The sequence below is a fragment of the Dokdonia sp. R86516 genome, assembly GCF_044596715.1.
GTDB lineage: Bacteria > Bacteroidota > Bacteroidia > Flavobacteriales > Flavobacteriaceae > Dokdonia.
The window spans coordinates 953700-1010677 of the sequence record NZ_CP138998.1 but is presented as its reverse complement, the minus strand read 5'-3'; the positions used below and the strand labels follow the sequence as shown (position 1 = coordinate 1010677).

63 protein-coding genes (2 of these 63 cut by a window edge) are annotated in these 56978 nt (G+C 37.9%); 29 read left to right on the top strand and 34 right to left on the bottom strand.

The genetic code is table 11. From position 1 onward, the window contains the following. From dprA to lysM, 3 genes are all read left to right on the top strand, one after another. Nucleotides 1-654: the 3' portion of a DNA-processing protein DprA gene (gene dprA, locus SJY23_RS04675; RefSeq protein ID WP_396597637.1), read on the top strand. 450 nt of this gene lie to the left of the window's left edge; the window shows 654 of its 1104 coding nt (coding positions 451-1104); its start codon lies beyond the left edge, outside the window; its stop codon occupies nt 652-654. A gap of 198 nt (nt 655-852) precedes the next feature. Next, nucleotides 853-1815, top strand: coding sequence for a nicotinic acid mononucleotide adenyltransferase (locus tag SJY23_RS04670; protein ID WP_396597636.1), 963 nt, complete (start codon nt 853-855; stop codon nt 1813-1815). 277 nt (nt 1816-2092) lie between these two features. After that, the gene (gene lysM / locus SJY23_RS04665; protein WP_035335178.1) at nt 2093-2593 is read left to right on the top strand and encodes a peptidoglycan-binding protein LysM; all 501 of its coding nucleotides are present in this window, start codon (nt 2093-2095) and stop codon (nt 2591-2593) included. Between the two features lie 98 nt (nt 2594-2691). Here the strand turns inward: lysM and SJY23_RS04660 are convergent, their stop codons facing one another. The 12 genes from SJY23_RS04660 to SJY23_RS04605 all read right to left on the bottom strand — a co-directional run bounded on the left by SJY23_RS04660 (nt 2692) and on the right by SJY23_RS04605 (nt 11977). Further along, on the bottom strand, nt 2692-3021 hold the full coding sequence (locus tag SJY23_RS04660) for a hypothetical protein (RefSeq protein ID WP_396597635.1): 330 nt from the start codon (nt 3019-3021) through the stop codon (nt 2692-2694). Between the two features lie 5 nt (nt 3022-3026). Then, nucleotides 3027-3605: a nicotinate (nicotinamide) nucleotide adenylyltransferase gene (nadD, locus tag SJY23_RS04655; protein WP_396597634.1), complete on the bottom strand. Its 579-nt coding sequence runs from the start codon at nt 3603-3605 to the stop codon at nt 3027-3029. Between the two features lie 18 nt (nt 3606-3623). Beyond that, nucleotides 3624-3968 carry a HopJ type III effector protein gene (locus tag SJY23_RS04650; protein WP_396597633.1) on the bottom strand — a complete coding sequence of 115 codons (345 nt, stop codon included), beginning with the start codon at nt 3966-3968 and terminating at the stop codon, nt 3624-3626. 7 nt (nt 3969-3975) lie between these two features. After that, entirely contained in the window at nt 3976-4575 is a 600-nt protein-coding gene (gene gmk, locus SJY23_RS04645) for a guanylate kinase (RefSeq protein ID WP_396597632.1), read from the bottom strand. Further along, nucleotides 4575-5438, bottom strand: a complete 864-nt coding sequence (locus SJY23_RS04640; RefSeq protein ID WP_396597631.1) for a YicC/YloC family endoribonuclease — start codon at nt 5436-5438, stop codon at nt 4575-4577. The genes gmk and SJY23_RS04640 overlap by 1 nt, the downstream gene beginning before the upstream one ends. 84 nt (nt 5439-5522) lie before the next feature. Then, the gene (locus SJY23_RS04635) at nt 5523-5855 is read right to left on the bottom strand and encodes a hypothetical protein (RefSeq protein ID WP_035326367.1); all 333 of its coding nucleotides are present in this window, start codon (nt 5853-5855) and stop codon (nt 5523-5525) included. Further along, on the bottom strand, nt 5855-6616 hold the full coding sequence (locus SJY23_RS04630; RefSeq protein WP_396597630.1) for a DUF1080 domain-containing protein: 762 nt from the start codon (nt 6614-6616) through the stop codon (nt 5855-5857). Before SJY23_RS04630 ends, SJY23_RS04635 begins: the two co-directional genes overlap by 1 nt. A gap of 3 nt (nt 6617-6619) precedes the next feature. Beyond that, nucleotides 6620-7378: a DUF1080 domain-containing protein gene (locus SJY23_RS04625; protein ID WP_396597629.1), complete on the bottom strand. Its 759-nt coding sequence runs from the start codon at nt 7376-7378 to the stop codon at nt 6620-6622. A 9-nt stretch (nt 7379-7387) separates the two neighbouring features. Further along, complete coding sequence (locus tag SJY23_RS04620) at nt 7388-8440, bottom strand: sugar phosphate isomerase/epimerase family protein (RefSeq protein ID WP_396597628.1); 1053 nt, start codon at nt 8438-8440, stop codon at nt 7388-7390. 81 nt (nt 8441-8521) lie between these two features. After that, nucleotides 8522-9658, bottom strand: coding sequence for a Gfo/Idh/MocA family protein (locus SJY23_RS04615; protein WP_396597627.1), 1137 nt, complete (start codon nt 9656-9658; stop codon nt 8522-8524). Between the two features lie 100 nt (nt 9659-9758). Beyond that, complete coding sequence (locus SJY23_RS04610) at nt 9759-10982, bottom strand: nucleoside permease (protein ID WP_396597626.1); 1224 nt, start codon at nt 10980-10982, stop codon at nt 9759-9761. Between the two features lie 5 nt (nt 10983-10987). Beyond that, nucleotides 10988-11977 (bottom strand): sugar phosphate isomerase/epimerase family protein, encoded by a 990-nt coding sequence (locus SJY23_RS04605; protein WP_396597625.1) that lies wholly within the window; start codon nt 11975-11977, stop codon nt 10988-10990. A 190-nt stretch (nt 11978-12167) separates the two neighbouring features. On the opposite strand from SJY23_RS04605, the gene SJY23_RS04600 reads away from it, so the two are divergent. From SJY23_RS04600 to SJY23_RS04560, 9 genes are all read left to right on the top strand, one after another. Then, on the top strand, nt 12168-13847 hold the full coding sequence (locus SJY23_RS04600; protein ID WP_396598097.1) for a GMC oxidoreductase: 1680 nt from the start codon (nt 12168-12170) through the stop codon (nt 13845-13847). Nucleotide 13848: 1 nt separating this feature from the next. Continuing rightward, nucleotides 13849-14493 carry a gluconate 2-dehydrogenase subunit 3 family protein gene (locus tag SJY23_RS04595; RefSeq protein ID WP_396597624.1) on the top strand — a complete coding sequence of 215 codons (645 nt, stop codon included), beginning with the start codon at nt 13849-13851 and terminating at the stop codon, nt 14491-14493. 4 nt (nt 14494-14497) lie between these two features. Then, nucleotides 14498-15445 (top strand): hydroxypyruvate isomerase family protein, encoded by a 948-nt coding sequence (locus tag SJY23_RS04590; RefSeq protein WP_396597623.1) that lies wholly within the window; start codon nt 14498-14500, stop codon nt 15443-15445. A 56-nt stretch (nt 15446-15501) separates the two neighbouring features. Further along, nucleotides 15502-17676 (top strand): TonB-dependent receptor plug domain-containing protein, encoded by a 2175-nt coding sequence (locus SJY23_RS04585; protein ID WP_396597622.1) that lies wholly within the window; start codon nt 15502-15504, stop codon nt 17674-17676. A gap of 192 nt (nt 17677-17868) precedes the next feature. Beyond that, on the top strand, nt 17869-18747 hold the full coding sequence (locus SJY23_RS04580; protein WP_038598289.1) for an ABC transporter permease: 879 nt from the start codon (nt 17869-17871) through the stop codon (nt 18745-18747). A 19-nt stretch (nt 18748-18766) separates the two neighbouring features. Further along, nucleotides 18767-19030 (top strand): DUF3098 domain-containing protein, encoded by a 264-nt coding sequence (locus SJY23_RS04575; RefSeq protein ID WP_035326394.1) that lies wholly within the window; start codon nt 18767-18769, stop codon nt 19028-19030. 37 nt (nt 19031-19067) lie between these two features. Next, entirely contained in the window at nt 19068-19862 is a 795-nt protein-coding gene (gene uppP / locus SJY23_RS04570; RefSeq protein ID WP_035326397.1) for an undecaprenyl-diphosphatase UppP, read from the top strand. Nucleotides 19863-19866: 4 nt separating this feature from the next. Continuing rightward, on the top strand, nt 19867-20592 hold the full coding sequence (gene truB, locus SJY23_RS04565) for a tRNA pseudouridine(55) synthase TruB (RefSeq protein ID WP_035326400.1): 726 nt from the start codon (nt 19867-19869) through the stop codon (nt 20590-20592). Nucleotides 20593-20648: 56 nt separating this feature from the next. Beyond that, entirely contained in the window at nt 20649-21362 is a 714-nt protein-coding gene (locus tag SJY23_RS04560; RefSeq protein ID WP_396597621.1) for a hypothetical protein, read from the top strand. Nucleotides 21363-21371: 9 nt separating this feature from the next. On the opposite strand, the gene SJY23_RS04555 is transcribed toward SJY23_RS04560, so the two are convergent. Continuing rightward, nucleotides 21372-21986 carry a thioredoxin family protein gene (locus tag SJY23_RS04555; protein ID WP_396597620.1) on the bottom strand — a complete coding sequence of 205 codons (615 nt, stop codon included), beginning with the start codon at nt 21984-21986 and terminating at the stop codon, nt 21372-21374. A gap of 68 nt (nt 21987-22054) precedes the next feature. On the opposite strand from SJY23_RS04555, the gene SJY23_RS04550 reads away from it, so the two are divergent. Continuing rightward, nucleotides 22055-22624, top strand: coding sequence for a DNA-3-methyladenine glycosylase I (locus SJY23_RS04550; RefSeq protein WP_396597619.1), 570 nt, complete (start codon nt 22055-22057; stop codon nt 22622-22624). An 8-nt stretch (nt 22625-22632) separates the two neighbouring features. On the opposite strand, the gene aat is transcribed toward SJY23_RS04550, so the two are convergent. The 4 genes from aat to SJY23_RS04530 all read right to left on the bottom strand — a co-directional run bounded on the left by aat (nt 22633) and on the right by SJY23_RS04530 (nt 25066). Beyond that, nucleotides 22633-23289 carry a leucyl/phenylalanyl-tRNA--protein transferase gene (aat, locus tag SJY23_RS04545; protein ID WP_396597618.1) on the bottom strand — a complete coding sequence of 219 codons (657 nt, stop codon included), beginning with the start codon at nt 23287-23289 and terminating at the stop codon, nt 22633-22635. A 31-nt stretch (nt 23290-23320) separates the two neighbouring features. Next, complete coding sequence (locus SJY23_RS04540) at nt 23321-23686, bottom strand: hypothetical protein (RefSeq protein ID WP_396597617.1); 366 nt, start codon at nt 23684-23686, stop codon at nt 23321-23323. An 84-nt stretch (nt 23687-23770) separates the two neighbouring features. Further along, a complete protein-coding gene (locus tag SJY23_RS04535; RefSeq protein ID WP_035335212.1) occupies nt 23771-24154 on the bottom strand; it encodes a DUF3127 domain-containing protein in 384 nt (127 codons plus the stop codon). Nucleotides 24155-24190: 36 nt separating this feature from the next. Further along, nucleotides 24191-25066, bottom strand: a complete 876-nt coding sequence (locus SJY23_RS04530; protein WP_396597616.1) for a flavin reductase family protein — start codon at nt 25064-25066, stop codon at nt 24191-24193. Between the two features lie 520 nt (nt 25067-25586). Between SJY23_RS04530 and SJY23_RS04525 the strand changes: the two genes are divergently transcribed. The 4 genes from SJY23_RS04525 (at nt 25587) to SJY23_RS04510 (ending at nt 28836) form a co-directional block, all read left to right on the top strand. Continuing rightward, a complete protein-coding gene (locus SJY23_RS04525; RefSeq protein WP_396597615.1) occupies nt 25587-26726 on the top strand; it encodes an SPFH domain-containing protein in 1140 nt (379 codons plus the stop codon). 61 nt (nt 26727-26787) lie between these two features. Continuing rightward, nucleotides 26788-27888, top strand: a complete 1101-nt coding sequence (locus SJY23_RS04520; protein WP_396597614.1) for a DNA helicase PriA — start codon at nt 26788-26790, stop codon at nt 27886-27888. Nucleotides 27889-27933: 45 nt separating this feature from the next. Then, nucleotides 27934-28284, top strand: a complete 351-nt coding sequence (locus SJY23_RS04515; RefSeq protein WP_396597613.1) for a tRNA-binding protein — start codon at nt 27934-27936, stop codon at nt 28282-28284. 135 nt (nt 28285-28419) lie between these two features. Then, nucleotides 28420-28836 (top strand): OsmC family protein, encoded by a 417-nt coding sequence (locus tag SJY23_RS04510; RefSeq protein ID WP_396597612.1) that lies wholly within the window; start codon nt 28420-28422, stop codon nt 28834-28836. Nucleotides 28837-28914: 78 nt separating this feature from the next. Here SJY23_RS04510 and SJY23_RS04505 read toward each other — a convergent pair whose 3' ends face one another. The 5 genes from SJY23_RS04505 to SJY23_RS04485 all read right to left on the bottom strand — a co-directional run bounded on the left by SJY23_RS04505 (nt 28915) and on the right by SJY23_RS04485 (nt 33767). After that, a complete protein-coding gene (locus SJY23_RS04505) occupies nt 28915-29613 on the bottom strand; it encodes a hypothetical protein (protein ID WP_396597611.1) in 699 nt (232 codons plus the stop codon). A 21-nt stretch (nt 29614-29634) separates the two neighbouring features. Further along, nucleotides 29635-30585, bottom strand: coding sequence for an OmpA family protein (locus SJY23_RS04500; protein ID WP_396597610.1), 951 nt, complete (start codon nt 30583-30585; stop codon nt 29635-29637). Nucleotides 30586-30875: 290 nt separating this feature from the next. Next, nucleotides 30876-32429: an aldehyde dehydrogenase family protein gene (locus SJY23_RS04495; RefSeq protein WP_035335226.1), complete on the bottom strand. Its 1554-nt coding sequence runs from the start codon at nt 32427-32429 to the stop codon at nt 30876-30878. Nucleotides 32430-32613: 184 nt separating this feature from the next. Beyond that, nucleotides 32614-33150, bottom strand: coding sequence for a 3-hydroxyanthranilate 3,4-dioxygenase (locus SJY23_RS04490; protein WP_396597609.1), 537 nt, complete (start codon nt 33148-33150; stop codon nt 32614-32616). A 122-nt stretch (nt 33151-33272) separates the two neighbouring features. Continuing rightward, the gene (locus SJY23_RS04485; RefSeq protein WP_396597608.1) at nt 33273-33767 is read right to left on the bottom strand and encodes a CAP domain-containing protein; all 495 of its coding nucleotides are present in this window, start codon (nt 33765-33767) and stop codon (nt 33273-33275) included. Between the two features lie 216 nt (nt 33768-33983). On the opposite strand from SJY23_RS04485, the gene SJY23_RS04480 reads away from it, so the two are divergent. The 3 genes from SJY23_RS04480 to SJY23_RS04470 are packed head-to-tail and all read left to right on the top strand — an operon-like array spanning nt 33984 to nt 36022. Then, on the top strand, nt 33984-35054 hold the full coding sequence (locus SJY23_RS04480) for an isoaspartyl peptidase/L-asparaginase family protein (protein ID WP_396597607.1): 1071 nt from the start codon (nt 33984-33986) through the stop codon (nt 35052-35054). A gap of 59 nt (nt 35055-35113) precedes the next feature. Then, on the top strand, nt 35114-35461 hold the full coding sequence (locus SJY23_RS04475; RefSeq protein WP_035335230.1) for a hypothetical protein: 348 nt from the start codon (nt 35114-35116) through the stop codon (nt 35459-35461). 33 nt (nt 35462-35494) lie between these two features. Then, nucleotides 35495-36022, top strand: a complete 528-nt coding sequence (locus SJY23_RS04470) for a GNAT family N-acetyltransferase (protein WP_396597606.1) — start codon at nt 35495-35497, stop codon at nt 36020-36022. A gap of 4 nt (nt 36023-36026) precedes the next feature. On the opposite strand, the gene SJY23_RS04465 is transcribed toward SJY23_RS04470, so the two are convergent. Further along, nucleotides 36027-36491 carry a CBS domain-containing protein gene (locus tag SJY23_RS04465; RefSeq protein ID WP_035335234.1) on the bottom strand — a complete coding sequence of 155 codons (465 nt, stop codon included), beginning with the start codon at nt 36489-36491 and terminating at the stop codon, nt 36027-36029. Between the two features lie 201 nt (nt 36492-36692). Here SJY23_RS04465 and SJY23_RS04460 point away from each other — a divergent pair, with 201 nt between their 5' ends. Both SJY23_RS04460 and SJY23_RS04455 read left to right on the top strand, forming a co-directional pair. Further along, nucleotides 36693-38990: a M28 family peptidase gene (locus tag SJY23_RS04460; protein ID WP_396597605.1), complete on the top strand. Its 2298-nt coding sequence runs from the start codon at nt 36693-36695 to the stop codon at nt 38988-38990. 91 nt (nt 38991-39081) lie between these two features. Then, a complete protein-coding gene (locus SJY23_RS04455) occupies nt 39082-39885 on the top strand; it encodes an NAD(P)H-binding protein (protein WP_396597604.1) in 804 nt (267 codons plus the stop codon). Between the two features lie 73 nt (nt 39886-39958). Here SJY23_RS04455 and SJY23_RS04450 read toward each other — a convergent pair whose 3' ends face one another. The 4 genes from SJY23_RS04450 to SJY23_RS04435 all read right to left on the bottom strand — a co-directional run bounded on the left by SJY23_RS04450 (nt 39959) and on the right by SJY23_RS04435 (nt 46761). Further along, entirely contained in the window at nt 39959-42019 is a 2061-nt protein-coding gene (locus SJY23_RS04450; protein WP_396597603.1) for a M13 family metallopeptidase, read from the bottom strand. Between the two features lie 96 nt (nt 42020-42115). Further along, nucleotides 42116-45511, bottom strand: coding sequence for a T9SS type A sorting domain-containing protein (locus tag SJY23_RS04445; protein ID WP_396597602.1), 3396 nt, complete (start codon nt 45509-45511; stop codon nt 42116-42118). Nucleotides 45512-45653: 142 nt separating this feature from the next. Beyond that, the gene (locus SJY23_RS04440; protein WP_396597601.1) at nt 45654-46157 is read right to left on the bottom strand and encodes a nuclear transport factor 2 family protein; all 504 of its coding nucleotides are present in this window, start codon (nt 46155-46157) and stop codon (nt 45654-45656) included. A 1-nt stretch (nt 46158) separates the two neighbouring features. Further along, complete coding sequence (locus SJY23_RS04435) at nt 46159-46761, bottom strand: hypothetical protein (RefSeq protein WP_396597600.1); 603 nt, start codon at nt 46759-46761, stop codon at nt 46159-46161. A gap of 113 nt (nt 46762-46874) precedes the next feature. Between SJY23_RS04435 and SJY23_RS04430 the strand changes: the two genes are divergently transcribed. Genes SJY23_RS04430 through arfB form a run of 3 tightly spaced genes read left to right on the top strand, consistent with a single transcriptional unit; the run spans nt 46875 to nt 48367 of the window. Continuing rightward, nucleotides 46875-47825 (top strand): NAD-dependent epimerase/dehydratase family protein, encoded by a 951-nt coding sequence (locus SJY23_RS04430; RefSeq protein ID WP_396597599.1) that lies wholly within the window; start codon nt 46875-46877, stop codon nt 47823-47825. A 9-nt stretch (nt 47826-47834) separates the two neighbouring features. Further along, the gene (locus tag SJY23_RS04425) at nt 47835-47969 is read left to right on the top strand and encodes a DUF2256 domain-containing protein (RefSeq protein WP_081804642.1); all 135 of its coding nucleotides are present in this window, start codon (nt 47835-47837) and stop codon (nt 47967-47969) included. Next, a complete protein-coding gene (gene arfB / locus SJY23_RS04420) occupies nt 47966-48367 on the top strand; it encodes an alternative ribosome rescue aminoacyl-tRNA hydrolase ArfB (protein WP_396597598.1) in 402 nt (133 codons plus the stop codon). Before SJY23_RS04425 ends, arfB begins: the two co-directional genes overlap by 4 nt. 97 nt (nt 48368-48464) lie before the next feature. On the opposite strand, the gene azu is transcribed toward arfB, so the two are convergent. Together azu and SJY23_RS04410 are read right to left on the bottom strand one after the other, a co-directional pair. Next, a complete protein-coding gene (gene azu, locus SJY23_RS04415) occupies nt 48465-48971 on the bottom strand; it encodes an azurin (protein ID WP_035335247.1) in 507 nt (168 codons plus the stop codon). 47 nt (nt 48972-49018) lie between these two features. Beyond that, the gene (locus SJY23_RS04410) at nt 49019-49993 is read right to left on the bottom strand and encodes a YheT family hydrolase (RefSeq protein ID WP_396597597.1); all 975 of its coding nucleotides are present in this window, start codon (nt 49991-49993) and stop codon (nt 49019-49021) included. Between the two features lie 173 nt (nt 49994-50166). Here SJY23_RS04410 and SJY23_RS04405 point away from each other — a divergent pair, with 173 nt between their 5' ends. Together SJY23_RS04405 and SJY23_RS04400 are read left to right on the top strand one after the other, a co-directional pair. Next, entirely contained in the window at nt 50167-50757 is a 591-nt protein-coding gene (locus tag SJY23_RS04405) for a TetR/AcrR family transcriptional regulator (protein WP_396597596.1), read from the top strand. 93 nt (nt 50758-50850) lie between these two features. Further along, nucleotides 50851-51327, top strand: coding sequence for a thioesterase family protein (locus SJY23_RS04400; RefSeq protein WP_035335251.1), 477 nt, complete (start codon nt 50851-50853; stop codon nt 51325-51327). 65 nt (nt 51328-51392) lie between these two features. On the opposite strand, the gene SJY23_RS04395 is transcribed toward SJY23_RS04400, so the two are convergent. The 4 genes from SJY23_RS04395 to SJY23_RS04380 form a co-directional block, all read right to left on the bottom strand. After that, complete coding sequence (locus tag SJY23_RS04395; RefSeq protein ID WP_035335252.1) at nt 51393-51761, bottom strand: nuclear transport factor 2 family protein; 369 nt, start codon at nt 51759-51761, stop codon at nt 51393-51395. 284 nt (nt 51762-52045) lie between these two features. Then, nucleotides 52046-53176, bottom strand: a complete 1131-nt coding sequence (locus SJY23_RS04390) for a peptidogalycan biosysnthesis protein (RefSeq protein ID WP_396597595.1) — start codon at nt 53174-53176, stop codon at nt 52046-52048. Continuing rightward, nucleotides 53169-54062, bottom strand: coding sequence for a DMT family transporter (locus tag SJY23_RS04385; protein ID WP_396597594.1), 894 nt, complete (start codon nt 54060-54062; stop codon nt 53169-53171). The genes SJY23_RS04390 and SJY23_RS04385 overlap by 8 nt, the downstream gene beginning before the upstream one ends. 6 nt (nt 54063-54068) lie before the next feature. Beyond that, nucleotides 54069-54422, bottom strand: a complete 354-nt coding sequence (locus tag SJY23_RS04380; RefSeq protein WP_396597593.1) for an arsenate reductase family protein — start codon at nt 54420-54422, stop codon at nt 54069-54071. A gap of 84 nt (nt 54423-54506) precedes the next feature. Here SJY23_RS04380 and SJY23_RS04375 point away from each other — a divergent pair, with 84 nt between their 5' ends. Continuing rightward, entirely contained in the window at nt 54507-54971 is a 465-nt protein-coding gene (locus tag SJY23_RS04375) for a DinB family protein (RefSeq protein ID WP_035335259.1), read from the top strand. On the opposite strand, the gene SJY23_RS04370 is transcribed toward SJY23_RS04375, so the two are convergent. Next, nucleotides 54961-55683 carry a hypothetical protein gene (locus SJY23_RS04370; protein WP_396597592.1) on the bottom strand — a complete coding sequence of 241 codons (723 nt, stop codon included), beginning with the start codon at nt 55681-55683 and terminating at the stop codon, nt 54961-54963. The two genes, SJY23_RS04375 and SJY23_RS04370, sit on opposite strands and share 11 nt — an antisense overlap. Nucleotides 55684-55837: 154 nt before the next feature. Between SJY23_RS04370 and SJY23_RS04365 the strand changes: the two genes are divergently transcribed. Further along, nucleotides 55838-56978, top strand: partial view of a cystathionine gamma-synthase gene (locus SJY23_RS04365; RefSeq protein ID WP_396597591.1) — the 5' portion only. Its footprint extends 2 nt past the window's final position; 1141 of the gene's 1143 nt are visible here — the first part of the coding sequence; its start codon is at nt 55838-55840; the stop codon is cut by the window's right edge — 1 of its three bases falls inside, at nt 56978.

Genomic DNA, 56978 nt, shown 5'->3' with positions numbered 1-56978 from the left:
TTTGCTTATGGAGTAGATATTACAGCTCATAAAGCGTGTATTGACCACGGTTTACAAAACATAGGCGTACTTGCTCACGGCCTTAATCAAGTGTATCCTAAAGTACACAGCAAGTATATGAGCGGAGTAGAGGCAAACGGAGGTTTTGTTACAGATTTCTGGAGTCGTAGTAGTTTTGTGCATACTAACTTCTTGCAGCGCAACCGGATTATAGCAGGCCTTTCTGAAGCGACTATTGTGATTGAATCTGCCGAGAAAGGAGGATCACTCGTAACTGCAGATTTTGCAAATGGCTACAATCGCGATGTATTTGCGGTACCAGGTCGAGCAGACGATAAGCAAAGTTTAGGGTGTAATAACCTCATCAAACAACAACGAGCAAATCTCATGACAAGTGCAGCCGACCTTGTATATATTCTTAACTGGAAACTAGAAGAAAAGCAGCAGCCAGCCGTTCAAAAACAACTTTTTGTAGAACTCACAGAAGAAGAAAAGATCGTGTGGCGATTCCTTAACGAGAATGGAAAAGAGCTTATGGATATTATTGCTCTCAACTGCAAGCTACCCACTTTTAAAATCGCGAGTATATTATTGCAAATGGAACTTAAAGGAGTGGTAAGACCATTGCCAGGGAAGTTGTTTGAGTTGACGTAATCTTTGAAATATTTTAAGAGGTTTGGTTATGAGTTAGTTACTCTCATCGTAAGTGACTACTTTATTTATAATGCACTTATAAGAGGTTGAGAACATTTTCGCGAAAGCGAAATTAAAACACAATCATCTAATAGTTAGTTGTTTGTATTTTTGGCACGCCGTTTGAATACTGTTAAGGGAATCAAAAAAACAAACAGTATGAAAACGATCAAACATTTTTTTGCAGTAGCGCTCGTCGCCGTGTTGTTTACTTCTTGTTATACAGAAGAGATCGTAGTAGTAGATCCTTATGTTGAAGTAAATAATGGACCTTCACTTAACCAAGTGTTAAGTCAGTATGAAATATTTTATGTAGATATTGATGCCTCTTCCGGTAACCTTACCGTGCCGTTTTTACAAAAGGCATTTACAGTATCCTTTAGAAATGGAACCATCTTTGCAAACAATAACTTATCTGGTCTAGGTCAGAACGGTGGAGGATTTGGTATTGATGTAGGAGCATATGACACCTTTGACTATGAGCTAGATGCATACCATGATCTAGATGGAGATTATTCCTTTGATGTTCGTGTATTATCTAGCAATGAGATAGAGTTATTTCACCCATCAACTGGAGCAGTTTATATTCTAGTAGGATACCAGAGAAGCACTTTTGATTATGACTTGGTTTTTTATAACAACATCCATTACTTCTTACAGGAATTTGAAGCTTGGGAGAAAATATACACCAGTGAAGAAGGAGAAATAAATCCTTTTGATAATGAGAATTTCTTACAGTTTTTACCTGCGGGACAGTCTGGAAATTTTAGAAGCTCTGAAGATGGTAGTGGTACATCTACAAATAATATCTTTTGGGACTATGATGGAATCTATGATGTAAATGATGTACCTGGAGATTTCTACTTAAAGACTTTAACATTAGATTATAATTTTCCAGACAATGAGTTCTTTGACCTTACCGTTATTGATGATGAAACGATAGAGCTGTTTCAAGTAAATACAGGAACTACTTACCAGTTTAGAGGTAGAGGTTATATCCAGTTTAGAACAGCAACAGATGGAAAGAGTAAAAATGCTCCGAAACTTCGTAAGAAAACGGCAGACATTAAAGCAGAAATAAAAGCGCTTACCGAAAAGAAAGCAGCAGCGCTTAAAAAGTAACAATCACTGCACTAATCATAGCAGTGTGATTTAAGATTTTTTGGTTGGTTATTTAGTTGGAGAATCCTCACCTAAGTGTTACTTAGTGTGGGGATTCTCTTTTTTATGAAGTGACTCATGTAAGCAAGATTTTACAGAAACATAGATAATCTACTCAAATGTTAGGTAAGGGTTAATATATTTTCAGATTTACTAAAGTCATCATAACAATGTATTGATAACTCTAGGTTTTTTGTAAATTGACTACACAATAAAACACTAACTAAATATTATAATTATGGGATTATTTTCATTCATTAAAAATGCAGGAGCAAAAGTTTTTGGAATAGGAAAAACAGATGCAGAAGAAGCAGCAGAAGCAGCAGCGGTAGCTGAAGAAAAGATTGCAATGGAAAATGCAAAAGCAGCAAGTAACATGGCAGAAACTATTAATGACCTTGGTCTTGATGTTGATAACCTTGATATCTCAATAGATGGAGATGTTGCTGTAGTTACTGGAAGTGCAAACGATCAAGCAACTAAAGAAAAGGTAATCCTTGTAGTAGGAAACTCTACAGGTATTGCAACGGTAGACGATAGACTTACTGTTGAGAACCCAGAGCCAGAAGCTCGTTTTTATACAGTAGAAAAAGGAGATTCTTTAAGCAAGATCTCAAAAGCGATGTACGGAGACCCAATGAAGTACCCACAAATTTTTGAAGCAAATAAGCCTATGCTTAAAGACGTAGATTTAATTTATCCAGGTCAAGTATTACGTATTCCTCACTTAGAGAAATAAAAGAAAGCGCTCAAGCGCGATTATAGACTAATTAAAAGAACAAATATGAAGGGCGATAGTCTGGAATGTTTGTTCTTTTTTTTATGTAATAAATTCATCTAGTTTAATGAACCAAAAATGTGCAGAACCTCTTTGCTCATATTTATTAAGACTAATATCCAGAATACTACAGCGAGCCCTGCAAAGAATTTTGCTTTACCCAGGTGGGCATTATGAGGTTCTTTTCGAGCCTTGACGTACTTTATAATTGTAAAGACACTGGAAACAATAAATATTGCCGTGGCAAAACCTGTTAAAAAATCAGGTATAACATTACTCGACTCAATGACTCTGTTTAACACAAAATATACTAGAAAAGACACAACCATCATAAGCCCGTAGTAAGTGGCTTCTTTTGCATTTTGGTCAGTGAGATCTCTTTTAGGCATCAGGATTATCTATAAAAACTCATCTCGTCTATAAAGGTGTAAACTTCTGGAGGAAGTAATGGTCGTATGTTTTTATCCTGCTTAATCGCCTTACGTATCATTGTAGATGAAATCTCCATAATAGGAGCGTCTACTTTGTGAATCTTTGGATGATTATCAAACTGTGTTTCAACCGTACCTTCAGAGATTCTAGGGTATACATAGATGTCGTGACGCTCAAGAATAACTTCATAATTTTTCCACTTATGAAGGCTTTTAAGGTTGTCCTCACCCATTATTAAACAAAACTCGTGCTGAGGATACTTTTCTTCTAGATGAGCTAGCGTGTATACCGTATAGTTAGGTTGTGGTAGGTCAAACTCAATATTACTTGGCTCGATTTTATCATAATGCTCTACAGCCTCCATAACCATCTGGTAGCGGTGGTGATTGTTAAGAAGACTACTCTTCTTCTTAAAAGGGTTGTGAGGCGTGATAACCATCCAGATTTTATCTAGATCACTATACTCTGCCATATGATTTGCAATAGCAAGATGCCCTATGTGAATAGGGTTAAAAGTTCCAAAGTATAGACCTATTTTCAAGGGATAGTAAGTTTTGAGTTATTTCTTTTGGAGCGGTTTTGTGTCAAAGGCAATTCCGTCCCAACCGTATTTGATAAAATTTCTAATATTTTGGTGATCTATACCCTCTGGGTTTTGTAGTACATCTTCTCTGTAATATGCGCCAAAACACTGTAGCGTGTCACTTTTACTTAGTCCTTGTTCTTGTGCAAATGCAAACAGCTTACAAGAGCCATTGTTCTCACCTGTGTCATTATGAATATCACCATTCTTAAAAGAGCTAGGCGTAAAAGTATATAGAGCTTCTATAACAGCTATTGTATCTGTAAACTCAATTTCGGTGGGTGCGCTGGTAAGTTTAGTTTTAAAATCTTGTAATGTCATTGCGCTATTATTCTACAAAATCGGTAACAAGTGTGACCGCTTCTTTAAGAGCTTTTTCTAGATTATCATTAAGGATAATATGATCAAATTGTGGTGCTGTGGCAAGCTCTACAGAGGCTTTTGCAACACGCATATTGATTTTATCCTCACTTTCTGTACTACGTTTTTTAAGACGTATTTTGAGCTCATCTACACTAGGTGGTTTTACAAAAACGGCAAGTGTCTTATCTGGAAACTTTTTCTTTATGCGTAAACCGCCTACTACGTCTATATCAAATATAACGTGCTTACCCATCGCCCAGATACGTTGTACTTCTTTCCAAAGTGTACCGTAAAAGTTGTCACGATAGACCTCTTCCCATTCTAGAAAGTCGTCTGCTTTGATATGATTTTTAAACTCCTTAAGAGAGATAAAGTAATAATCTGTGCCGTGTACTTCTGTGCCACGAGGTTCTCTACTAGTTGCAGAGATACTAAACTCTAGATTGAGCTCTGGTTGACCCAAGAGATGTCTTACAATTGTTGTTTTACCACTACCAGAAGGCGCCGAAAAAACAATGAGTTTCCCCGTGTGATTTAGTTCTTGTGCGTCAGGTTGTTTTCCCATTAGAGTACGTTTAATACTTGCTCTTTTATTTTTTCTAGCTCATCCTTCATTTGCACCACTAGCTGTTGCATAGGTGCATAATTAGATTTTGAGCCTATGGTATTAATTTCACGACCTATTTCTTGACCTATAAAGCCCAGTTTTTTACCGTTAGAATTATCAGAATCTAGTGCTTCTGTAAAGTAATCTAAGTGATTTTTAAGACGTACCTTTTCTTCTGTGATGTCGTATTTCTCTAGGTAATAGATAAGCTCTTGCTCAAACCTATTTTCGTCAAGATTAACCTTGAGATCTGCAACGGTCTTTTCTAGACGTACTTTTACATCTGCAAGACGATCTTTATCAAGAGTGATAACTTCATCTAGTAAACGCTGTAGATTTTTAATGCGCAGTTCAAACTCAGTCTTGAGAGAGTTACCCTCATCTAGTCTGTAAGCGTTTATTTCCTTAAGCGCACCTTCTAGATTAGTTACAATGGCTTTGTACTCATTTTCATCCAGTTCTTCACGCTCAGTTTTGAGAGCATCTGGAAGTCTCACAGCCATTTTAAGTAGCTCTATCTCGCTAGGCTCACCAGCAACAGCGTTTGACAGCTGTTTCATATACGTGTTTACAACAGATTCATTAATCGCTGTATTAGTGTTTTCGCCAGTGCTTTCTATGTAGAGACCTACATCTATCTTACCACGTTCTAGAGCTTTTGCCACCATATTGCGTAGTGCGAGTTCCTTCTCACGATATGTAGATGGGATACGTGCATTGAGATCAAGGTTTTTGCTGTTAAGCGATTTGATCTCGATAGTAATCTTTTTTCCGGGAAGTTGTACGACACTCTTCCCAAAACCAGTCATTGATTTTATCATAGCGCAAAGATAATGGTTCAGTAAGTAATGAAAAATTAAGAATGACTGTGGTTTTTTACGCTTTCGCGAAAGCGTAATCACACCCTATTTTACTTTTTCTTGCATATAAGAGCGCACCTGGTAGTTAGCTAGCACAACATATGCTACTAATGCTATATAACCGCCGTATGCGGCATAAGGGCTTTCTAAAAAGAGGAGACAGCTACATATAGCAAAAAGTGCAATGGTGCCTATCCCGTACTTTTGAGCAAGAAAGGAGTATGCTTTATCCCAAGTGGCTTGATCTCTCATCCACCATTCTGGAGCTTTTGATAAAAAAGGATTACCCAGCGATGGCGGAAAGTAACGTGTATTTATAAATAATGCCAGACTTATGAGTGCTGGGGCAAATGTTGTAAGGAGTGCAGGGAAGTTCATTAATCTAATTTACGTAACCAAATATTTCTATACCCTACACCACTCATATCGCCGTGATCTTGCAGTACAATTGGGCCGTCACCGTGAGCATTGTTTTTTGGGAAACCTATGTACTCTGTACTTCCTTTAATCTCGTAGTGATCTTGTATGAGTACACCATTTAAAAATACGGTGATTGTAGCAGCTTTTGTTTTTTTACCTGCATCATTAAATGCTGGCGCGTGAAAAACAATATCATAGCTGTTCCACTCTCCAGTAGGTTTTGCAGCCATAACGTCTGGAGCTTTTTGCTTATAAATAGAGCCTACCATACCGTTTACATAGGTGTCATTATCATTGTTGTTTAAGATTTGTACTTCGTATAAGCCTTGAAAAAACACACCACTATTACTTCTGTTTTGGTTAGTCTGAGTATTGTTTGGGTCACTGCGCCATTCTAGGTGTAATTGCACACTCCCGAAGTCTTCTTTGGTCACAATATCTCCCGTTTTATCCTTTACGGTCATACTGCCGTCTTGATTAATCGTCCACTTAGGAGCGCCGCCGTCATTTTTACTTTTCCAAGCGTTGAGGTTTGTGCCGTCAAACAATATCACAGCATCACTAGGGATACCGGTTTGCCCGTTTATGGCAACCTTTGCAGGTTTTGGACCCCATACTTCTGTTTGTTCTGGTTTTGTAGGTTCGTCACCCACATTTCCTGAGCCACACGATGTAATGGTTAGTGCTGTTGCGATAATTCCTAAATGGTATAATTTCATAATCTATAATTCTTTTATTGTAATGTTGCGGTACCATACTTTATCTCCGTGATCTTGGAGACCTATGTGACCTTCTTGATATTTACCAAAGCCTTTCCAGTTTGCAAACTTAGTCTTTGCAACCATAGCATCCCACTCTTCGCCATTTACGGGGAAGGTATATGCTTCTTTGCCGTTAAGGCTTACTTTACCTAGGTTACTATCGTGATTGATAGAAAGCGTTACTTTGTTCCACTCACCAGCGGGATTGATCATCCCATCTGCAGGTTTTATCATATCATAAAGAGATCCTGCTTTGTGCGTCCCATTTGCCACCTTTGCATCTGGGTGACGCTCGTCATCTAGCACTTGTATCTCTGGGCCAGTTTCATAAGCTTCTTTAAACTCTGGTGATTCCTCTACACCCCAAAAGATGCCACTGTTACCACCTTCAGAAACTTTCCACTCTAGATTGAGTTCAAAGTTTTTATAGGTGTTTTTTGTAATGATGTTTTTACCACCTTCTTCCCCAGGCGCAAAAGCCATTGCTCCATCTTCTATGGTCCAATTGTCGTGCATACCGTCTGTACCATATCCTTTCCAAGCGTTGAGGTTAGAGCCGTCAAAAAGAACAACTTTATCACTAGGATCGGCAATTTTTTTGCCACCTATAGAGAAGGTATTGCCTTCTCCGCTCCTAATATCTACAACCGTGGTTTTAGTCTCGTTTTTACAAGCAAGTGCCATTAAAGCCACTGCTGCGATATAGAATGTTGTTTTCATAATTGTGTTTTAAAGTCCAAGTATCTTCTTTAACTGCTCTTTGTCGATATCCTCACCTGCAAAATCATCAAAGCGTTTTTGTGTAGCCTCAATAATGTGTGAAGCGATAAATGGTGCGCCTTCTTTAGCTCCTTGCTCAGGACTTTTTACACAACATTCCCATTCCATCACTGCCCAAACGTCACAACCGTATTCTGTGAGTTTTGTGAAAATAGTTTTAAAGTCTATCTGTCCATCTCCCGGAGAGCGGTAACGCCCAGCGCGATCTTGCCAGTCACTGTAACCGCCAAAAGTACCACGCTTCCCATCTGGTTTAAACTCAGAATCTTTTACGTGAAAGGCCTTTATAAACTCGTGATAGTGGTCTATGTATGCGATATAATCGAGTTGCTGTAATACAAAGTGACTCGGGTCATATAAAATATTACAACGCTTGTGATTACCTGTAGCTTCTAGAAAACGCTCAAAAGTCACTCCGTCGTGTAAATCTTCACCAGGGTGGATCTCATAAGCCACATCTACACCACACTCATCATAAGTGTTGAGTATAGGTAACCAGCGTTTGGCTAGTTCTTCAAACCCCATCTCAACAAGTCCTGCAGGACGTTGTGGCCAAGGGTGCATTGTATGCCAAAGCAGCGAACCACTAAACGTCGCACTCACATCAAGACCTAGATGTTTACTTGCGTGTGCTGCGCTTATTACTTGCTTGCGAGCCCACTCAGTACGCTTCTTTGGATTGTTTTTACAATCGTCTGGAGCAAAATTATCAAACATCAAGTCATAAGCAGGATGTACTGCAACCAGTTGCCCTTGTAGGTGTGTAGAGAGCTCAGTTATCTCAAGCCCATAGTCATTTACTTTACCCTTAAGCTCATCACAGTAGGTTTTACTCTCTCCCGCTGTGGTGAGATCAATTAATCGGTTTTCCCAAGTTGGGATTTGTATTCCTTTATACCCAAGGTCTGCTGCCCATTTACACAATCCGTCTAGTGAATTAAATGGTGCTTTGTCATCCATAAACTGGGCGAGAAATACTGCGGGTCCTTTTATTGTTTTCATTGGATATATTTTTTTCATTCTCGCAAAGGCGAGAATCTTTTCAATTGTTGTTTTTTACGCTTTCGCGAAAGCGTACTTATACTACTCTAGGTCTACCCACACATTCCCATCACGATGAGATTGCACGGCTTTCTCTATAAAATTCATTCCTCGTACACCATCTGTCATCCCCGGAAACTCCCCCGAATTGTAATCTTCTCCACGTATTGCCTTTGCAACACCCTTATAGATATTACCCATCGCGTCAAAAATACCTTCTGGGTGTCCTGGAGGTAGTTTTGTGCCGTCTAGCGATAGCGCACTGTTATAAGCGTGGCCTGGTTTAAGCACGCGCATAGGTTGTCCATCTTCTAGTAAATAGAGATAGTTAGGATTTTCTTGCTCCCACTTGAGACCTGCTTTTGTACCATAAACAGCTACGGTAAAGTTGTTCTCCTCACCTGTTGCTATTTGACTAGATCGCAATACACCTTTTGTGTATTCATCTAGGCGTAATAATACGGTACCGTCTATATCCATCTCATTATCTGCATACAGATGGTTGAGATCTGCAAGTACAGATTTAATTTTTTTGCCAGTTACAAACTCTAGCATCTGGTAAGCGTGAACACCTATATCACCAAGACAGCAAGAAATTCCCGATTTTTCAGGCATTAAACGCCAGGTGCTATTGCGCTGCTCCTTGTCGTGTATGAGGTTATTAATCCAGCCTTGATAATACTGAGCGTCTACTTTTTGTATCTCGCCTAGTTCTCCATTTGCTATCATTTCCCTCATTTGGCGTACCATAGGGTAGCCTGTATAGGTATGTGTAAGTCCAAAGACGTTACCATTTTTCTTTTGGATAGCCTCAAGCTCTAGCGCCTCTGCGTGCGTCATTGTCATAGGCTTCTCGCAGATCACGTTAAAGCCAGCTTCTAGAAGCTGCTTTGCCATCGGGAAGTGTAAGAAGTTAGGCGTTAGTATAGATACTACTTGCATACGCTGGTCTGCTGGGAGTGCTGTTTCCTTTTCTACAAGCTCCGTTAGATCTTTATAAATACGATCTGTCGGGATGCCTATTTGAGCAGCAAATTCTTTGCTTACTTCAATATCTGGATTAAAAGAACCACCTACTAGCTGGTATGCGTCAAACATACTTGCCGCCACGCGGTGTAACACACCTATTAAACTATCTCCGCCGCCACCTAAGACGCCCCATCTTATTTTATTGCTCATTGTGTTGTGTTTTTATTTTTTAATTATATCAAGTAAATATGCTTTTTCTAAGAAAAGTCTGCCCTTTAGGGTAGGGGAAAGACTTTTTAAGACTTTGCTACTACTCCGTATATTCAATTTTCTCACTCTTAAATAACAGTGCAAAAATCACAAATACTGCTGCTGCAAAAATCGCTGGGAATACCCATACTGAGTTCCAGTCGTGACCTTCACCTATAATGTTTGCGTCTGTGATCTGACCAGCAATGTAAAAGCCTATTAACATCCCTACACCGTAAGTAGCAAGTGTGATAAGTCCTTGAGCGGCACTTTTAATTTTTGGTCCAGCTTTGCTGTCTGTATAAATTTGTCCAGACACAAAGAAAAAGTCATAACAAATTCCGTGTAAAACAATACCTGTAATAACCATAAAGAATAAATCTCCAGTGTTACCATAAGCGAACAGTAAGTAGCGCAATGTCCAGGCGAGCATCCCTACAAGGATGGTTTTCTTAAACCCAAATTTCTTAAAGAAAAATGGTAGCAAGAGCATAAATATTATTTCAGATGCTTGACCTAAGCCGGTAAATGCTGTCGAATCATCTACGCCAGATTCTAATAGAAATGGGCTTAAATTTTGATAATAAAAAGCAAGCGGGATACAGATCAGTACTGAAGAAATAAAGAAGACTAAAAAATTTCTGTCTTTCAAGAGACCTATAGCTTGTAAGCCTAGTATGTCAGATATTGAAGCCTTTTCTCCTTTACTACTTGGCGGAGTTTTAGGAAGTGTGAAACTAAAAACTCCTAGTACTGCAGAAGCAATAGCAGTCATAATAAATGTGTTAGAAAGCATACCATTTGCAGCATTTACGGGCGAATCCCAAGAAAAAGCAAAACTGATTAACGATGTTGCTAGAATCCATCCCACAGTTCCCCATACACGTATGAATGGAAAGTCCTTTGATGGGTCTTTCATCTGGTTAAATGCAACCGAGTTTACTAGCGCCAGTGTAGGCATATAAGCAATCATATACCCTAAAACATATGGATAGAAAACAGCCGAGTCTGTTGCTTGTGACATCAAATACATAAGTACGGCACCTATAATATGTAATACTCCCAGAATGCGCTCTGCATTAAAAAATCGATCTGCAATAAGCCCTATAATAAATGGTGCTATAATGGCTCCCCAAGATTGTGTGGAAAAGGCTTGAGCTATCTCAGCCCCTTCAGCTTTCAGGTTATTCCCCATAAAAGAACCTAAGGTTACAAACCAGCCTCCCCAGATAAAAAACTCGAGAAACATCATTAGGGATAATTGAAACTTAGTCGTTGATTTCATATTGTTTATTTAAGATTGTCTATTGATTTTTGAACTAGTGCTTTAGTAAGAGCGATACCTTCTTTTGGATCTTCTAGTGGCCCTTCATATTCTGTACCCACATATCCTTCAAAACCGCTATCGGCAACGATTTGCATTAATCGTTGATAGTCTAATTTTGTCTCATTACCATTTTCATCAAAGTTATATGACTTTGCAGACACTCCTTTTGCATACGGCATCATTTCTTCTATTCCTTTATAGGTATCATATTCTAAAACACAAGGCGCGCCCCAGCGTTCTCCACCTTCACGTTTTACACAAAAGTTTCCAAAATCTGGTAAGACACCTACTGTTTCCATATTAACCTCTTTCATCACAGCAACAAGCTTTTCTCCATCACTAGACCATCCTCCGTGGTTTTCTATAATTACGTTTACGCCTACTTCTTTACCGTAAGTTCCTAGTTCTTTAAGAGATGCTACAGATAGTGCGTGCCATTTTACAGGATCTAGCTCTCCAAATAGATTTGCCCTTACCGAGTGTGCTCCCATAAGTTTTGCGGCATCCATCCATATTTTGTGATTTGCAATAGCTTCTTCTAGTTTTTTAGGATCTGGATCTGCTAGTTTACCAGCGTGATCCACCATAATAAGAACGTTATCCATTCCTGCAGCAGTTGCCTTAGCATTAAGGTCGTTTGCAAGTTTCATTACACGTTCTTTGTAATCTGTCCCTACTTCAGCAACAGATGGATATAATTGTGTCACATATTCTACTCCGGTAAAACCAAGATCTTTGGCAATTTGCGGGAATTGCATCGGGTCCATAGTACCGTCTTGAAACGGTTTGTGAAGAGACCATTGAGCGAGGGAATGTTCAAATGTTGGCGTAGCTTTTTGTTGGTTTTCAATTTCTGCTTTCGCGGAAGCGTTATCACCCTCTTTTTTTTGATCTGTTTTACAAGAAAAGAGTGTAAAAGCGCATAAAAATGTTCCTAGAAGAATTTTTTTCATAATATAATTTAATTGGAGGGTAGAACTATAACGTTTTCGCCCGTGAATTACTGTTAAATCTAGTGTTTGACTAAGGTAACCTTTTTCTCATATTAACAAAAAACAACATAAAATTTATATATTTGGTAAACTACATCACAATTTTTTTTCATTAATACAATATATAGTGAACACAGCCAACGAAAACGAAATGTACGACGCAATCGTCGTAGGCTCAGGAATCTCCGGAGGATGGGCAGCAAAAGAGTTATGTGAGAATGGTATGAAAACGCTTGTTTTAGAGCGTGGTCGTATGGTTAATCACATTGAAGATTATCCTACTATGCATAAAGACCCTTGGGACTTTGAGTTAAAGGGTAACAATAGTGTAGAAGTAGAGGCTCGTTATGAGAAGCAAGCACGTACGGGTTATGTTCATAAAGCAGAGAGTCGTCACTTTTTTGTAGATGATGTAGATCATCCTTATAATGAGACAAAACGTTTTGACTGGATACGTGGATATCACGTGGGAGGTCGTTCTATTATGTGGGGACGTCAGAGTTATAGACTGTCTGATATAGATTTTGAAGCAAATAAAAAAGAAGGCATAGCCGTAGACTGGCCAGTGCGTTACAAAGATATTTCTCCTTGGTATGATAAGGTGGAAGAGTATATCTCTGTTTCTGGAGAGAGTTTAGGTCTTGAGGTGCTACCTGATGGTAAATTCTCACCTCCTATGGAACTTAACTGTGTAGAAGAAGTACTTAAGAAAAATATGGCCGAAAATTATAAAGACGGTCGTTTGCTCACTATAGGTCGTGTTGCGCACATTACAGGAGCAAAAACTTATGATGGTCGATCTGCTTGCCAGTTTAGAAATCGCTGCGTGAGAGGTTGTCCTTTTGGAGGATACTTCTCAAGTAACTCATCTACTTTACCAGCTGCCGAGCGTACAGGAAATATGACGTTACGTCCATACTCAATTGTTACTGAGGTGATGTATGATGATAAAACAGGGAAGGCAACAGGAGTAAAAGTTACCGACCAAGAGACTATGGAGAAGATGGAGTTTAAAGCAAAGACCGTTTTCCTTTGTGCATCTGCCATTGCATCTGCTAGTATTCTTATGAACTCTAAGAGTGAGCGTTTTCCTAATGGGATGGGTAATGACTCTGGAGAGCTAGGACACAATTTAATGGATCACCACTTTAAAGCAGGAGCAACTGCAAAATGGGATGGAGATTTAGATAAATATTATAAAGGACGTCGCCCTAACGGGATTTACATTCCACGTTTTAGAAACATAGGCGGAGTAACAGACCAAAAAACCTTTAAGCGTGGATACGGTTATCAAGGTGGCGCAGGTCGTGGTGATTACCAACCACAAATTGCCGAAGCAGGATACGGAGCAAAGCTTAAGGAAGAGATTCAAAAACCAGGAGGTTGGACTATAGGTCTTATGGGCTTTGGAGAGTGTCTTCCTTACCACGAAAATAAAATGACCCTAGATTATAATGATCTAGATAAATGGGGGCAGCCTAAGGTAAACTTTGACGCAGAGTGGAAAGAGAATGAGTGGGAGATGCGTAAGGATATGATTGCAAGTGCAAAAGATATGCTTAAAAATGCTGGATTTACAGATATCCAGACTATGGATGATCCTAGTGCTCCGGGTAACGGAATACATGAAATGGGTACGGCTCGTATGGGTCGCGATCCTAAGACATCAGTTTGTAACGGTAATAACCAGTTACACGCTGTTCCTAACGTTTATGTAACAGATGGTGCGTTTATGACCTCTGCAAGTTGTGTAAACCCATCACTCACATATATGGCTTTTAGTGCACGTGCTGCAAATCACGCTGCTGCTCAAATCAAAAAAGAAGCGTAAGATGAAAAGAAGACAATTAATAAAGAACTTAGGATTAGGTGGTGTAGCTCTTGTTGCAACACCTACAGTATTAAGCCTTTTACAAAGTTGTAAAGCAGATGGACCTGTTTTTGAGCCTGTGTTTTTAAGCAAGTCTCAAGGTAAAGCATTGCGTCATATGGTAGATCTTATTATTCCTTCTGATGAGATGATCCCAGGAGCGGTAGATGTAGGTGTACACAAGTTTATAGATACTTACTGGAATCAAGCAGTAGATACTGAAGGCAAAACGCAAATTCTAGCAGGGTTTGACGCACTTGCAAATAGATTGCAAGACGCCTCTGGAAAGACATTTGAAGATGCCGAAGCAGAGGATTATGATGCACTTTTAGCAAAGTATCTTACATCTTCAAAAGAACAAGAAGCTGTATTTCAGAAAAGCCTTGGTGAGTTTTATCAAGCCTATCAAAATGATAAAACAGTTAAGGTAGATCCAGATGCTGGAGCATTCAGTCTTTTAGGAAATATAAGAGGAATGACTATATGGGGATGGAAAGCCTCAGAAGAAATAGGAGAAAATGTACTCGCTTATGAACCTATTCCAGGTAAACAAGTAGGTTGCTTATCAGTAGATGAAGCAACAGGAGGAAAAGCATACTCACTGTAATTATATGGACAGAAGGAAATTTATACAAAAAGGAGCTCTTACGGGTTCCTTTTTAGGTTTAGGGACCGTAGGTATACACGCTATGGATGCGGTTGTGAGAGATTCCGCTTTCGCGAAAGCGGAAAAAGAACCCCACACTTTTAATCTCAATTATGCCCCGCACATAGGGATGTTTAAAGAGCTCGCTGGCGAAAATGTTATTGATCAGCTCAACTTTATGGCAGATCAAGGATTTACCGCATTTGAAGATAATGAGATGCGCAATCGCCCCATTGCCGAACAAGAAGCAATGGCAGAGGTGATGCGTAGGCGTGGTCTTACTATGGGCGTTTTTGTGGCTCATAAAATACATTGGACAAAGCCAAACCTAGCCAGCGGAAAACAAGAATGGCGTGACGAGTTTCTGGCAGATATTAAGAGCTCTATTGAGGTAGCAAAACGTGTAAATGCAAAATGGATGACCGTCGTGCCTGGTCACGTAGACTTGCGTCAGAATATTGATTTTCAAACGGCAAACGTAGTAGAGAGCCTTAGACAAGCAAGTGCTTTACTAGAACCGCACGGCATTGTGATGGTGCTGGAGCCACTCAATTTTAGAAACCACCCAGGACTCTTTTTATCTAAGTCGCCACAAGCATATCAAATCTGTAAAGCCGTAAATAGTCCGTCGTGCAAGATTCTTTTTGACATCTACCACCAGCAAATTCAAGAAGGAAACTTAATCCCAAACATTGAGCAGTGCTGGGACGAGATTGCCTATTTCCAGATAGGAGATAACCCAGGACGCAATGAGCCTACCTCTGGTGAGATTAACTACAAAAATGTATTTAAATACATACACAGTCGTGGTTTCAAAGGTGTTTTAGGAATGGAACACGGTAACAGTATAGAAGGAAAAGAGGGCGAGCAGCGTGTAATAGATGCGTATGTGGAGAGTAATGGATTTTTGTAAATTAAAGATTTTGATGTCTGATAAGGAAACTTACAAACCTTTATAAATAAGCAACTATGATAATTATATTTAAAAAATCTATACTACTTAGCTTCTTTCTTATACTCTCTTTAACGGTTTTGTCTCAAGAAGCACCTAATAAACTTTCTATTTATTGGGATGCTTCATTTTCTATGATTGAAAAAAACCTTGATCTAGAGATTAATGTACTCGAAGAATATATTCGGATTAATTCAGTTGACGATATTGAAATAACAGTATTTGCTAATACTGTTTTAGAAAAAAAAATATTTTCGGACGTAAATAGTAATACTAGAGAATTTTTAGATTTTCTCAAAATGGTTAACTATGATGGGTCAACTAAACATCCTGAAATTCTTCTAAGATCAGGACAATCTAGAAAGATCCTTTACTTTTCAGATCAATTACCTAAGATGGGTGACTTTTCGGATAAACTTATCATTGTAAATAGCACACCTAATAATCTTGAAGATGTCAAAGTAAAGTACTTGCCGCTTTATAATATAGATCAAGAACACCTTTCCGAAATTGTTGTAAATGATTTTTCAAAAAAAATAGTTGATAAATATTTAAAAAAACAACAAACGGAATCCACATTAAAAAAAGAAATCACTGTGTCCGGTTATATTTTTAACGAGGATGGAGCTATTGAGGGAGCCCAAATAAGTTCTATTTATGATCAACAGAATAGTACAAGGTCAAATAAGGATGGCCGGTATACTTTTCAGAGTTACACTAAGGATATAGTAAGTGTTAAAACTGTAAGAGGTAAAGAACAGCTTATAAAAATAGAAGATAAAGGCGATGTGGAAATTCAGCTAGATTTTGGAGATAAAATGAATCAACTTAAAGAAGTTGTTATTACTGATAAACAAGAAAAAGCAAGATTATCGGAAAATGAATATTGGGAGGAAGATCGTTCAAAAGGTTATTCTATTGTGAGAGTAACATCAGACCAATATAAGACGGGACATACAGATGTAGGCCAACTTATATCTGGTAAAGTGCCAGGTGTAAAATACCAAGGTAAACAAGATTTAGGAAGTGCTATAATAAGAGGCTTTTCCTCATACATAAACACAAATCATCCCGTTGTTTATATTGACGGAATAATTACTGAGCAAAGCCAAGTGAGTAATAAAACAGATTATTCATATATCGACCCTTCAACTATTAAAGATGTTAAGGTCCTCAAAGGTCTAGCTGCCACTGCAATTTATGGACCTAATGCTGTAAATGGGGTAGTATTAATTACTACTAAGAGTGGTTTAATCAATAAGGAAGAAAAGAAAAGTGGTCGTAGAGGAACCACTAAAAGAATGAAAGAGGATCTAAAAGTTATTGACCTCGATAATTTCAATGCTATAAGAGTTAAGTTAATCGCGTCTCAGGAGGCTTACTCTGTTTATTTGAAAGAACGTTTGATAGCAGGTGGCGATGTAGATTTTTATTTTGATGCATTTGATGCATTTAAAGCAAAAGGGCAACTTGAAATAGCTAAGCGAGTATTGTCTAATATCAAAGAAGTTTACGAATTTGATAAAGATGCATTGATTGCATTGGCCTATAAATTTGAGAAAGAAAAGTATTATCTCGATGCTCATAATCTGATTTCAAAACTTTCGAAAGAGTATCCTAGTTCCTTGCAACTTAAACGTGATCTTGCAAAAAGCTATATACGTTTGAATGATTTTGAAAGTGCAGGTGTACTTTATGAAGAAATCTTAACCACCTTTCCACTTTCTGAAGATTTTAAAATGGCAATTACAACTGAAATTAGAGGGACTTATAACAAGTATCCGAGCGGTGTATTGCCTTGGAGCCTCTCTACTTTTAAACCTTCCAAAATAGCATTAGATGGTCTTGTAACGTTAGAGTGGAATGTGCCTAATGAGGATTTTTCCTTTCAATTTGTTAATCCTACAAAGAATTATCATCAATGGAAGCATGATAGTTTCAGGAGTCAAAATGAAATGAATAATGAGTTAAAACATGATACTAGATTTCAAGAATTTCAACTTATAAATGCAGAGAAAGGAGAGTGGTTTTTCAATATCCTAATGGACGAGAAGAAAGAAAGAAGTCCAAACTCATTTTTAAAAATGACAATTACTAAAGATTTAGGAAGGCCTACAGAAAATACGGAGGTAAAGTTTTTTAGCCTCAATGAAAATTCATCAAGGGTTACTTTAGGCAGTATAATTATTTAAATCTTTGCTTATTAATTTTAAATTATTACGGGTCGTTTGTTATGTTAAGTGGTATAAATATCTTGTAATTAGCTCTCGCATGGAGAGTGATCTCTTTCTGTAAATCTGGATTTTTAAAATAATACAATCAGAATCTCTTCGTTTGATAACGGAGTGTGTAGGATTTACTACTTTTACTCAAAACCCTAGCAAATGAGTTCATCTTTTGAAAAATACCAGAAAAGACGATTGATTACCTCCTATTTTTCGGTGGTGATTAGTATTGCTTTGGTTCTTTTTCTGTTGGGAATTTTGGGGTTACTAGTCCTCAATACCAAGAAGGTAGCAGATTATTTTAAGGAGACTATTGCCGTAGGTGTTTACTTTAAAGACACTGCAAAAGATGTGGAGATGAAACAGCTAGAGAAAACACTTTCTCTTGCAGCGTACACAAAATCTATAAAATTTGTTTCAAAGGAAGAGGCTGCGGCAGCTCATAGTGAAGCCCTGGGAGAAAACTTTGTAGATTACCTTGGGGAGAACCCGCTTCAAAATAGCATAGACTTATATCTCAATGCAGATTATGTATCTGCAGAGAAGGTAGAAGAAATAGCAAACGAGATCGCATCAAAAGACTTTGTAGAAGAAGTAACTTATGATAAACCTCTCATATCATTGCTTAACGATAATATCAAAAAAATAAGCCTGTGGATACTTATTATCTCTGGCATATTTACGTTTATCGCTGTGCTACTTATCAATAGCTCTATACGACTATCTGTGTATGCAAAGCGTTTTACAATAAAGACAATGCAAATGGTGGGCGCGACAAAACGTTTTATAAGGCGTCCCTTTGTATGGAAGAGTGTGCGCCTCGGGATTATAGGTGCGCTTATCGCTATAGCAGGTATGGCAGGAGTGCTGTATTATGCAAATAAAGCATTTCCGCAACTCACATTACTAGATGACCCGCTCGTACTAGGAGCATTATTTGGAGGTGTGTTTTTAATGGGAATACTCATTACTTGGTTTAGTACCTTTCTGGCAACACAACGTTTCTTAAATTTGCGCACAGACGAGCTATACTACTAACCGAATTACTAGATGTATTATGGGAGAACAAAAACGTAAAGAAGTATCAAAACAAACTACCGAATTTATATTTGGGAAGAAAAATTTTACGTGGATGCTTATAGGCCTTGGAGTTATAGCCTTAGGTTTTATACTTATGTCTGGAGGAGGTAGTGATGACCCTAATGTGTTTAACCCAGAGATTTACTCTTGGAGACGCATACGTCTTGCCCCAGCAGTAATACTTATAGGTTTTGGTATAGAAGTATATGCCATCTTATTAAATCCTAATAAAGGTAAGTAACACTTGCCGCTTGTAACTACAGTTTTATCTTTGCCCTATGAATAATCTTGACGCATTTATCCTTGGTGTCATTCAAGGACTCACTGAGTTTTTACCTGTTTCATCTAGTGGGCACCTCGAGCTAGGTAAAGCTATACTAGGAGATACTTCTGTACCAGAAGAGAGCCTTATGTTTACCGTAGTGGTACATTTTGCAACAGCACTTTCTACCATTGTAGTCTTTAGAAAAGATATCATAGAAATTTTAAGCGGATTGTTTTCATTCAAGTGGAATGAAGAAACACAATTTTCGGCAAAAATCGTTTTGTCAATGATACCTGCTGTCATTGTAGGACTCTTTTTTGAGGAGCAACTAGAAGCACTTTTTGGAGGAAATATTATGCTTGTAGGCTGTATGCTACTTGTAACAGCGGTACTACTATACTTTGCAGATAGAGCAAAAGACACTCAAAAGAATGTAACTTTTTCTAATGCATTTATAATTGGCGTTTCTCAAGCAGTCGCTATGATACCTGGTATCTCACGTAGTGGAGCGACTATATCTACCTCTGTATTACTGGGTAATGATAAGAGTAAGGCAGCACGATTTTCATTTTTAATGGTGATTCCACTTATTTTTGGAAAAATTGCAAAGGACCTTATGGACGGAGCAATTACGACTCAAACGGGGAATGTCTCTGTACTAGTGATAGGTTTTATATCTGCCTTTGTTGCAGGACTTATAGCTTGCACCTGGATGATAAAACTTGTGAAGAAAAGTAAACTCTCTTGGTTTGCTATATACTGCCTCATTGTAGGAGTTATTGCGATAGGTTTCTCACTTTATAACTAAGTCTATGTCTAAGATAACGAGCCTTACAGATCAAGATTTTAGAGATGGCCAAGTGCTTATTTTTGACAAGCCTCTTGAGTGGACCTCCTTCCAGCTAGTAAACAAAGTGCGCTGGCTTATACGTAAGAACCGAAACATAAAAAAGATCAAAGTAGGGCACGCAGGCACACTAGACCCGCTAGCTACTGGTCTTATGATTATCTGTACAGGTAAGTTTACAAAGCGTCTACACGAGTTTATGGGTCAGGAGAAGGAATATACTGGCACCATCACTCTAGGTGGCACCACGCCTAGTTATGACCTAGAGACAGCCATAGATAAAGAATATCCTACCGAGCATATCACTGAGGAGGATATATACGCTTTCGCGAAAGCGTATCAAGGAAAAATAATGCAACGTCCACCTGTATTTTCTGCACTGAAGAAAGAAGGAAAACGTTTGTATGAGTTTGCAAGAGCAGGTGAGGAAGTAGAAATCCCGAAGCGAGAGATACACATCTCATCTTTTGAAATCACTCGTATTGAAATGCCCGAAGTAGATTTTAAAGTAAGCTGCAGTAAAGGTACTTATATACGATCACTGGCGTTTGACTTTGGAGAAGGACTTAAAAGTGGTGCCCATCTTACGGCGCTTAGAAGAACCAAAATAGGCGACTATAGCGTAGATAATGCACATCTTCTAGATGACTTTATAAGAGAGATTACTCAAAGCAATCCTGCCGATATCTAGAGGCGCCACCTACGAGCCATAACTTATGGCTTATTTTTTGTAACTTTTAAATACCTATGAAATTATCCCCATCAGATAAGGCACTACTCATTACCGTTTTTGGAGCGAGTTTTTTAGTGCTTGTATTTTTCTTTTTGGGAGTAAAACCATATCAGGGTGAGATAGCAGAGGAGTTTATAGAAATACCGGTTATTACTCAAAATCTAGAAGAACCGGAGGAAGAAACCAAAACACCTGTACAGCAAAGAACTCGTCTGTCTAATCAAGTATACAACTCAAGTAAGTTATCTAAAGAGCTACAAGAAGAGGACGAGATAAGAAAGGCAATTGCACAGCGCCAGCAAAGCAGTGTTGAAAATCTTAATGAGCGTACAAATAATCAACTCAATGCCCTGCAAGAGGCTAGAGAAGCTGCTCTAGAAGAAAAGAAGAAAGAAGTACAAGCTGCAATAGAGGCAAGGGAGGATGCTAGAGGTATTAAGAAAAAGAGCGCTTACAGACAGAGTACTGTTTCTTATAACTTAGTAGGTCGTACAGCTATTGCTTTACCTAATCCCGTGTATACTTGTGACGCTTTTGGCAAGGTGGTCATAAATATTACTGTAAATGATAAGGGGGTTATTGTAAAAAAAACGTTTAATAAAAATGCTTCTTCAAGTGCAAATGGATGCCTTATAGATCAAGCTATGAAATATTTAAACCGGGCGTACTTTGATAAAGGAACAAAAGCCACACAGCTGGGCAGTGTGACTTTTGATTTTCAAGGATAAGCTTATAATCTATTTTAATAGATGAAGTAAATCTTCTACAGTGTTCTGACCTTTGTCTTTATTATACCATACTTGTAAGTCTTGTTTAAACTCTGGTGTGAGTTTACCGTGAGCTTCTTTATAATCATTTACCATTTTTGTAGCTTCAGATGGACGGGGTCCCCAATCTCCAAGTACTTCTTGTGTTTCATTATCAAAGGCAATAAGTCTTGGGATAGAACGACCCCCATTGTATAAAAAGCGATCCATAAGCTCAAGATTTTCATCCCTTAGAATGACCTTAAAGTCAATGTTAGGGTTGAGGTCTGCAAACTTTTGCATTACGGGCATTGTTTGTGCCGCGTTACCACACCAGCTTTCTGTTAGTACAAGCCAAGTGGTTTTATTGTCATATTGCTTTATTGCGTTTTGAGCTTCTTCAGACAGTTTTATAGTCTTATCTAGACGCTTCATACGTTTGTGATTGAGCATTGTATAGTTGTGCAATGCCTCTGTGACTTCTGGACCTGTATTTGTACCTTCTAGGGCGTGAGTTTCTGTAAGTACTCTATAATCTTGGTAAGAGATTGCCTCAGAGAGACTTTCTGTTACTAGTTGTGCTGTTGTTTTTTGCATAGTTTCCATACCCATTATGTCGCAGGCTTTACTACAAACTTACTATCTTTCGAGTTAGAAAAACAAATTGTAACCGTATGGAAAAACATAGATGTGGCTGGTGTGTGGGTGATGACCTATATGAGGCTTATCACGATAACGAGTGGGGAACACCACTTAGGGATGAAGATTTACTCTTTGAGTTTTTGGTTCTTGAGACTTTTCAAGCGGGATTGAGCTGGATTACAATTTTAAAAAAGAGAGAAAACTTTAGAGTTGCCTTTGATAATTTTGATTACAAGCGCATTGCCGCTTATAAGGAAGATAAAATACAATCACTCTTGCAAGATGCCGGTATTATAAGAAACAAGCTAAAAGTACGTGGTACGGTTACAAATGCAAGGCTGTTTATGGAGATACAAAAGGAATACGGCAGTTTTTCAAAGTACCTATGGGATTATGTAGATAATACACCCATAAAAAATCACTGGAATGATTATAAAGAATGCCCAGCAAATACACCTCTAAGTGATAAAATATCTAAAGATCTAAAAAAGCGAGGCTTCAAGTTTGTGGGAAGTACCATTATCTATGCATTTATGCAGGCCATAGGGATGGTAAATGATCACGATGTAAACTGTTTTAGGTACGAGATGGTACAAGAGTAGTAAAGCTACTATTTAAGATATTCTAAAAAGGTTTCTCTAGGTATTTCATCGGCGCCTAGGCTTGCGAGATGGTCTGTGTACATCTGGCAGTCTATGAGCTTGTATCCGTTTTTAGTAAGCTTTCGCGAAAGCGTAATAAACCCCACTTTACTGGCATTACTCATGGTTGCAAACATACTCTCGCCACAAAAAACACCTTTATCTTGCAAGTCTATACCATAGAGGCCTCCTACGAGTTTGTCTTCATGCCAGACTTCTACAGAGATTGCATGACCTAATTCGTGTAATCTGAGATATGCGTCTATGATATCATTAGTAATCCATGTACCGTCTTGACCGTTACGTTTAATACGCTTACAAGCGAGAATTACCTCTAAGAAATTTTTATTGTAAGTGACTTCAAAGTGGTTATCACGTAACACTTTGCGCATGGATTTAGACACATGAACGTCGCTAGGTTTTACGACCATACGTGGGTCTGGACTCCACCACAAGATGGGTTGCCCCTCATTATACCAAGGGAAAATACCAGATTTGTAGGCGAGTAATAACCAGTCTGTAGTAAGATCTCCACCTACCATAAGTAGTCCTTCTTCGTCTGCCAGATGGTGTTCTGGAAACCAAGGGTCATTGTTCCAATGTTGATCTTCTGGGAGTAAAAGCACAAGTATAATTAATAGCTATGCACAAAGATAACTAGGCTTTGCTTCTATTAAAAGTATCGATTAACTTAAAATTTCTTCTTGTATGCCACACATAACCTAAAGCAAGCGGTGTATAAAAAGCAATAATTAAGGCCATATAGGTAATATCTGTGAGAAAGTAATAGCTAGAAAAGAGCACAACAACACCTACAATTGCAACCTCTAAAACCGCATGACGAATGCGCTTTGAGAGTTTTGCTTTGAGCTGGTTTATAGTAAAGGTGGTAGTAACACCACAGCGGTCGCATTTTTTTGAAATGCTTACACCTATTTGTTTTGAGAGTTCCGCACGTGTGCCAGCAAGAACATTTAGGCTCAAGTGGTTATGACAACTTTTACAAACTCCGTATACAATCATAGATTGATAAAGGTGTAAAAATAAAGAACCCAAAACAAGTTAATTGTTTTGGGTTCAAATCTCAATTTATTGATCTTTATCGTCTTAAAATGGTAGATCGTCGTGATCGTCGCTATTAAGGTTTGTTGCAGGCTCAAATGAATCTGCTGGAGGCATAGGAGGTAATGGTTGTCCTCCACCAGCATTTGCTGCTGCAAGATTCTCTATGCGCCATCCTTGTATAGAGTTAAAATACTTAGTTTCACCTTGTGGATTTACCCACTCGCGACCTCTTAAGTTAATGCTCACTTTTACGTTTTGCCCAACAGCATAGTTGTTCAAAAGATCAGTTTTATCTTGTACAAACTCCACCATAATGTGCTGTGGGTATTGCTCTTCTGTCGTTACGACAAGTTCTCTTTTTCTAAAGCCGTTACTCCCAAATGTTTGAGTCTCACCTATCATTTTTACTTTACCTTGTACTTCCATCGCGTTCAATTATTAGGGTGTAAATTTATAAAAATCCTAGCGTTTTGCGAGCAGAACTCTCCACGCATTATCCACATTTTTTTTATCTAAATATTCCTTTGCTATTTTGTGCAGCGTTTCTTGCGTTGTTGTGGTGAGATTTGTTCTTAAATCCTGATGCTGTGCTATAAAACTAGAAATCTCATCTGCTGTAGGCAATTGCTCTACATTACCCAGCATACCTAGATCATTACCAGTGAGTATCGTACTATTTCTTATATCTTGAGGAATCATATCTACGCCTATTCCTGTTCTTAAAACAGGTTTAGGTACTTCAAACAGTCCGTCTTTTGCACGGCTATACCAGTTTGCGCCCATACGTGATACTTGATCTATTTTGAGGGGATCTATTGCACCATGAGCATCTAGTACCTCCTCATCAATATGCATTTTTAAAATCTCGCAAATCACAAGGTTTCCTGCACCCCCTTGATCACCTAGTGGCTTTACTTCAATTACTTTACACTCAAACTGTACTGGCGCTTCTGCAACGCAAGGAGGTTGTACCATCTCAGATGGCTTTTCTGTTAGCCCAGATTTTGTAAACTCATTTACTCCTTTTGCATAAGCCGTACTTGCCAATGACATTTGCTGTACCATTGCATAGTTTACAATGTTTACAGTACATTCAGGTACTTCAAGTACGTTATCTAGCGTGTGTTTTGTGGTGTTATCACGACCACTTCTAGAAGGAGAATACACAAGAATAGGAGGATTTGCCCCAAAGACATTAAAAAAACTAAAAGGAGCGAGATTTACTTTTCCATTCTTATCTACAGTACTTGCAAATGCAATAGGACGTGGTCCCACGGCGCCTGTAAGGTGGCCAAATAATTGTGGAACAGGTATTTCTTTAGGATCTATCGTGAGCATACATATCTTTTTAAAAAGTGTATCAAAAATAGGAATTCTTTAAGGGGATTAATAACGCTTTCGCGAAAGCTTAACAACAACCTCAACATCATTATAAGAAAAGCTGTCTAGCGGCTCTATTAATAAGTCTTATGTGTGGGTTTTTTAAGAATGACTTAGAAATATAGGGGTATAGACCCTTACATACTCACGTCATTATATCCCTGATAGACTTAGAAATCTGGATCATATTTGTAAAGTATTAATCACTTAAAAAGATATGTCATGAATACAAATACGGAAGAGTGGGGACTTCTAGAAGAAATTTTTCAAGATGAGGAATTTGATGTTTCTTATTTCTCAATTGAATTTCCAGATGGTAGCTCATATGAGTACCAAGGATAGATGATAAGCCACTATACATTGTTTTGAGTTGCCTTTATGTAGGCAATTAAGACCTGCTATTGTTTGAGGGAACAATAGCAGGTTTTTTGTAACATTTTGTATCTTCAAGCCACCAATAGTTAAAACAACACAACCTATGGATATTTTTAGCAAGATTAAAGAGAAGCTCAGCAACGAGTTTATCGATATTGTAGAGTGGCTAGACTACACAGATGACACGATTGCACATCGTTTTGAACGTTATCAAAACGAGATTAAAAACGGTGCAAAGCTCATTGTACGTGAAGGACAGACAGCAGTATTTGTAAACGAAGGCCAACTTGCAGATGTTTTTACACCAGGTACATATGACCTTACTACTCAAAACTTACCAATATTATCTACTATTAAAGGGTGGAAATATGGCTTCAACTCTCCATTTAAAGCAGAAGTTTATTTTGTAAACACACACTTATTTACAGACGAAAAGTGGGGAACTAAAAACCCCATAACATTAAGCGATGACCGTTTTGGACTAGTTGAGATTCGCGCTTTTGGTACTTATGCCTTTAAAATTGCCGATGCTGGAAAGTTTATTGTAGACATCGTAGGGACAGATAATAACTTTACGAATTTTGAAATCAACGAGCATCTCAAAAGCCTTATTGCAACTAGGTTTACAGATACAGTAGGAGAAGCAAATCTGCCTATAGAGCTCTATGCGGCAAATACTACTGAGCTTTCTGAGACGTGCCAAGAGGTGATGAAGCCAGAGTTTCTGTCTGTGGGTATTTCTCTTGAGAAATTTTACATCGAGAATGTATCGATGCCAGAAGACCTCAAGAAAGAAATATTTGAATATAGCCGTATCGATAAGCTTGACCTAGATAAACTTACTAAGTTCAAAACTGCCAAAGCTATAGAAGCTGCAGCAGCAAATGAAGGCGGTACAGCAGGTGCAGGAATGGGAATGGGAATGGGCTTTGTACTCGCACAACAAATGGGAGGAATGATGTCTCCACAAATGGGAGGACAACAACAAGCACAACCACAAATGAATCAAGGTGGAATGATGCCGCCACCTATGCCAGCCGCCGTACAATATTTTTATGCAGTAAACGGTGCGCAACAAGGACCCGTAGGTATAGATCAGCTCAAGGCTTTATTTGCAAACCGTACTATCAATAAAGAGAGCCTTGTATGGAAACAAGGTATGGCTGGATGGACAGCCTTGCAGGAGGTAGAGGAGCTTAAGTCCTTTTTAGGAGGTAACACACCGCCGCCACTGCCGGTTTAAAAATTTTACAATGTAATAGCCTATGTGCGCTTTCGCGAAAGCGTAATTACTCTATGCCTATATGGAAGAAAACCCCATACATAAAACCGAACTTAAAAAGGCCTGCATAAATTGCGGGGCAGAGCTCAAGTATAAGCCGGGTACCACAGCCATCACTTGTGAGTATTGCGGTCATAAAGAAGAGATATCACTAGCCACGAGCAAGTTTGAAGAGCTGGAGCTGTATCCATACCTGGAAAGTATGGGGGATCAAAAAAACAGCGAAGAGATCTCTATGTTGCATTGCAAAAATTGTGGAGCAAACCAGCACGTAGAAGAAAACTATAAGTCCCTACACTGCGTGTATTGCAGTATGCCACTCATACTTGAAGATGCCCGCAAGGAAGACTGGATTTTACCAGGAGCTGTCTTGCCATTTCAGATAGATCAGAGTGCCTCTTTTACAATCTTTAAAAAGTGGGTAAACGGTCTATGGTGGGCGCCTAATAAACTTAAGAAAGCCTCACTAGATCCTCAGTTTACAAAGGGGCTGTACTTGCCTTATTGGACCTTTGATGCACAGCTTGCTGCAAACTATACGGGACAGCGTGGTGAGTATTATTATGAGACACAAACCTATCGCGATAGTGATGGTAATAGAAAGAGCAGGCAGGTGCGTAAAACAAGATGGTATCCCGCCTCTGGTCACGTGTCTGGATTTGTAGATGACACGCTCATAAAAGCATCAAAACAACGCGCTGGTAGAGTTCCCTCTAAAATTGCACGCTGGGATCTTAAAAAGCTACAACCCTTCAATAGCGGATTCTTATCTGGTTTTGTGACAGAAAAGTATACCATCCCTCTTAAAGATGGTCATACCAAGTCACGTGAGACGGCAAAGCAAATCGCCACAAGCTGGGCCGCTAGAGATATAGGGGGCGACACGCAGCGAGTTACCTCTATAGATATGAACCTAGCAGAGGAAACCTTTAAGCATATTTTATTACCCGTTTATGTGAGCTCATATCGTTACAATGGTAAGGAGTATAACTTCTTTGTAAACGGTGAGACGGGCGCGCTTTCTGGTAAAAGACCCTATTCTTTTTGGAAAATATTTTTTGCCATACTTGCGGGTCTCATTGTGATTGGAGTTTTTGTTATGCTAGCTAATAATGGCCAGTAGTAGTGTAGATTATTAACTAATTTGCTACTGATTAAAAAAATAATCATGGAAGATAAGGAGCATAAAAATTTGACCTGGAGTGATTTTACTAAGGTAGAAATGCGAGTAGGCACCATTTTATCTGCAGAGGTTTTTGCAGAGTCTAGAAATCCATCCTATAAAATGGTTGTGGACTTTGGTGAGTACGGTAAAAGGAAAACATCTGCACAAATCACGCAGTTATATACGACTCAAGAACTAGTAGGAAGGCAAGTGATTGCAGTTGTTAACTTTCCACCTAAGCAAATTGCAACAATGATGAGTGAGTGTCTTGTTCTGGGTGGTTTAGGCAATGATAAGGATGTTATTTTAATAGCTCCAGATAGAGAAGTAGCAAATGGCACTCAAATAGGATAGCCACTTTCAACTTCTTCAAAACAAATGAGGAATAATAGTTCAGGTCATTATAAACCTTTGTTAAACGCATTGTTATAAGGTGTTAATATCGCTTTCGCGAAAGCGGAATACTCATATCTTTAAATAAAAAAGACAATGAAATTTACAAGAAGCGCAAGCGCACACTGGGAAGGAAGCGGAAAAGAAGGAAAAGGAACAATCTCTACCGAAAGTACGGTACTAGATAAAGCACAATATGCCTTTGGGACTCGATTTGAAGACGGAGTGGGTACAAATCCAGAGGAACTTATAGGAGCAGCACATTCTGGATGTTATACAATGCAACTTAGTTTTTTACTCAATGAAGAAGACTACGTGGCAGATGCTCTAGATACAAGTGCAGAAGTAACTTTTGAAGATGGGGAGATTACAAAAATTCACCTCACCACAAAAGGTAAGGTTCCAAATATTTCAACCGAAGAATTTGAAACAATAGCAACTAAGGCAAAAGAAGTGTGCCCGTTATCTAAGCTTATGAAAGCAGAAATAACACTAGACGCTACATTATTATAGAAGAGAACTGTTATAAAATTAAAGTCCGCTATGAAACATATCATAGCGGACTTTTTTATATGGAATATATAGAGCTATTTACGCTTTACCGTAATCATGCTCGTCTTGCCATTTTTTAAGCTCTGCCCACTTTCCTAGAGCGGCCATTTCGGCTTGCATAGGCCAGGTGCCTGGACGATGTATTTCAAAGCGTTTACCACCAGAGTTAAGAACCTCTTGACACTTCTCTACAGAAGTGCTTGCAAGTGCTGCCCACGTTTTGATATCGTGATTATGGAAGAGCTCAGATATTTTTGGACCTATTCCTTCTACAATAGTAAGATCATCTTCTTTTATTCTTTTCTTACCATACACGCCTTTTGCCGCTGCAGCATCAAACGGTACACCTATAATACCTATAGATGGTGATGGTACACTTGTATTTGTATTTTGAATAACTGTTTCACTAGTAGCCGCACCTGCTGCAAATGAACTTGCGATACTCGCGGTACTAGTTGCTGCTAAGGGAGCTTTTTTTGCTAGATTAAGTTGAGACTCACTTGAAGCTAAATCTGCTTCTAAGGATGCAGTTTTACGAGTACATGCATCGAGATCTGCTTGCAGAGATGCTGTTTTGCGCTTGCAATCTTCAAGATCTGCTTTATAATCGTGAGTGTCAACAGTAATTTGTTGTTCATTTTCTTTACTAGTCCATTTGCGTAAATAGTATCCTAAAATACCGCAGATAACACCGGCGATGAGTGGCCATATCCAGCAAGCTATGTTTGAAAAATCCATAATTATTTTGTTTTTGATCTGTTAGTTTAGTGTGATGACTGCGCGTCTATTTTTATTACGTCCTTCCTCGGTATCATTTGTCTCAATAGGGTTGCGCTCTCCCTTTGTAACAGTTTTGATTTTTGATCCAGAAATACCGTTGTTTACTAGATACGCCTTTGCAAATTCTGCTCTTTCTAATCCTAGTCTATCGTTAGTAGTGAGGCTACCTTGACTGTCTGTGTGTCCTTCTACAGTAATGGTTGCACCTTCTTTTTTATCAAGATAGCGGCTTATGTCTCCTATTTGTAAGCGTTGTTTTTCGCTTAGAGTTACAGAGGCTTCTCCATAATCGAAGTACAAGACAAGTGGGTCTGCTCTAAGACTCTTTTCTATGTCTAGCAGTGCTGCGTTAGTAGCATCAAGGTCTTCATTTGCTTGATTAAATATTCTGTATTCTATTGGGCCTTTGTACACGTTGCCATCAGGAACTAATGATGAGCGTAGCTCTCCATATGCATTTATACGACTTGAAGAAATTCCTTGATTAACAAAATAGTTTTTTACAGAATTTGATCTTGCAAGTCCAAGATTTGCAAATGCTGAGGTGTTCTTTTCTCCACTGTCATAATATCCTACAATGTCTATCATTTTATCTTCGTTACCAGTGGTTTCAAGGTATGTTTTGAGCTCACCTACACCTTCTGTAACTTTTTCAGAAATAGGGGGTAGGATGGTAAATGATGAATTGTTGAAGTTAAAATTGTCATTGCTGTTGAAGGCAAAATTACCGTCAGGTCCTTTTAGATTAAAGGCCATTGAGGTTGCTGCTTCTGGAGCAGCTACTGCTGGAGTATTGTCAATAGTGGTCTCTCGTTGATTATTTTGTGAATCACTATTCCTAGTAGTGCCACAACAAAAAATCCAGGCGAGAATCATACAAATAACAATCGTAACCAGCATACTTAGGAGGTATCCCGTTTTCTTACTCATTTGGTTGTTTTTTAGGTGATTACTGTTTCTTAAAGTTAGTTAAAATATTAACACTTACAACTTTTTATAGTTGATATTCAATAGATTATGTATTTGCTCGGTATTTTTATGAGATTAATCGAGTAAAAATGATCAAATTTCAGTGTAAAACGTAGGTTTTATAACGTTTGGCTTATTGTGAGAAGATTTTTTGTTATGGATTCAATTTTTCGCGAAAGCGCATAAAAAAACCGCTTCCTATTAATAGAAGCGGTTTAAAGTATAAGTGTTTTTTAAAAAGATAAAGACTCTTATAAGTCAAATTTAATTCCTTGAGCAAGTGGCAGCTCTGTCGTATAATTGATAGTGTTAGTCTGCCTTCTCATATATACTTTCCAAGCATCAGATCCAGACTCACGGCCTCCACCAGTGTCTTTCTCACCACCAAAGGCTCCACCTATTTCTGCCCCAGATGTACCTATATTTACGTTTGCAATTCCACAATCTGATCCTGCAGCGCTTAAGAAACGCTCAGCCTCGCGTAGGTTATTAGTCATAATAGCAGACGAAAGTCCTTGTGCCACACCGTTTTGAAGCTCTAAGGCATCTGTAACGTCACCTTTGTATTTTAATAAATATAATACGGGAGCAAAAGTCTCATGTTGAACAATTTCGTAATCATTACTAGCTTCTGCAATAGCTGGTTTTACGTAGCATCCACTCTCATAACCTTCACCAGACAGTACACCACCTTCTACTAGAATGTTTCCTCCTTCTGCTACTACGCGTTCTAGAGCTTTGTTATAATTTGCTACGGCATCTTTATCTATAAGTGGTCCTACGTGATTATTTTCATCAAGCGGATTGCCTATGCGTAGTTGCCCGTATGCCTTTACAATAGCATCCTTTACCGTGTCATACATACTCTCATGTATAATAAGGCGTCTAGTAGATGTACAGCGTTGTCCAGCTGTTCCTACAGCACCAAAAACAGCACCTATCACGGTCATTTTAATATCTGCATCAGGAGTTACAATAATAGCATTGTTTCCTCCTAGTTCCAGAAGTGATGTACCTAAACGTTCCCCTACGGTTGCAGATACTTTTCTACCCATACGAGTAGAGCCTGTAGCAGAGATAAGAGGTAGACGCCTATCTGTAGTCATCATCTCACCTACTTTATAGTCTCCATTTATAAGGCAAGAGATACCTTCTGGCATATCGTTAACCTTAAGAACTTCGGCAATAATGTTTTGACAAGCAACACCACAAAGCGGTGTTTTTTCTGATGGTTTCCAGACACAAACATCGCCACAAACCCAAGCAAGAGCTGTGTTCCACGCCCATACTGCAACTGGGAAGTTAAAGGCAGAGATGATACCTACTACACCTAGTGGGTGATACTGCTCATACATTCTATGTCCAGGACGCTCCGAGTGCATTGTAAGACCGTGTAACTGGCGAGAAAGACCTACTGCAAAGTCGCAGATATCTATCATCTCTTGTACTTCACCTAGTCCTTCTTGATATGATTTACCCATCTCATAAGAAACGAGTTTACCTAATGGCTCTTTTACCTCACGAAGCTTGTTTCCAAACTGACGTACCATTTCTCCTCTTGCTGGAGCTGGCATTGTTCTAAAGTCTTTAAACGCTGCTGTAGCAGAGGTCATTACTTTCTCGTAATCTTCTTTTGTGGTAGTTTTTACTTTACCTATTAATTGTCCATCTACTGGAGAGTAAGATTCAATAATGTCTCCACTACCAAAACTTTTTTGACCTGTAGAGGTTCCTTCATTTATATCAGAAAGGCCAAGTATCTTAAGCGCTTCGTCCATTCCAAAATCTTTTGCTACTGTGCTCATAGTTTTTTGAATTATTGAGTGAAGAAAACATACAAAGCGATCTTACTCAATGGTTAATAATTTCTTTATTACATACCTGCTACGATAGAGGTAATGTTCTGAGTCAAATCTAAGAATAATTCAAAGGCTTCCATAAAAAAGGGCGTGTTATTAAACACACCCTAAAAATTATTCTGTTTTTTTACTAATCTGCAGTAAATCGCTCATCTACTTCCATAACGGTTCCGCAGTTATTACAAGTTCTATGTTCTAAACTCCCATAGAAATCTTTAAAGTGTCCTATAAAGTCTTTTTCTATATTATGAAGCTTAAAGAAAACTTCATATAATTTATGATTACAGTTATCGCAAAACCAGAGTAAACCATCCTTTCCGTCTAGATCTACTCTCTTTCGTTCTATCACTAAACCTATAGAATTTTCATGTCTTACTGGAGAGTGTGGTACACCAGCGGGATGTAAATACATATCGCCAGGACCTAGTTGCATAGTACGTTTTACTCCCTCATCTTGCACATGTACTTCAATAGTACCTTCTATTTGAAAAAATAGTTCTTCGGTCTCATTGTAGTGGTAGTCTTTACGAGCATTTGGGCCACCTACAATCATTACGATATAGTCACCAGCGTCTTGGTATAAGTTCTTATTACCTACGGGTGGCTTGAGGAGATCTCTGTTTTCTTCAATCCACTTATTTAAATTGAACGGTTGTTGAATTGCCATAATCTTATTCTTTGTATAAAAATACAATTTATAGAAGTACGCTTTCGCGAAAGCGTAAAAAAACAACCCCGCCTACTATTGTACACGGGGTTGAAAATCAAAATTGATTTGGGGGTATTTTTTTATCGAATAAATAATTGTGTATAGTAAGGTATTCCTGTTTCTGTCATGACGATGCCTACACCTGTGTGTGTGTAATCTCCTTCTATTGCTTGCTTGTGCGCAGGACTGTTAAGCCATCCTTCTAGAACTGACTCTGCATCTCTAAACCCATAAGCTACATTCTCACTCACCATGTCTGCCCCTTTATCCTGTAGTATAGCAGCACGCTCGTAAAAATTATCATGACTTGCTTCATTTTGAATCACCATGTAATTAGAATGAGCTACGGCAAGATTTTCTGAATCTGTATGCCACTGGAGTGCATTAAGACCTATAGATGCCCTATAGTCATTAAGTACATCAAGTACCTCTTCGGCAAGCTCAATGTTATTTTCTACCTCTATAGTAGTTTCTAAATTTGCAAGAGTTTCTATCTCTGAAGACTCTTCGCTGGTGCACGCGCTTAGGAGGCACAACGCAACTAGTGCGTATAAAGTTTGGCTAATCAATTTCATAATTTGGGGTTATGAGTTTATTATGACTGCAAGATATAATTATTTTGCACTTAAACGTACATTTTGTGTATTTAATCGATGAAATACACAAAAAAAGTTGATTTGTAAGAAATTTCAAAGAAATAACTGTGTATTTCATCGATGTTTTTGAAAAAACCAATTCTTTTTAAAGATTCTTTCTCCTTATATTTAGACACTTACAAAATCGTAATCTCTATGAAAAAATTAGTTTTTGGCATTATTTCATGTCTTTTAATAATGTCTTGTGACATGCCAGTTAAAGAAAAAGCATCTAAAGAAGTTGTGAATACTGTCCCTACAGATCAAAAATTTGGTCTCGTTATTCATGGAGGAGCAGGTACTATTCTTAAAAAGAATATGACAGATTCACTAGAAAAAGCATATCGTCTTAAACTAGAAGAAGCTACAAAGGCCGGTCATAAAATTCTAGCCGATGGTGGAACTAGTATGGAAGCCGTAACAGCAGCTATAAATATTATGGAAGACAGTCCTTTATTTAATGCAGGAAAAGGTGCTGTTTTTACACATGATGGTACAAATGAGCTTGACGCAAGTGTGATGGATGGTAAGACGCTTAATGCGGGAGCCATCTCTGGAGTAACAACAGTAAAAAATCCTATTGATCTTGCAGTAGCCGTTATGGATAAGTCTGAGCATGTGATGCTAAGTGCAAAAGGAGCAGAGCAATTTGCAAAAGAGCAAGGACTAGAAATTGTAGATCCTTCCTATTTCTATACAGAAAGGCGCTTCCAGTCATTACAGAAAATAATAGATAAAGAAAAAACACAACTCGACCACGATGGTGATAAGAAGGTGGCATTTATGGATCCTTATATAAAGGACAGTAAATTTGGAACCGTAGGTTGTGCGGCGTTAGATAAGTATGGCAACCTTGCTGCAGGAACTTCTACAGGAGGAATGACTAATAAACGATATAATCGCATAGGTGATGCTCCTATTATAGGTTCTGGAACGTACGCAAATAATGCTACGTGTGCGGTAAGTAGTACAGGATGGGGAGAATTTTTTATAAGAGCTCAGGTAGCTCATGATATTTCGGCAATGATGGAGTATAAAGGAGTAACACTTCAAGAAGCGGCTAGCGAAGTCATCCAAGAAAAAGTTCCAGCTTTAGGGGGCGATGGAGGCATTGTAGCGATAGATAAGGATGGAAATGTAGCTATGGAATTCAATACTGCTGGAATGTATCGTGCGCATATGAATGCTACTGGGGATCTAGACATCAAAATTTACAAGAATAATTAAAGAGTATTAACCTCATTATATGAATAACTGAGCTTTGAGCTTAAGTATTCAGCAATTTTATGGAGAGAGCTTGTCCTGAGTGTGGAGATAAAATAATAGGTCGCGCAGATAAAAAATTCTGTAGTGACTCATGTCGTAATTCTCATAATAACAAACAAAATAAGGACTCAAAGAATATCATGCGCAATACTAATAATGTGTTGCGCAAGAATTATCGCATCTTAGAGCGTCTCAACCCAGAAGACAAAACGAGAACAACCAAGTCCAAGCTCAACGCAGCTGGATTTAACTTCAATATATTTACCAGTATTTATACCACAAAGGCTGGGACAGTATATTACTTTGTGTATGATCAAGGCTACTTGCCGCTTGAAGGTGATTTTTATGCGCTTGTGAAGCGCGCATAACATTACAGCATACTCTCAATTTTTAAATTAATTATGACCTACCACATAGAAACAGAACACCTAATCTTACGCGAGGTTCGAATAGAAGATACAGGAGACATGTATCGATTAGATAGCGATGCGTTGGTACATGAATATTTAGGTAAAAATCCTATTACTTGTATGGGAAAGGCGCGAACATATGTAGACTACATTCGTATGCAATATGAAACCTACGGTATAGGTCGCTGGGCAGCGATAGAGAAAAGTACTGGAGACTGGATAGGGTGGACAGGACTCAAATATAACTTTGAACAGGAAATGAATGGCCACACTAATTTTTATGATATTGGCTATCGTTTTATGCCTGAGTATTGGGGTAAAGGCTATGCAACCGAATCTTCAATTGCGGCAAGAGATTACTTTTTTGAACATTTTCCAAATACAAAACTCTGCGGCATGGCAGAGTTAGGGAATAAAGCATCCTGCAGAGTACTAGAAAAGATAGGCCTCGAGCGCAAGAATAATTTTATATATGAAACTCAACAGGTAGAACTCGCTTGGTTTGAAAAAGATCTATAATTGTTTATTTCCAAGTCTGACCGTTGAGTGCTAGAGCAGCTTTAAGAACGTCTTTCTGGCTTATTTGGCCTACAAGCTTGCCGTTTTCTACAATAGGAAAACGCCTGTGTTTTGACTCCAGAAATTTATTTGCTGCATCAAAAACATTCATATTACCATCTATCGTATCTACATTTGTGACCATGTGATTAGATACCTTCATATTATCCATAGGCATATTGTAATAGCGGCTTTCAGAAATTTGCTTCATACAATCACCTTCAGAGATAATACCCAGTAGTTCGTTATTTTCATTAACCACGGGACCACCAGAAATCTTATGTTTGATTAAGTTGTTCATCACTTCAAGCACCGACTGGTCAGGAGAAAAAGTAATGAGCTTTCGGCTCATGTAATCACTTACTTTAATGTCTGTAGCGTTGCTTTTAACATCTTTTGCACGCTTACCCATAAAACTTTTAATTGCCATAACTTGCTGATTTTGTTCTCTTAAAGTTAGTGATTTAATTTTAATCTTTGAGGTTACGCTTTCGCGAAAGCGTACTCAAGCCCATAAATTCGTATTTTACAAGCACCAAACCAAAAGATTACCTTTTTGATGAAACGTTTATCTCATATTTTTTCATTTTTCCTAGTGTTGTTTTTAGTGTATGTGAGCTTTTACTCCCTTATGCCCAAGAATATAAGTGGTAAAGAAGCCCCGCTTACAGAATTTTCTACGGCAAGAGCATTATCACATTTAAAAGTAATCTCGGCCAAACCTCATTTTGTGGGTACACCAGCACATACAGAAGTGCAGCAATATATAGTACAAGAACTTCGCAAGCTTGGTCTCGAGCCGCAAGTGCAAGAAGGTTTTGTAAATGAGGAATGGAATGGATACAGTAATCTTACAAAGCCTCAAAATATCTTAGCGCGTATTAAAGGAAGTGGTAATGGTAAAGCGTTATTACTTATGTCACATTATGATAGTGCACCACACAGTGCATCTCATGGCGCTAGTGACGCAGGTTCTGGTGTGGTAACTATACTAGAAAGTGTACGAGCTTACCTTGCTAGTGGAGTCACTCCAGTAAATGATATTATAATCTGCATCACAGATGCCGAAGAAATAGGATTAGATGGCGCTCAGCTTTTTGTAGATGAGCATCCATGGGCAAAAGACGTGGGACTTGCCCTCAACTTTGAAGCTCGTGGTAGTGGTGGACCATCAAATATGATTGTAGAAACTAATCACGGTAATAAAAATCTCATAAAAGGATTTATGGATGCGGGAGTGGAGTATCCCGTAGGAACTTCATTGATGTATAGTATTTACAAAATGTTACCTAATGATACAGACTCGACGGTCTTAAGAGAAGATGGTGATATCGATGGGTTTTTCTTTGCATTTATAGACGACCATTTTGATTATCATACAGTAAATGACACTTTTGAAAACTTGGATCGAAAGACACTTGAGCACCAAGGAACCTATTTAATGCCTTTACTCAAGCATTTTGCAGCTACAGACCTTACCAATATTAAGTCTGATGAAGATTATGTGTATTTTGATGCTGCTGTGGCCAACTTTATTGCCTATCCATTTTCTTGGATCTGGCCTATGGTTGCAATTGCAATTGTTCTATTTGTGGTCTTACTAGTTTATGGATTTAAAAAGGAAAAACTAAGAAGAAAATATGTTTCTAGAGGTTTCAGCGCGTTTTTCCTTACACTAATCTTAGGTGGAGGACTTTTTTATCTATTGTGGGAATTATTAAAGTATGTATATCCTAGCTATGAAGACATGTTGCCTGTTTTTATTTATAATGGTCACTGGTATATTATTGCCTTTGCCTTATTAGGTTTTAGTCTATGTATGGGTATTTATCATAGGCTCACCGTGGCACAAAACACGGCGAGTAATATGGTAGCTCCACTCATGATGTGGCTCATCATTAATATACTTGTTGCCGTTTATTTAAAAGGTGCTGCCTTTTTTATCATACCTGTATTCTTTGGGTTAATAGCTTTTTATATACTAATAGCACAACGTAAGCCTAGTGTATTGTTGCTTGTTTTATTGTGTGCTCCAGCGATTTTTTTACTGGCTCCACTAGTGCAATTCTTTCCCGTAGGTTTGGGGCCAGATATGCTCTATGCTAGTGTTATCTTCTTAATACTACTTTTTGGGTTGGTTCTACCAGTATTTGGTTTGTATAGAAACAAGAAGTTTATTGCATATTTGAGTTTACTAGGAGCGCTTGTTTGTTTTGGAGTTGCACACATGAAATCTGATGCTACGGTAAAACGACAAGCACCTAACAGTCTTATTTATTATCAAAATAAAGATACAAATCGAGCCTACTGGGCAACATATAATAAGTCACTTGATGACTGGACCAAAGGATACCTAGGCGAAAACCCAGAACAAGCAGCTATGTACATTGGTAATGCTGCAGGTAGTAAATACAATACACCATACACCTATGCTAAGGAAACAGCGGTAATCGATTTGCCAGAAAGTACTGTGCAGTTAGATAGAGATACAATAGTAGATGGTTTAAGGCACATGACACTTACAGTCAAACCTAATCGCACCGTGCATCAAATGCGTATGTACACAGCTATAGAAACTCCTTTACAGCATATCTCTTGGAACGGCGTTGCAGTAAAAGCAGATAGCACTGAGACGCTTTATAAAAAAAGAGGTAGTAAAGGTATTTTAAGTTATTATAGGGGCGAAAATGACAAACTGGAGTTTAAATTTGCAGTTCCAGAAGGTGTAAATCCTAAATTTACGCTTAAGGAGTTCTCGTACGATTTATTGGAAAACCCAAAATTTACAGTTTCGGCGAGGCCTAATACTACGATGCCTAAACCATTTGTACCTAACGATGCTATTATAGTCGAGCGTACTATTGATATTGCTGAGTACGCTTTTGCGAAAGCGAAAAAAGATACCATCAATGCTGGTGTAGAAGAATAATGTAATTCTCGATATGAGTTTAGAAGTAGCTAATTATTATAGCTGCTGCTGAAGATTTAAACAAAAAACCCTAGTTATTGCTAGAAAATAGATGAATAAAAAAATTACAATTGCAGGTTTAGGGTGGCTTGGTAAAGCACTAGCCACGAGGCTTCAGCTTATGGGGTACACGGTAAAAGGAAGTGTAACAGATGCAGAGAAGGCAAAAGATCTTACAAGAAGCAATATCGCTGCATATCCCGTAATAATCTCAGAAAGTGGTGTCTCAGGTTTAATAGAAACTTTACTAGCAGATACAGACGTCTTACTTATTATGATACCGCCAGGCTTGAGAAAGAATACAGGCGCAAACTATGCTCTGAAAATGGCACATTTTTTACATGCAATTGAGCGCTCTGAGGTTAAAAAAGTGATTTTAATAAGTAGTACCTCGGTCTATGATGATTCTCAAGGTAAGGTGACAGAGAAAGATGCACCACAACCCGATACAAATGCGGCTAAGCAGTTATATGATGTAGAACAGATATTCTTTAATACCACTGCTTTTGAGACAACGATCGTTCGTTTTGGAGGATTGTTTGGTGGCAGTAGAAATCCAGTTAAATTTTTAGCGGGTCGTAAAGGTCTCACTAATGGTGATGCTCCAGTTAATATGATACATCGTGATGACTGCATCGGTATTTTGATAGCAATTATCAAGCAAGATGCATTTGGTCATGTTATAAATGCCGTGTCTCCTAATCATCCTACAAAAAAAGAATACTATACAAAACAGGCGATTGAATTAGGTCTCGAGCCACCAGAATATAGTCAAGAAGAGTCATTGACCTTTAAACAGGTAGATAGCATTACAGTAGACAGTGTTTTAAATTACGAGTTTTCGGTACAGCTCTAGTGACGTAAATGATTAGTATAAAAAAACCGCCTCAATCGAGGCGGTTTTTGTTTTCGCGAAAGCGAGCGTATTATTACCAGATGCGAACTCTCTTCTCAGGAGCTAGATAATTTGCATCTCCTTCCTTAATATCAAAAGCTTCGTAAAAAGCATCAACATTTAATAAAGGTTGAACCGCACGTACCATTCCTGGAGAGTGTGGGTCTGTCTTTACTTGTGTTCTTAATGCTTCATCACGGCTCTTAGTTCTCCATACTGTTGCCCAAGACATAAAGAAACGTTGCTCAGGAGTAAACCCGTCAATGTTTTCTGGACGTCCATTCTCTGCATAGTATTTCTGTAATCCATCATATGCACCAAGTACACCACCTAAGTCACCTATGTTTTCACCTAACGTGAATTTTCCATTTACGTAAACGCTATCAAGTACCTCTACAGCGCTGTACTGCTCTGCAAGTGCATTACCACGAGTTGTAAATGCTTCAAGATCTTCGGCAGTCCACCAGTTTTTTAGATTTCCATCTGCGTCAAAACGTGATCCGCTATCATCAAAAGCGTGAGAGATCTCGTGACCAATTACAGCTCCAATTCCTCCATAATTTACAGCCTCATCTGCTGTGTAGTTGTAGAATGGTGGTTGAAGTATCGCTGCTGGAAATACAATCTCATTATTAAGTGGATTGAAGTAAGCATTAACAGTCTGAGGAGACATCCCCCACTTAGACTTATCTACAGGCTCACCTATTTCATCAAAGTTTTTAAGTTGACCCCATTTACCTACAGCCGTCATATTTTCAAAGTACGTCTTATCTGCCGCTACGTCCATTGTTGAGTAATCTTCCCACTTGTCTGGATATGCGATTTTAACGGTAAATTTATCAAGCTTTTCGATAGCCTTTTCTTTAGTCTCCTCACCCATCCAATCTAATTTTTGGATACGAGCTTTATAAGCATCAATAACGTTTGCAATCATTGTTTCTGCTTTTGCCTTTGCTTCTGGTGGAAACTTTGCATCTACATATAATTGTCCTAGCGCTTCCCCTACAGAACCATTTACGGTTGCTAGTGCGCGCTCATCTGCTGGGCGTTGTTTTTTTGCACCGCTTAGGTATTTGCTATAAAACTCCCAATTTGCAGTTTCTATTTCTGTACTCAATCTGCCTGCAGCACTATTAAATGTATCCCAACGAACGAGCGTTTTGATATCTTCAAGAGGAGTTTTTTTAAGGAATGTATCTAGAGCCTCCGTATACTTTAACTGTGTCACAAGAAGCGTGTCAAAATCTTTCTTAATACCAAGATCTGCAATCATCTTTTTAAGATCTATAGATGTAAGCATTTCATCGGCTTGTGCCACAGAACGTGGGTTGTTAAAGTTACGAGCGTCACGGCTCTCTACTTTATCTAATCTTGGAGTAGCTAGTGCAGTTTCCATTGCAAGGATTTTATCGGCAGCTGCAGTCGCATCTGCTTCAGAATCTCCTAGCATTTGAAGCATGCGTGAGATATGTTTTACATACTCTACACGAATTTCCTTAGACTTACCATCTTCTAATAGGTAATAATCACGATCTGGTAAACCAAGACCGTTTGCACCTAAGTACACAGTGTTCATAGAGCTATCATTAAGATCTGCTCCTGCTCCTATGCTCAAAAATGGTGATGATACAGCAGGGTTAGTAGCTAGTACTGTCTGTAATTCATTTAAGTTAGTTACACCGGCAATTGCATCTAGTGCAGGTTGTAGTGGTGTAAGCCCAGCTTTATTACGTGCTACGGTATCTAGCTTAGTATTATAAATTGCCAGCGCTTTTGCTTGGTCTGTTCCGGCAGTGTATTTTCCGCTTTTTTCAGCTTCTGCAAGTATTTCCAAAACATCTGCATCTGTAGCTTTACGCAGTACAGAAAATCCTCCCCAGCTAGTGCGGTCATCCGGAATTTCAGTGTTTTTCATCCAAGATCCATTTACATAATTGTAAAAGTCTTGATTAGGAGCAACCGTAGTATCCATATTCTCTAGTACGATACCAGGAATTTTTTTAACTTGAGCTGTCTCTTTAGTTTCTTCTGTCTTACAGCTTACAAGCGTAAGAGCACAAGTAGTCACAATTGCAGCCGATTTATAGAGTTTCATAGAGTAATATTATTAGATTATTTGAATAGGACGAAATTAAATTTTAAATGTTACATAAGCAATCAAAAAAGCCCTCTGTGAAGAGGGCTTTTTTGATTATTTCAAAATTAATTTTTGAGTAATTTGTTGTTTGTCAGTGTTTAGTTTAATTAGATATAAACCTGATGCAAATGTGCTCATGTCAAGTGGGTAGTTACTTGATCCTTGAGGCATATTAAACCTTTTAACAACAGACTTCCCTAAAATATCAAACACCTCTATAGATAATGATTCTTGTGCAGGCCACTGTATATTAAATATAGAAGTTGATGGATTAGGGTAGATACTTAGTCCTTCTAGAACGGTATCGTCAATAGAAAGCTGTTCAGCTCCTATTTGTAAGTCATCTATTACAACGCCTTCTTCCACGGTGTTTTGATCAGAATGAAATACAAAACGAAAGATCATGCTAGTTTCTGATGCAAATGCACTAAGGTCATAGCTATAATCATTAAATGATGCGCTGGTTCCAGTCCATTGTGCTCCAGGGCAATTAAAACAGTTAGTATCTGGAAGGGTATCACTATTATACCAGTTAGGATCATTTGCGGTACCTAGAATATTCCAAGTAGATCCGTCGTCTAGAGTGTATTCTACATACATAATATCCCAGTCCAATTCTAATTCGAAAGCCATTTTGAAAGATAGTTCTGGTATTTCTAAGGATGATATGTCATAACATTTAGTGGTAAGATATTCTTTAATGTTACTGCCATGGTCACCACTAAGATTTGTAGCATAAACATTCTGACCAGATGCAGCTTGATTTAATAAAGTTCCACTAGGAATTCCTCTCTGCCATGTTTGTCCGGTAGTGTCGCAAGACGCATTTGCATTGTCCGTAAGAACAAGTAAATCACTCTCTGATGTTTCAAAATCATTTGTTACATCAATTTCCCCTGTTTCGTTAATTGCTATAGAAGCTCTTTTCTCATTATTACCATCTACTTGATCACCATCAATACTTATTTGAGCAATAAGTTCATAGGTCCCAACAGGTAGACCTAATATAGGAAGCTCTAGGGTGACTTCTTCTTGAGAATCTAGATTTCCTGTCCATTGCATTGTATTTTGAATGCCTCCAGCCTCGTAGTTAATAGTCGCTTCGGTTATAGGAGAAGTACCGTTATTTCTAAATGTAATTTCAGTAGGATTTTCTCCACAAGATATTACCTGATTATTTAGAGGTGCTAGCGATGTCGCTGCAACGTCCGACGATAGCGGCTGTGTGTCAATATCTGTTTGCCAGATACCACGTCCATAAGTTCCTGCTGTAAGAACCCCGTTAAATTCGTTTACATCTAAGTCACGTACGGCTGTGTTTGGCAGTCCATTATCAAATCTTACCCAACCAGTAGTAGTATCATCATACTTCCAAACGCCAAGCGCAGTTCCTAAAAACAATGGATTTTCAGAGTGATTACTTTGATGTTTAATAACTAATTTAGGTACTTCTGGTAGAGAACCAGTAATGTCATTTACTGTGATTGCATTATCTGTTATTGTTCCTTCGTATACTTTACCCGCAGTTCCTCCAGTAACAATATAAAGTGTATTGCTATCACCATTTTTTACTTCTAATGAGGAAATATCTTCTTGGAACGATTTCAAGATCGTGAAATCTACACCTCTATTTGTACTTCTATATAAAGTTCTATTTACTGCTACATACATAATAGAAGCATCGTTAGAGTCAGTTTCTAAGAGGTCTATAAGAAAACCAAAAGAAGATGATCTCTGAATCCAAGAGTTAGAGCAGAAGTCAAGTTCATAAATCCTTGAATAACCTGCGTATAAGCGTTTGTCTTTAGCAAAAGCAAGCGGTGTTATCCAATTACCATCCTCAGGAGACGTAAAAGATCCAGAAAGTGATGCTCCTCCATCATTCGAGAAGAAAGGCCCGCCACCAGATTGTATAAAACCATATACTTTAGATGGGTCGTTTGGATCATAAATGTTCTCCATACCGTCTGCTCCATAATAGTTTTGCCACATGCCATTTTTGCGTGCGTAACCTCCATTGTCTTGAAGACCTCCAGATATAATAGAAGCATCTTCTGGTGCTACATCAATCCTATAAAATTGACCAATAGCCAGACCATCTGTGTGACTAGTAAAGTTTACGCCTCCATCAGTAGAGCTATAAAAACCACCATCACTTCCGCAAAATAAAGTTCCGTTAATAAATCTTAAATTATGAATATCTGCGTGAGTGTAAGACGGTGTGTCAGGAGCATTCCAGTTATTTAATTTTGTAAAGCTAACTCCGCCGTTGGTTGATTTCCACACATTAAGTACGCCTGTGTAAATCTCATTTTCATCAGTATCTGATACTGCAAAAGCAAAATCAAACCATGCCTGGGTACTTTCAAATATATCTTCACCACCCGCAAAGGTTTGAGTGAAAGAATCTCCATTGTTTGATGATTTGTAAATATTTCCAGCTCCAAAAGTATTATCTGATCTAAACACGTATAGGACTTCAGGATTTGCTGGAGTTACGTCCATAACTAATCTTGCTGCGCCAGTAATATATCCAGAAGATATATTTGACCAAGTATCTCCTCCATCTAGTGTTCTAAATATTCTTGATGCATCTGCTGCATATAAAACATCTGAGCTACCTGGTTTAACTTTTAAGTCATCAAAATTTCCGCCGAGTACATTATCCCAGTTTGCACCACTATCTACTGTTTTGAATATACCATTACTTGTAGCAACCCATAGTGTCTTGCTATCTGCTGGATCAAAGTAAATTTCATTCATACTTGTAGGGCTATTGCTTTCATTGAGACCCGTAGTATTCCATGTTACACCTCCATCTGTAGATTTCATAACACCTATACTTGTTGAGTCACCAGCATCATCATCTCCCGTAGCAATGTAAATGACATTAGTATCGGTAGGATCGATAGCAATACCAGATACCCCTATTTGAGGGAGTTGATCTGTAAGTGGGGTCCAAGAATCTCCAGCATCTGTAGATTTCCAAATTCCTCCGGCAGGCGTTCCTACGAAGAGTATATTCGGATTTGTAGGATCTACTGCAAATGCATTTACACGACCTTGACCAGCAGACCAAGATCCAGTGTTAGTATGTGTAAGTGGGCCTATGTTTTTCCAGTCACTATCATCTGCTTGTGTAGATTTTGATTGACTATTTATTTCTTGCCAGACATCCCAAAGTTGCTTTTGTGACATGACAGTGCCATCCTCATTTAAGTAATTTGCATACAGAGATTCCCATCTTTTAAAGGGTTTGTAGCCACTTCCCTTAACTGTTTCATCTTTGCCATTCCAATAAGTCTCAAAGGAGTCAACAATTTCTTGAAAAGTAGGTTCTATGCTTCTATTAGAATCATTAAACGGCGCCATCCATGGAGCAGTCGATCCTATTTGAGCATTGGTCATAAATGTGACCAAACATAATGTAAATAGTAGTAGTTTTTTCATAGTTTATTTTATTAAATCTCAAATATAATACGCGTAGTTATTTTTGCATAATTATATTGATGTAAAATGCTTAAAAAGCTATGAAATACTTAATAAATATATTATTAGAGTGAGATTTTAACAATAAAAGTCGGCGTAGCGCTTACATTTTATTATGTGATTTTTCTATATATTTAGTATCCCAATCTTTTTTAAGATTTGTAAGGGCCGAGACATTTTCATTAGGAACAGCGATAGAAAGTACATAGTGTTGTACTTTCCATTTGTTATCCATTTTCTTCATAATTCCAGATCCTCTGCATACACCCATTTGCGTACTAAGGTGTTCATCAAACCAAGCGATGGTATCATCACTAGTAGATAAATATACATTACGCTCAATAGCTGTAAAGCTCCATGCTTTACCTTTGTCAAAATAAGGTTTTGAAAAGGATTTAAATTCTTCTAATTGCCAGTTTTCTGTTGCGTCTGTACCTATGAATACAGCATCACTTGTCATTAGTCCAAAATAGGCTTCAAAATCAGCATCTGCAGCTGCTTTATGCCAAGAATTAAGAGAGACTTCTATATCCTTTTTTATAAGAGATGTGTCTTGACCGTATGCGGTACAAATAGTAAGCGCAAAGAATACAAATAAGATTTTCATTTTAATTAGGTATTTGCTCGTCTGCCCTTTCACTAGCAGACTGTTCATTTTCTTTTTTTATCTCTTCTAGCAGGTCTTTAAAGCTAGTATCAAAAAGTTCGTTGAGTTGCAAATTTAGATCTTGGTAGGCATTATATAGTTCGCCAATTTTTTTAGAAATATCCTCTGCAACTGGAGTGTTGAGTTGGGCGCTATTTTGTAGCACTTTTGCCTTAGTTTCTATAGCAACTAGGCGCGCATTTACAGCTTTAGTTTTTACGGCCTCTGGTGTTACTGGGGCTAGATCTTCCTCCGCTTGTTCCAGGTTTATATATAAGGCATCTATATCTATTAACTTGAGGCGTAATTCGCCTAGAGTATTCATTGGTGATAAACTATCAATAGCGGCAGAGAGATCATTATAAAACGACCAGTTTTTCACTCCTTCTCGTGCTTGAGTGGTAAGGCGTATAGTCGCTTTTAGATTTTTTGGAGAGGGAAGTTGTAAGGTGTCATTACCCACCAAGGCTACATTCTCTTTCGGTTTTTGAAAAGCTTCTTTTTGGTCGCAAGAAGTGGTGATAATAAATGAAAGAATAATTAAAAAAGGAAGTAACTGTTTCATAAAATCTTATACTGAGCGCTTAACAAAAGTAGGTTAATTGGGTATATACGCGCAATATTTATGATTAAGTTTGCATACGCTTTCGCGAAAGCGTACTACTAAAAACACACAATATGAAATCTAGAATACTCATCATAGGAGCTTGCGGTCAGATAGGAACGGAGCTAACCATAGCTTTACGTAACAGATTTGGTGCAGATAAGGTTGTAGCCAGTGACATCCGTGAAGGAAACGAAGAGCTTATGAGTGAGGGGCACTTTGAGCTTCTAGATGCAACAGACTTTGCTGCGGTAGAAGATGTAATTTTTAGATATAAAATTGATACAGTGTACTTAATGGCGGCTATGCTATCTGCAATTGCAGAGCGTTTTCCGGCAAAAGCTTGGCATCTTAATATGACCACGCTGTTTCATATTTTAAACTTAGCAAAAGACAAAAAGGTTAAAAAGGTATTTTGGCCATCAAGTATTGCTGTTTTTGGAGAAACAACTCCATCAGAAAATACTCCCCAACTTACGGTTATGGAGCCATCAACCGTATATGGAATATCAAAACAAACTGGGGAGCGCTGGTGTGAGTATTATCACAAGAAATATGGTGTAGATGTGAGAAGTATACGCTATCCAGGACTTATAAGTTATACAACAGAACCTGGCGGAGGAACTACAGATTATGCAGTAGATATATATCACAGAGCACTTAAACATGGTAACTACCGTTGTTTCTTACAGAAGGGAACAGTGTTACCTATGATGTATATGGAGGATGCAATTAGAGCAACTATAAATATTATGGATGCTCCTAAAAAGGACGTAAAATTACGCTCTTCATATAACCTTGCAGGAGTAAGCTTTGCGCCAGAAGATGTAGCTAAAAGTATTAAAAAAGTACTTCCCGAGTTTGAGATCGAATATGAACCAGATTTTAGACAAGCCATAGCAGATTCTTGGCCAGGCTCCATAGATGATAGTGAAGCTCGTAAAGACTGGGGATGGGATCATAAATTTGATCTAGATGCCATTACTAAGATCATGCTTGATAATCTTAAATCACAATACAGCTAAGACTAGATTTTGAAAAAGCAGCACCTTCCTACAAAAGTATGTCCCGTTTGTGAAAGACCCTTTGCATGGCGAAAGAAATGGGAGAAAAACTGGGATGAAGTAATTTATTGCAGTGAGCGATGTAGAAGAAATAAAAATCAATGAATAAGGAGTTACTACTTACCGAACTTACATTTAAGGCAACGAGAAGTAGTGGGCCAGGAGGACAGCATGCAAATAAAACAAGTTCAAGAGTAGAGTTATCTTGGGCTATGTATGAATCTGCTGCAGTAACAGAGGTAGAGCTTGAGTTACTCAAAGAAAAACTTAGTCATAGACTTACAAAAGAGGGAGTTTTGCTACTCGCTTCTCAAACTTCACGTAGCCAGCATAAAAACAAAGAGGACGTGATAAAACGACTGTTTGCATTACTAGAGGTAGCTGTACAAAGACCTAAAATTAGAATTAAGAAACGCCCTTCTAAGATGGCAAAACTTAAACGCCTTAATGCTAAAAAAATACAATCTGAAAAGAAAGCAAACAGACGCAAACCGTCGTATTAATTGACATTCGGTTTACTGTAGAAGAATATAGAGTAATGAAAAAAGCCATCATGAGTTACAACTCGCGATGGCTTTTTTAATATAACTGTGGTGTGATTTACTCCACAATAAATTTTCCTTTCATTAATCCAGAGTGTCCAGGGAAACTGCAGATAAAGTCATAAGTTCCAGCTGCTGGAGCAGTAAATGTTACAGAGGTAGTCTGGCCACCACCTATCATTTTTGTGTGTGCTATAATCTGGTCTTCATTTGCAATCCAGTCTTTTGCTTCTCCGGCGGTAGCTGCTGCTGCCGAAAATTCTGGTATTGACGTACCTTGCTTAAGTAGTACAAAGTTATGTCCCATAACCTTAATCCCTATTTTACCAGTATGACGGAAGGTAAGAGTTACTTCTTGTCCAGCTTTTGCCTTAAGCTCGCTCTTATCATATTTCATTAGGTCATTACCTGCAAGCGCTAGATTTACAGTGTTCTCATCTACTTTTTTAGCAGCTTTTTTTGATCCTATTTTTACCGTCTCTTTAGTTTCTTTTTTTTCTCCTTCACCACAACTTACCATTATAGTAGCAAGTGCTATCACTGCTAGAAATCCTTTAATTCTCATATTTTATAGTTTTGTTTATTAATATAAAGATAACTAACGCTTACTTTTTACTCCATATTTTTTTGAAAAAACTCTAGAGTACGCAGTTCATTATAGTAAAATTCTCCTTTCATATAGAATCCTACATGACCTCCATGGTCTGGCATTTCTAAGTGTATAATATTAGAGTTTTTTGCCTGTGCAATAGGATAGCAATCACCATGAAGAAAGCTATCATTCTTTGCATTGAGAATAAGGGTAGGTACAGTAATCTTATCAAGATAGTCAAAGCTACTTGCTCTAGCATAATAATCAAGAGCATCTTTAAAGCCATGTGCGGGTGCGGTATACAGATCGTCAAAATGTTTTAGGCTATTTATTTTTCTGTATTCTTCCTTATTCATTTTGTCTGGAAATAGTTGCATTTTTTTGCGATACTTAGCTCTTAGGTGTACTAAAAATGAGGTTCGGTATATGATGTTTTCTTTTTTAGAAAGTTGCTCAAGGGAAGCCTTAAGATCTGCAGGAACTCCTATACAAGCTGCACACTTAACTTGTGAGGGTATCTCATCTTGTTCCCCTAGATATTTAAGAGCTGCATTACCGCCTAGACTTACTCCATATAGATTAATATGATTATAAGCTCTAGTAACAAGTGTGTTGATTACAAATCTAATGTCGCCAGTATCACCACTGTGATATGATCTATACAGTCTATTCTGGCTGCCGCTGCAACCTCTAAAGTTAATAGCAGCTACGTCATAACCATGACTGCTCAACAATTTTGCAGTACCTAGTATATAAGGTCGCTGTGCATCTCCCTCAAGTCCATGAAGTAAAACGGCAACCTTTTTAATATTGCCTTCTTGTGGCGTCGCGGCTAGTGTCCAGTCTACATCTACATAATCTCCATCTGGGAGTTCCATACGCTCACGAGTTTGTTTGATTCCCTTGACGCGTCTAATTTTAGCAGAATAAATGGTCGAAAAATGTGGGTTTTTAAAAAGTCCGCTTGCGCGAAAACGTGATGGTACAATGGGCATTATGTAAGGTGGTGTGCTATGAGTAAATTAACGATTATGAGTTTATAAAAGTAGGCAGAATTAAGCTTTCGCGAAAGCGTAATGATCAAACCTGTAAAAAGTAGTTTTATGAAGTACTTTCTTTTTTGAAACATTCATTCCACTTATATTTATGCATATTCTAATCATTAAAAATGCCTAGATCTGAAGATTTTGATAGAGAGCTTGTACTTGCCTTAGCAAGAGATTTGTTTTGGCAAAAGGGATATCATGGTACTTCCATGAGCGATCTTGTTGACGCAACAAGCCTTAACAGATCTAGTATTTATAATTCTTTTGGCAATAAAAAAGCCATTTATAAAACCTTGTTGATACAGTATCAAGAAGAAAATGAGAAGATATATACAAATGCTTTAGTACGAGCTTCTAATCCGTTAGAAGGAATTCGTTTTATATTTGAAAATTTTATAGAGGAGATTGTAAAAGATACCCAAGGAAGAGGTTGCTTTAGTATAAACTGTAAAGTGGAGCTTAGTAGGGAGGACGAGTCAATAAAAGATTACCTTGAGAAAATGCAAGAGCACAGAATAGAGTTTTTTAAAGGCTTAGTGCAGGAAGGGCAAGATGCACATCTTATAAATACAAAGCAGTCTGCGTCTCAATATGCTTATTTTCTATTCTGCACTTTTCAAGGACTGCGCACTACGAGAATGTTTTTAAGAAATCGCGATACTTTACAGCAAATAGTAAGCAATGCACTTAGTGTGTTGCGCAGGGATTCTTAACCTATTCTTAAGTTGATATAAGGTTTTGAAATTGTAATTTTACAAATGAAACATCACTAACTATAGCGCACAAGCGCACTAAATACTTATAATATGTACACAAAAGAATTTGATATACGATGGAGTGATATAGATGCAAATCGTCATCTAGCAAACTCTGCTTATGTGAATTTTATGTCTCATACTCGTATGGGCTTTATGATTGAGAACGGGTTAAGCCAGAAAGAAATGGTTGCTTATAACATAGGTCCAGTAATTTTTCACGAGCAATTGTTTTTCTTTAAAGAAGCTTTTCAAGGTAAACCTATTACTGTAACCTTTGAACTAGGAGGAGCGAGTGAAGATGGTATGTTCTTTAAGTTTGTACATAATTTTTACGATTATAAAGGAAGAAATCTAGCTCGCGGAAGCATGATGGGAGCGTGGATTGATCTTACTACGCGTAAAACTATAGGCCTACCAGAAGCCTTAACACCTATGCTTGAAAAGGCACCAAAAACACCAGACTTTAAAGTCCTTACTAAAGAAGACATGCGCTCACACGGGCAAGTGCCTATGGATAAGGAATAAAAAAAATAGAAATTAAATCCCAAGTTTATGGTGTAGGATTACATTATAAACTTGGGATTTGTGATTTATTGTCCAGGCATGTCATAGAAAAACTGCTCTTGAACAATTTTTCCATCCTTTACTTGATAAACGGCAAGCTCAGATGTTTGTGAACGTTGCTGGCTAGCTTTATGTGTAGTGTCCATATCAAAACGCACAGAAAACCAATTATCTGCTACTGTAGGTTCGCTGGCTTTACTGCTGTGTACTTCAAAAGTATTTTCCCACCATTCTCCTTTCTTTGCAACTTCTTGCATTCCTTCTGCACGTGCATTTTCTGCCCAAGATGGTTCTAAGCTTACAATATTAGGACTATATAGTTCTTTATAGCAACGCTCATAATTACCCTCATTACACCAATTCACTAAATTATTTGCAATTTCATTAGTTTTCATAAGTATTTGATTTTAAGTTGTTAGCAATAAATGTAGTAAAGTTATTTTATAAATATGTTATCAAATTATACAAATGTTAAAAAAAGTGTTAAAATTTTTAACACTTTTTTACTATATTTAGCAATATCTGATTTACAAAATGATGAATGTGAAAGGGATTGCTGAGGTTAGAACATAAGTATTACCAATAGCAGCTTACTTTTATTTTTCAATATTAGTGTAGATTGATAACCATAATTTAATGAAGATTTAATTGTGTCTACTCTAAGTACATGCTTTCAAATTTAATTTTTAAATGGATTATGCTGTTTGTATTCTGTCATTTTGATCTGGCGTATAAACGGTTTAAAAAACAAATTTGCTACAGTACGCTGGTGTTTTATATAACATCTTAAGTGCTCTGGCGTTGCTCCTAGAGTACTTTTAATTTCAGATGCAGTTCTGCCTAAGTTAATGTCTTTCACCCCTAGTAAAAGACCTAATCGAATATAATCGTTTAACATTCTTGGGTAGATGGCATCTGTTTTATTTACAGTATAATCAAGCCCAACATAATGAGCACTGAGCTGGCCGTCATGTAAAAAAGCGGTTGAGAATCCTACTATTTCCCCTTTCTTACTGTAGGTGCTAATGATTACATTTTCGGGAAATCGCTCTTTGAGTAATGCGTAGGTTTCAATGTCAATAAAAGCGGTGTTAAACAAGGCTTTCTCTGCAACACCTAGATATAAGGATTTAAGTTTTTCTTTATGAGTTCTTATTTCGTTCGCTGTAAGTGAATTTTGTATAAGAGCACTACTGGACGAGTCTCCCTTATTAACTTTTATACGGTATTTTGATTTTAAAGAGCTTTTGTAATCCTCAAAATCTTTCCAAGCAACATTTACGTGCATATTAGGTTCGACGGCAAATGATTGAAAGTGCTGTTTTTCTACTACACTTGCAGCGGTGTCTTGTGTGGCATTAAAGTCTTTCAAAAAGCAAACGCTTGATTTAGTGGTTTTTTGTAGTGTTTTAAGCTTTCGCGAAAGCATATCATAAATACGTCTTCTATCTATTCCTTGTTTAACCCATATCCCATACTCCCCGCTTAAAAATACATTCCCGCAAACTAGAATATGCGTTTTTTTATTGCTTAGGTAGCATTGTAGTGTTTTGGCTAGCTTTTGATAGTAGGGAAGGTTACTTGGAGCTCTTTCAAGGGAAACACGTACACGTTGAAGAATAGCCATAGCAACAGGCTGCTCTCTCCTCATGAAAATTAAATACCGATATTCAATCGTGCTATTTGCCTCCTCAAATGAAGCCAGAAATAGTTTTGAAAAGTAAAAGGTTTGATTACAACCTAATTCTCTGAAGGTGGTTTCAGGGATGTCGTTTATGGTAAAAAACTCTTGAGTGGTGATTTTAGGCAATTGCTTTTTTTCGTTTAGTACTTAAATATACACCTAAGAAAATAAGTGCAGCAGCAATAATTCTAATAGTAGTAAGCGTATCTGCACCTAAGATAATCGCTACAATGGTTGCGATAAGAGGTTGCAGGTATATAAATGCGCCTATAGTTGATGGTTTAAGCTGCTTTAAAGCAAATACATTAAAAAGATATGTAAGATAGGTCGTACCTACTACTACAAAAGCCATGACTCCTATGACATTAGGAGGTAATGTACTCCAGGGTACCTCAAGAAATTGAGGAAGCCCGATAGGTGCGTTTGTAAATACCGCAATAAGGAAAAACCATTTCATTAAGGTAATTGACGAGTACTTTGCAGTGAGTGGTTTTACAAGAATTAAATAGACAGAGTATGCGGTAGCATTAATCATAAATAACATGTTACCTAATGGAATATTAGGGGCGTTATCTTGTGTTTGTGCCCCAAACAGGATTAAAACAAGTGCGCCCACTAGACCTATAGCAATACCAGAACCTTTAAGCCAAGTGATCTTTTCCTTTAAAAATATAGCAGAAAGCACAAGCAATATAACGGGAGATAAAGTAATCACCACACTACTATTTATGGGTGTAGATAATTCCAAACCTTTAAAGAACATGAGCATGTTTATGGTCATCCCAAATAGCGCGCAAAAAATCATACGCCACCAGTCTTTACGTTCTATTTTTTCTGAAGGAAAAAACAAACTTGTAATCCAAAATAGAACTGCTGCTCCCAAAACCCTGAGCATAATAAATCCATATGCCTCGATGTAGGTAGGCATTAAATCCTTTGCTAGCGTATGATTAATACCGTAAATAAAACTAGCGCCAAAGGCTGCAAGAAAGGCGAGGTGACGCTTGCTCATAGATTTTTATTTTGCAAATGCTTCAACGGCAGCAGCCACTACTTTTTTACTATTGCCCACAAAGATTTTATCTTCTACAATCATTACAGGTCGTTTTAAGAAAGTGTAGTGCTCTAGAATAAGATTTTTATAGTCATCTTCAGATAGTGTCTGTTCATTAAGACCGCGTTTGCGATATAATTGCGCGCGCTTGCTGAAGAGAGCTTCATAAGATCCTTCCATTTCTTTCATCTCTTCTACTTGAGATAACGTTATAGGCTCATATTTAATGTCTTGCATAATGACATCATCATTTGGGTTAATTTCAGAGATGATGCGCTGGCAAGTATTACAGGTAGAGAGGTGGTAGATTTTTTTCAAAATAAAGTGGTGTATTTCAATTACAGTATAAAAATACCGCCTATCTCTACCAAAATGAATTATTTTTAGGGAAAATTAAACCCAATGGAATACACCTTTGATATTTGCCTAAAAAACCGTCATCTTCTAGAACGTTTTATTAAGAGTCATACACTTGAAGAGCTTAATAAAATACCTGATGGCTTTAATAATAATATTATCTGGAATATAGGTCATAGCATCGCAACACAACAACTTCTTACCTACGGACTTTCTGGTCTCACACCACCAGTATCTATGGAGTTTATTAATAACTACAAGAAAGGTACAAAGCCAGAAAGAGATGTTACTCAAGAGGAGCTTAGCCTTATGCATGAGATGCTCTTTGACACGCTCAAAACACTTCAAAAGGATTATGAAGCAGGTATATTTAAGGATTATAAAGAATACACGCTCTCTACCACGGGAGGTACATTGTCAAAAGTAGAGCATGGACTTGATTTTAATAACTTTCATGAAGGATTACACCTAGGTTGTATTATCCAACTGTCAAAACTCGTTAAAGGGTAAGGTAATCTTGAGAAAGCTCCCATGGGATGGTTATTTGTTTATCCTCCATATTAAATGAGGACACACCCATATCATTATAAATAAGAACAATACCTTCTTCGGTAAATCCTACTTCTTTTAGGTAGCTATCGGGAAGATTTGATGGAGTAAGGTCAAATGTTTCTTGCGGATATTCTTTTTCAAATTGCGCTTTCGCGAAAGCGTAAAAATCATCATCCAGCAACTCGTCATCACTATATTCCTTACCAGTTTGTGGATTGATATTGAGATACATTTCGTTGTCAAAACCACTCGCACCACCCATGAATTGATATGAATAGAATACTACAGATAGTAAGTTGTTAGAACCAAATGATATGGCAGATTCTATAGTTATTTCATGAGCGTCTGAAAGTTCTGTTGTTTCCGGATATGAGATTTGTGAGTTGTTAATATAGAGTTCAATGGCGTCATTAATTGAGCTAGGTAAACTTTCTGTCTCGTTATAAAGTGTATTTATAGTAGAAGTTTGAACCCAGTTATTAACAGTGATAGCAGCTTCTTCAGGTGTTTCCATATGCAGAACAGTTAACATAATCTCCGGACAGGGCTGGCTATTACAAATAGTAAAATCTTTTGTAGAATAACTATCTGTACTAGAAGTATAGGTGATCGCCTTTTCGCAGCTTATAAAAAGAATAATTATAAGTATGGAAGGAAGTAGTTTTTTCATAAGATAAAGGTAGTTGATATGCTCCCAAAATAAAAGCAACATATACTAGGAGACCACTCCTTCTTATAATCATGATAGCTTGTGATCAGTTATTGTATTTTTATATTTCTTAGCAGGTAAGGAGAGAGAGCTTTTTTACTTAAAAAACATTACAATGAAATTTAATACTAAGACAATACATGGTAAACAACATCCAGATAAGGCTTATGGATCTGTGATGCCTCCCATATACCAAACTTCTACTTATGCACAATCTACGCCTGGCGGTCATAAGGGATATGAATATAGTCGCTCTGCAAACCCAACGCGTCATGCACTTGAGCAGTCGCTTGCGAGTATAGAAAATGGAGACTACGGAATCGCTTTTGCATCTGGACTTGCTGCAATAGATGCAATTATGAAGTTACTCAAGCCGGGTGATGAGGTGGTCTCAACGAGTGACCTTTATGGTGGTACGTATCGGCTTTTTACGAAGATATTTGAAGGTTTTGGCATAAAGTTTCACTTTGTTGTAATGCAAGATGTAAAGAATATAGAGACATATATAAATGAAAAAACAAAGCTCATTTGGGTAGAAACACCTACAAACCCGATGATGAGTATTATTGATATTGAGGCAGTGTCAATAATTTCAAAAAAGCATAACGTTCTGTTTGCGGTTGATAATACTTTTGCAACCCCTTATTTGCAATTACCACTAGACTTAGGTGCCGATATTGTGATGCATAGTGCTACAAAGTATTTAGGAGGTCATAGTGATCTGGTTATGGGTGCTCTTATTGTAAAAGATAAGGAGCTAGCAGATAGATTATATTTTATACAAAATGCAAGCGGAGCGATAAGTGGACCTCAAGATAGCTTCTTGGCATTGCGTGGTATAAAAACATTGCATGTGCGTATGCAACGACACTGCGAAAATGGCAAGGCTGTTGCTCACTATCTTAAGTCTCATCCTATGGTTGATAAGGTATACTGGCCTGGGTTTGAAGATCATCCTAATCATCATATTGCCAAAAGACAGATGAAGGATTACGGAGCTATGATTTCATTTACTACTAAGCAAGGTTCGCTAGCGGGTGCTGTAAGCTTTGTAGAGAAGCTACAAATTTTCACCCTCGCCGAAAGCCTAGGAGGTGTCGAGTCGCTTGCAGGTCATCCAGCATCAATGACTCATGGCTCTATCCCAAAAGAAGAACGAGAAAAACTCGGAATCAAAGATTCCTTAGTGAGGCTAAGCGTGGGTATTGAAGATGAAGAAGATCTCATAGCAGATCTTAAACAGGCACTAGAAAACT

Bases quoted from the DNA above. Each gene is read 5' to 3' on its own strand.
- SJY23_RS04670 (WP_396597636.1), top strand. From the start codon at position 853: ATGAAAACGATCAAACATTTTTTTGCAGTAGCGCTCGTCGCCGTGTTG.
- lysM (WP_035335178.1), top strand. From the start codon at position 2,093: ATGGGATTATTTTCATTCATTAAAAATGCAGGAGCAAAAGTTTTTGGA.
- SJY23_RS04660 (WP_396597635.1), bottom strand. From the start codon at position 3,021: ATGCCTAAAAGAGATCTCACTGACCAAAATGCAAAAGAAGCCACTTAC.
- SJY23_RS04650 (WP_396597633.1), bottom strand. From the start codon at position 3,968: ATGACATTACAAGATTTTAAAACTAAACTTACCAGCGCACCCACCGAA.
- gmk (WP_396597632.1), bottom strand. From the start codon at position 4,575: ATGGGAAAACAACCTGACGCACAAGAACTAAATCACACGGGGAAACTC.
- SJY23_RS04640 (WP_396597631.1), bottom strand. From the start codon at position 5,438: ATGATAAAATCAATGACTGGTTTTGGGAAGAGTGTCGTACAACTTCCC.
- SJY23_RS04635 (WP_035326367.1), bottom strand. From the start codon at position 5,855: ATGAACTTCCCTGCACTCCTTACAACATTTGCCCCAGCACTCATAAGT.
- SJY23_RS04630 (WP_396597630.1), bottom strand. From the start codon at position 6,616: ATGAAATTATACCATTTAGGAATTATCGCAACAGCACTAACCATTACA.
- SJY23_RS04625 (WP_396597629.1), bottom strand. From the start codon at position 7,378: ATGAAAACAACATTCTATATCGCAGCAGTGGCTTTAATGGCACTTGCT.
- SJY23_RS04620 (WP_396597628.1), bottom strand. From the start codon at position 8,440: ATGAAAACAATAAAAGGACCCGCAGTATTTCTCGCCCAGTTTATGGAT.
- SJY23_RS04615 (WP_396597627.1), bottom strand. From the start codon at position 9,658: ATGAGCAATAAAATAAGATGGGGCGTCTTAGGTGGCGGCGGAGATAGT.
- SJY23_RS04610 (WP_396597626.1), bottom strand. From the start codon at position 10,982: ATGAAATCAACGACTAAGTTTCAATTATCCCTAATGATGTTTCTCGAG.
- SJY23_RS04605 (WP_396597625.1), bottom strand. From the start codon at position 11,977: ATGAAAAAAATTCTTCTAGGAACATTTTTATGCGCTTTTACACTCTTT.
- SJY23_RS04600 (WP_396598097.1), top strand. From the start codon at position 12,168: ATGTACGACGCAATCGTCGTAGGCTCAGGAATCTCCGGAGGATGGGCA.
- SJY23_RS04595 (WP_396597624.1), top strand. From the start codon at position 13,849: ATGAAAAGAAGACAATTAATAAAGAACTTAGGATTAGGTGGTGTAGCT.
- SJY23_RS04590 (WP_396597623.1), top strand. From the start codon at position 14,498: ATGGACAGAAGGAAATTTATACAAAAAGGAGCTCTTACGGGTTCCTTT.
- SJY23_RS04585 (WP_396597622.1), top strand. From the start codon at position 15,502: ATGATAATTATATTTAAAAAATCTATACTACTTAGCTTCTTTCTTATA.
- SJY23_RS04580 (WP_038598289.1), top strand. From the start codon at position 17,869: ATGAGTTCATCTTTTGAAAAATACCAGAAAAGACGATTGATTACCTCC.
- SJY23_RS04575 (WP_035326394.1), top strand. From the start codon at position 18,767: ATGGGAGAACAAAAACGTAAAGAAGTATCAAAACAAACTACCGAATTT.
- uppP (WP_035326397.1), top strand. From the start codon at position 19,068: ATGAATAATCTTGACGCATTTATCCTTGGTGTCATTCAAGGACTCACT.
- truB (WP_035326400.1), top strand. From the start codon at position 19,867: ATGTCTAAGATAACGAGCCTTACAGATCAAGATTTTAGAGATGGCCAA.
- SJY23_RS04560 (WP_396597621.1), top strand. From the start codon at position 20,649: ATGAAATTATCCCCATCAGATAAGGCACTACTCATTACCGTTTTTGGA.
- SJY23_RS04555 (WP_396597620.1), bottom strand. From the start codon at position 21,986: ATGGAAACTATGCAAAAAACAACAGCACAACTAGTAACAGAAAGTCTC.
- SJY23_RS04550 (WP_396597619.1), top strand. From the start codon at position 22,055: ATGGAAAAACATAGATGTGGCTGGTGTGTGGGTGATGACCTATATGAG.
- SJY23_RS04540 (WP_396597617.1), bottom strand. From the start codon at position 23,686: ATGATTGTATACGGAGTTTGTAAAAGTTGTCATAACCACTTGAGCCTA.
- SJY23_RS04535 (WP_035335212.1), bottom strand. From the start codon at position 24,154: ATGGAAGTACAAGGTAAAGTAAAAATGATAGGTGAGACTCAAACATTT.
- SJY23_RS04530 (WP_396597616.1), bottom strand. From the start codon at position 25,066: ATGCTCACGATAGATCCTAAAGAAATACCTGTTCCACAATTATTTGGC.
- SJY23_RS04525 (WP_396597615.1), top strand. From the start codon at position 25,587: ATGGATATTTTTAGCAAGATTAAAGAGAAGCTCAGCAACGAGTTTATC.
- SJY23_RS04520 (WP_396597614.1), top strand. From the start codon at position 26,788: ATGGAAGAAAACCCCATACATAAAACCGAACTTAAAAAGGCCTGCATA.
- SJY23_RS04515 (WP_396597613.1), top strand. From the start codon at position 27,934: ATGGAAGATAAGGAGCATAAAAATTTGACCTGGAGTGATTTTACTAAG.
- SJY23_RS04510 (WP_396597612.1), top strand. From the start codon at position 28,420: ATGAAATTTACAAGAAGCGCAAGCGCACACTGGGAAGGAAGCGGAAAA.
- SJY23_RS04505 (WP_396597611.1), bottom strand. From the start codon at position 29,613: ATGGATTTTTCAAACATAGCTTGCTGGATATGGCCACTCATCGCCGGT.
- SJY23_RS04500 (WP_396597610.1), bottom strand. From the start codon at position 30,585: ATGAGTAAGAAAACGGGATACCTCCTAAGTATGCTGGTTACGATTGTT.
- SJY23_RS04495 (WP_035335226.1), bottom strand. From the start codon at position 32,429: ATGAGCACAGTAGCAAAAGATTTTGGAATGGACGAAGCGCTTAAGATA.
- SJY23_RS04490 (WP_396597609.1), bottom strand. From the start codon at position 33,150: ATGGCAATTCAACAACCGTTCAATTTAAATAAGTGGATTGAAGAAAAC.
- SJY23_RS04485 (WP_396597608.1), bottom strand. From the start codon at position 33,767: ATGAAATTGATTAGCCAAACTTTATACGCACTAGTTGCGTTGTGCCTC.
- SJY23_RS04480 (WP_396597607.1), top strand. From the start codon at position 33,984: ATGAAAAAATTAGTTTTTGGCATTATTTCATGTCTTTTAATAATGTCT.
- SJY23_RS04475 (WP_035335230.1), top strand. From the start codon at position 35,114: ATGGAGAGAGCTTGTCCTGAGTGTGGAGATAAAATAATAGGTCGCGCA.
- SJY23_RS04470 (WP_396597606.1), top strand. From the start codon at position 35,495: ATGACCTACCACATAGAAACAGAACACCTAATCTTACGCGAGGTTCGA.
- SJY23_RS04465 (WP_035335234.1), bottom strand. From the start codon at position 36,491: ATGGCAATTAAAAGTTTTATGGGTAAGCGTGCAAAAGATGTTAAAAGC.
- SJY23_RS04460 (WP_396597605.1), top strand. From the start codon at position 36,693: ATGCCCAAGAATATAAGTGGTAAAGAAGCCCCGCTTACAGAATTTTCT.
- SJY23_RS04455 (WP_396597604.1), top strand. From the start codon at position 39,082: ATGAATAAAAAAATTACAATTGCAGGTTTAGGGTGGCTTGGTAAAGCA.
- SJY23_RS04450 (WP_396597603.1), bottom strand. From the start codon at position 42,019: ATGAAACTCTATAAATCGGCTGCAATTGTGACTACTTGTGCTCTTACG.
- SJY23_RS04445 (WP_396597602.1), bottom strand. From the start codon at position 45,511: ATGAAAAAACTACTACTATTTACATTATGTTTGGTCACATTTATGACC.
- SJY23_RS04440 (WP_396597601.1), bottom strand. From the start codon at position 46,157: ATGAAAATCTTATTTGTATTCTTTGCGCTTACTATTTGTACCGCATAC.
- SJY23_RS04435 (WP_396597600.1), bottom strand. From the start codon at position 46,761: ATGAAACAGTTACTTCCTTTTTTAATTATTCTTTCATTTATTATCACC.
- SJY23_RS04430 (WP_396597599.1), top strand. From the start codon at position 46,875: ATGAAATCTAGAATACTCATCATAGGAGCTTGCGGTCAGATAGGAACG.
- arfB (WP_396597598.1), top strand. From the start codon at position 47,966: ATGAATAAGGAGTTACTACTTACCGAACTTACATTTAAGGCAACGAGA.
- azu (WP_035335247.1), bottom strand. From the start codon at position 48,971: ATGAGAATTAAAGGATTTCTAGCAGTGATAGCACTTGCTACTATAATG.
- SJY23_RS04410 (WP_396597597.1), bottom strand. From the start codon at position 49,993: ATGCCCATTGTACCATCACGTTTTCGCGCAAGCGGACTTTTTAAAAAC.
- SJY23_RS04405 (WP_396597596.1), top strand. From the start codon at position 50,167: ATGCCTAGATCTGAAGATTTTGATAGAGAGCTTGTACTTGCCTTAGCA.
- SJY23_RS04400 (WP_035335251.1), top strand. From the start codon at position 50,851: ATGTACACAAAAGAATTTGATATACGATGGAGTGATATAGATGCAAAT.
- SJY23_RS04395 (WP_035335252.1), bottom strand. From the start codon at position 51,761: ATGAAAACTAATGAAATTGCAAATAATTTAGTGAATTGGTGTAATGAG.
- SJY23_RS04385 (WP_396597594.1), bottom strand. From the start codon at position 54,062: ATGAGCAAGCGTCACCTCGCCTTTCTTGCAGCCTTTGGCGCTAGTTTT.
- SJY23_RS04375 (WP_035335259.1), top strand. From the start codon at position 54,507: ATGGAATACACCTTTGATATTTGCCTAAAAAACCGTCATCTTCTAGAA.
- SJY23_RS04370 (WP_396597592.1), bottom strand. From the start codon at position 55,683: ATGAAAAAACTACTTCCTTCCATACTTATAATTATTCTTTTTATAAGC.